The 57,671-nt window shown below is 41.0% G+C and carries 55 protein-coding genes, 4 tRNA genes, 2 pseudogenes and 1 riboswitch (1 of these 62 running past the window's edge); of the genes and pseudogenes, 26 read left to right on the forward strand and 35 right to left on the reverse strand.

The annotated features are described in order from the left end of the window. From FTV03_RS00885 to FTV03_RS00900, 4 genes and pseudogenes are all read left to right on the forward strand, one after another. A pseudogene (locus tag FTV03_RS00885) lies at nucleotides 1-110 on the forward strand (IS701 family transposase); the annotation flags it as partial. 40 nt (nucleotides 111-150) lie between these two features. Continuing rightward, entirely contained in the window at nucleotides 151-603 is a 453-nt protein-coding gene (locus FTV03_RS00890; RefSeq protein ID WP_180039515.1) for a hypothetical protein, read from the forward strand. Between the two features lie 64 nt (nucleotides 604-667). Beyond that, nucleotides 668-1,952 (forward strand): annotated as a pseudogene (locus FTV03_RS00895) (glutaminase). Nucleotides 1,953-2,042: 90 nt separating this feature from the next. Next, entirely contained in the window at nucleotides 2,043-3,101 is a 1,059-nt protein-coding gene (locus tag FTV03_RS00900) for a molecular chaperone DnaJ (protein WP_180039517.1), read from the forward strand. A gap of 62 nt (nucleotides 3,102-3,163) precedes the next feature. Here FTV03_RS00900 and FTV03_RS00905 read toward each other — a convergent pair whose 3' ends face one another. Both FTV03_RS00905 and FTV03_RS00910 read right to left on the reverse strand, forming a co-directional pair. After that, the gene (locus tag FTV03_RS00905) at nucleotides 3,164-4,870 is read right to left on the reverse strand and encodes a hypothetical protein (RefSeq protein ID WP_180039519.1); all 1,707 of its coding nucleotides are present in this window, start codon (nucleotides 4,868-4,870) and stop codon (nucleotides 3,164-3,166) included. Nucleotides 4,871-4,974: 104 nt separating this feature from the next. Continuing rightward, nucleotides 4,975-7,869, reverse strand: coding sequence for a valine--tRNA ligase (locus FTV03_RS00910; RefSeq protein WP_180039521.1), 2,895 nt, complete (start codon nucleotides 7,867-7,869; stop codon nucleotides 4,975-4,977). A gap of 184 nt (nucleotides 7,870-8,053) precedes the next feature. Here FTV03_RS00910 and FTV03_RS00915 point away from each other — a divergent pair, with 184 nt between their 5' ends. From FTV03_RS00915 to FTV03_RS00925, 3 genes are all read left to right on the forward strand, one after another. Beyond that, a complete protein-coding gene (locus tag FTV03_RS00915) occupies nucleotides 8,054-8,725 on the forward strand; it encodes a hypothetical protein (RefSeq protein WP_180039523.1) in 672 nt (223 codons plus the stop codon). Between the two features lie 44 nt (nucleotides 8,726-8,769). Next, on the forward strand, nucleotides 8,770-9,576 hold the full coding sequence (locus tag FTV03_RS00920) for an SDR family oxidoreductase (protein ID WP_180039525.1): 807 nt from the start codon (nucleotides 8,770-8,772) through the stop codon (nucleotides 9,574-9,576). Between the two features lie 74 nt (nucleotides 9,577-9,650). Then, nucleotides 9,651-10,667: a hypothetical protein gene (locus FTV03_RS00925; protein WP_180039527.1), complete on the forward strand. Its 1,017-nt coding sequence runs from the start codon at nucleotides 9,651-9,653 to the stop codon at nucleotides 10,665-10,667. A gap of 33 nt (nucleotides 10,668-10,700) precedes the next feature. Here the strand turns inward: FTV03_RS00925 and FTV03_RS00930 are convergent, their stop codons facing one another. The 8 genes from FTV03_RS00930 to sdsA form a co-directional block, all read right to left on the reverse strand. Continuing rightward, nucleotides 10,701-11,144, reverse strand: a complete 444-nt coding sequence (locus FTV03_RS00930) for a YbjQ family protein (protein ID WP_180039528.1) — start codon at nucleotides 11,142-11,144, stop codon at nucleotides 10,701-10,703. Between the two features lie 3 nt (nucleotides 11,145-11,147). After that, the gene (locus tag FTV03_RS00935; RefSeq protein WP_078192212.1) at nucleotides 11,148-11,504 is read right to left on the reverse strand and encodes a YbjQ family protein; all 357 of its coding nucleotides are present in this window, start codon (nucleotides 11,502-11,504) and stop codon (nucleotides 11,148-11,150) included. A 150-nt stretch (nucleotides 11,505-11,654) separates the two neighbouring features. Further along, nucleotides 11,655-13,109 (reverse strand): multidrug efflux RND transporter AdeIJK outer membrane channel subunit AdeK, encoded by a 1,455-nt coding sequence (gene adeK, locus FTV03_RS00940; RefSeq protein ID WP_180039581.1) that lies wholly within the window; start codon nucleotides 13,107-13,109, stop codon nucleotides 11,655-11,657. Beyond that, a complete protein-coding gene (locus tag FTV03_RS00945) occupies nucleotides 13,109-16,288 on the reverse strand; it encodes an efflux RND transporter permease subunit (RefSeq protein WP_180005072.1) in 3,180 nt (1,059 codons plus the stop codon). Before FTV03_RS00945 ends, adeK begins: the two co-directional genes overlap by 1 nt. 12 nt (nucleotides 16,289-16,300) lie before the next feature. Continuing rightward, nucleotides 16,301-17,566 (reverse strand): efflux RND transporter periplasmic adaptor subunit, encoded by a 1,266-nt coding sequence (locus tag FTV03_RS00950; RefSeq protein ID WP_180039530.1) that lies wholly within the window; start codon nucleotides 17,564-17,566, stop codon nucleotides 16,301-16,303. Between the two features lie 42 nt (nucleotides 17,567-17,608). Then, nucleotides 17,609-18,205 carry a phosphatase PAP2 family protein gene (locus FTV03_RS00955; RefSeq protein WP_180039532.1) on the reverse strand — a complete coding sequence of 199 codons (597 nt, stop codon included), beginning with the start codon at nucleotides 18,203-18,205 and terminating at the stop codon, nucleotides 17,609-17,611. Nucleotides 18,206-18,357: 152 nt separating this feature from the next. Further along, nucleotides 18,358-20,409: a site-specific recombinase gene (locus tag FTV03_RS00960; RefSeq protein WP_180039583.1), complete on the reverse strand. Its 2,052-nt coding sequence runs from the start codon at nucleotides 20,407-20,409 to the stop codon at nucleotides 18,358-18,360. Between the two features lie 31 nt (nucleotides 20,410-20,440). Continuing rightward, nucleotides 20,441-21,418: an All-trans-nonaprenyl-diphosphate synthase gene (gene sdsA, locus FTV03_RS00965; protein WP_078191391.1), complete on the reverse strand. Its 978-nt coding sequence runs from the start codon at nucleotides 21,416-21,418 to the stop codon at nucleotides 20,441-20,443. 459 nt (nucleotides 21,419-21,877) lie between these two features. Here sdsA and rplU point away from each other — a divergent pair, with 459 nt between their 5' ends. The 10 genes from rplU (at nucleotide 21,878) to FTV03_RS01015 (ending at nucleotide 30,366) form a co-directional block, all read left to right on the forward strand. Then, nucleotides 21,878-22,189 carry a 50S ribosomal protein L21 gene (gene rplU / locus FTV03_RS00970; protein WP_078191390.1) on the forward strand — a complete coding sequence of 104 codons (312 nt, stop codon included), beginning with the start codon at nucleotides 21,878-21,880 and terminating at the stop codon, nucleotides 22,187-22,189. Nucleotides 22,190-22,208: 19 nt separating this feature from the next. Further along, nucleotides 22,209-22,463 (forward strand): 50S ribosomal protein L27, encoded by a 255-nt coding sequence (rpmA, locus tag FTV03_RS00975; protein WP_067764378.1) that lies wholly within the window; start codon nucleotides 22,209-22,211, stop codon nucleotides 22,461-22,463. 329 nt (nucleotides 22,464-22,792) lie between these two features. Further along, nucleotides 22,793-24,040 (forward strand): hypothetical protein, encoded by a 1,248-nt coding sequence (locus FTV03_RS18120; RefSeq protein ID WP_373685106.1) that lies wholly within the window; start codon nucleotides 22,793-22,795, stop codon nucleotides 24,038-24,040. A gap of 41 nt (nucleotides 24,041-24,081) precedes the next feature. Next, on the forward strand, nucleotides 24,082-24,150 hold the full coding sequence (locus FTV03_RS17850; RefSeq protein ID WP_373685108.1) for a hypothetical protein: 69 nt from the start codon (nucleotides 24,082-24,084) through the stop codon (nucleotides 24,148-24,150). A 232-nt stretch (nucleotides 24,151-24,382) separates the two neighbouring features. Beyond that, the gene (lolA, locus tag FTV03_RS00990) at nucleotides 24,383-25,078 is read left to right on the forward strand and encodes an outer membrane lipoprotein chaperone LolA (protein WP_180011509.1); all 696 of its coding nucleotides are present in this window, start codon (nucleotides 24,383-24,385) and stop codon (nucleotides 25,076-25,078) included. Nucleotides 25,079-25,239: 161 nt separating this feature from the next. Continuing rightward, nucleotides 25,240-26,031: an RsiV family protein gene (locus FTV03_RS00995; RefSeq protein WP_180039534.1), complete on the forward strand. Its 792-nt coding sequence runs from the start codon at nucleotides 25,240-25,242 to the stop codon at nucleotides 26,029-26,031. Nucleotides 26,032-26,148: 117 nt separating this feature from the next. After that, nucleotides 26,149-27,420 carry a serine--tRNA ligase gene (gene serS, locus FTV03_RS01000; protein WP_168378122.1) on the forward strand — a complete coding sequence of 424 codons (1,272 nt, stop codon included), beginning with the start codon at nucleotides 26,149-26,151 and terminating at the stop codon, nucleotides 27,418-27,420. Between the two features lie 73 nt (nucleotides 27,421-27,493). Then, nucleotides 27,494-28,894, forward strand: a complete 1,401-nt coding sequence (gene cysG / locus FTV03_RS01005; RefSeq protein ID WP_180039536.1) for a siroheme synthase CysG — start codon at nucleotides 27,494-27,496, stop codon at nucleotides 28,892-28,894. Nucleotides 28,895-29,217: 323 nt separating this feature from the next. After that, a complete protein-coding gene (locus tag FTV03_RS01010; RefSeq protein ID WP_078192202.1) occupies nucleotides 29,218-29,697 on the forward strand; it encodes a tRNA (cytidine(34)-2'-O)-methyltransferase in 480 nt (159 codons plus the stop codon). Nucleotides 29,698-29,865: 168 nt separating this feature from the next. Next, nucleotides 29,866-30,366: a hypothetical protein gene (locus FTV03_RS01015; protein ID WP_218950593.1), complete on the forward strand. Its 501-nt coding sequence runs from the start codon at nucleotides 29,866-29,868 to the stop codon at nucleotides 30,364-30,366. 111 nt (nucleotides 30,367-30,477) lie between these two features. Here FTV03_RS01015 and FTV03_RS01020 read toward each other — a convergent pair whose 3' ends face one another. Both FTV03_RS01020 and FTV03_RS01025 read right to left on the reverse strand, forming a co-directional pair. Further along, complete coding sequence (locus FTV03_RS01020) at nucleotides 30,478-32,049, reverse strand: PT dipeptide repeat lipoprotein (protein ID WP_180039538.1); 1,572 nt, start codon at nucleotides 32,047-32,049, stop codon at nucleotides 30,478-30,480. Nucleotides 32,050-32,119: 70 nt separating this feature from the next. Further along, complete coding sequence (locus FTV03_RS01025; protein ID WP_180007577.1) at nucleotides 32,120-32,515, reverse strand: hypothetical protein; 396 nt, start codon at nucleotides 32,513-32,515, stop codon at nucleotides 32,120-32,122. A 152-nt stretch (nucleotides 32,516-32,667) separates the two neighbouring features. Between FTV03_RS01025 and FTV03_RS01030 the strand changes: the two genes are divergently transcribed. The 3 genes from FTV03_RS01030 to FTV03_RS01040 all read left to right on the forward strand — a co-directional run bounded on the left by FTV03_RS01030 (nucleotide 32,668) and on the right by FTV03_RS01040 (nucleotide 35,359). Next, a complete protein-coding gene (locus FTV03_RS01030; protein ID WP_180039540.1) occupies nucleotides 32,668-33,864 on the forward strand; it encodes a cupin-like domain-containing protein in 1,197 nt (398 codons plus the stop codon). 66 nt (nucleotides 33,865-33,930) lie between these two features. Then, nucleotides 33,931-34,743 (forward strand): DUF6502 family protein, encoded by an 813-nt coding sequence (locus FTV03_RS01035; protein ID WP_180005061.1) that lies wholly within the window; start codon nucleotides 33,931-33,933, stop codon nucleotides 34,741-34,743. Continuing rightward, a complete protein-coding gene (locus FTV03_RS01040; RefSeq protein ID WP_180005060.1) occupies nucleotides 34,721-35,359 on the forward strand; it encodes a hypothetical protein in 639 nt (212 codons plus the stop codon). Before FTV03_RS01035 ends, FTV03_RS01040 begins: the two co-directional genes overlap by 23 nt. A 59-nt stretch (nucleotides 35,360-35,418) precedes the next feature. Here the strand turns inward: FTV03_RS01040 and FTV03_RS01045 are convergent, their stop codons facing one another. From FTV03_RS01045 to rpoD, 6 genes are all read right to left on the reverse strand, one after another. Further along, entirely contained in the window at nucleotides 35,419-36,816 is a 1,398-nt protein-coding gene (locus FTV03_RS01045) for an APC family permease (RefSeq protein WP_180039542.1), read from the reverse strand. A gap of 265 nt (nucleotides 36,817-37,081) precedes the next feature. Next, a complete protein-coding gene (locus tag FTV03_RS01050) occupies nucleotides 37,082-38,266 on the reverse strand; it encodes an iron-containing alcohol dehydrogenase (RefSeq protein ID WP_180039544.1) in 1,185 nt (394 codons plus the stop codon). Between the two features lie 3 nt (nucleotides 38,267-38,269). After that, nucleotides 38,270-38,803 carry a hypothetical protein gene (locus tag FTV03_RS01055; protein ID WP_180011534.1) on the reverse strand — a complete coding sequence of 178 codons (534 nt, stop codon included), beginning with the start codon at nucleotides 38,801-38,803 and terminating at the stop codon, nucleotides 38,270-38,272. A gap of 75 nt (nucleotides 38,804-38,878) precedes the next feature. After that, the gene (gene lipB / locus FTV03_RS01060) at nucleotides 38,879-39,538 is read right to left on the reverse strand and encodes a lipoyl(octanoyl) transferase LipB (RefSeq protein WP_180183115.1); all 660 of its coding nucleotides are present in this window, start codon (nucleotides 39,536-39,538) and stop codon (nucleotides 38,879-38,881) included. 155 nt (nucleotides 39,539-39,693) lie between these two features. Further along, entirely contained in the window at nucleotides 39,694-39,981 is a 288-nt protein-coding gene (locus FTV03_RS01065; protein ID WP_078191448.1) for a YbeD family protein, read from the reverse strand. A gap of 127 nt (nucleotides 39,982-40,108) precedes the next feature. Beyond that, nucleotides 40,109-41,998, reverse strand: coding sequence for an RNA polymerase sigma factor RpoD (rpoD, locus tag FTV03_RS01070; protein ID WP_078192191.1), 1,890 nt, complete (start codon nucleotides 41,996-41,998; stop codon nucleotides 40,109-40,111). 399 nt (nucleotides 41,999-42,397) lie between these two features. Here rpoD and FTV03_RS01075 point away from each other — a divergent pair, with 399 nt between their 5' ends. Both FTV03_RS01075 and FTV03_RS01080 read left to right on the forward strand, forming a co-directional pair. Next, nucleotides 42,398-42,607, forward strand: a complete 210-nt coding sequence (locus tag FTV03_RS01075) for a PA3496 family putative envelope integrity protein (RefSeq protein WP_078191373.1) — start codon at nucleotides 42,398-42,400, stop codon at nucleotides 42,605-42,607. A 67-nt stretch (nucleotides 42,608-42,674) separates the two neighbouring features. Continuing rightward, nucleotides 42,675-43,199 carry a YecA family protein gene (locus tag FTV03_RS01080; RefSeq protein WP_078191372.1) on the forward strand — a complete coding sequence of 175 codons (525 nt, stop codon included), beginning with the start codon at nucleotides 42,675-42,677 and terminating at the stop codon, nucleotides 43,197-43,199. Nucleotides 43,200-43,279: 80 nt separating this feature from the next. On the opposite strand, the gene FTV03_RS01085 is transcribed toward FTV03_RS01080, so the two are convergent. The 5 genes from FTV03_RS01085 to FTV03_RS01105 all read right to left on the reverse strand — a co-directional run bounded on the left by FTV03_RS01085 (nucleotide 43,280) and on the right by FTV03_RS01105 (nucleotide 46,652). Then, nucleotides 43,280-43,696 (reverse strand): ABZJ_00895 family protein, encoded by a 417-nt coding sequence (locus FTV03_RS01085; protein ID WP_078192190.1) that lies wholly within the window; start codon nucleotides 43,694-43,696, stop codon nucleotides 43,280-43,282. A gap of 123 nt (nucleotides 43,697-43,819) precedes the next feature. Next, nucleotides 43,820-44,230: an ABZJ_00895 family protein gene (locus FTV03_RS01090; protein ID WP_180021958.1), complete on the reverse strand. Its 411-nt coding sequence runs from the start codon at nucleotides 44,228-44,230 to the stop codon at nucleotides 43,820-43,822. A 20-nt stretch (nucleotides 44,231-44,250) separates the two neighbouring features. After that, nucleotides 44,251-44,862, reverse strand: a complete 612-nt coding sequence (locus FTV03_RS01095) for a DedA family protein (RefSeq protein WP_111885305.1) — start codon at nucleotides 44,860-44,862, stop codon at nucleotides 44,251-44,253. 366 nt (nucleotides 44,863-45,228) lie between these two features. Then, nucleotides 45,229-45,525 carry a hypothetical protein gene (locus FTV03_RS01100; RefSeq protein WP_180011540.1) on the reverse strand — a complete coding sequence of 99 codons (297 nt, stop codon included), beginning with the start codon at nucleotides 45,523-45,525 and terminating at the stop codon, nucleotides 45,229-45,231. A 194-nt stretch (nucleotides 45,526-45,719) separates the two neighbouring features. Then, nucleotides 45,720-46,652 carry a rhodanese-related sulfurtransferase gene (locus FTV03_RS01105; protein ID WP_180011542.1) on the reverse strand — a complete coding sequence of 311 codons (933 nt, stop codon included), beginning with the start codon at nucleotides 46,650-46,652 and terminating at the stop codon, nucleotides 45,720-45,722. A gap of 188 nt (nucleotides 46,653-46,840) precedes the next feature. Here FTV03_RS01105 and FTV03_RS01110 point away from each other — a divergent pair, with 188 nt between their 5' ends. Together FTV03_RS01110 and FTV03_RS01115 are read left to right on the forward strand one after the other, a co-directional pair. Next, nucleotides 46,841-47,329, forward strand: coding sequence for a DUF1289 domain-containing protein (locus FTV03_RS01110; RefSeq protein ID WP_168378110.1), 489 nt, complete (start codon nucleotides 46,841-46,843; stop codon nucleotides 47,327-47,329). 61 nt (nucleotides 47,330-47,390) lie between these two features. Further along, a complete protein-coding gene (locus tag FTV03_RS01115; RefSeq protein ID WP_180039546.1) occupies nucleotides 47,391-48,002 on the forward strand; it encodes a LysE family translocator in 612 nt (203 codons plus the stop codon). Between the two features lie 87 nt (nucleotides 48,003-48,089). On the opposite strand, the gene ribB is transcribed toward FTV03_RS01115, so the two are convergent. Then, nucleotides 48,090-48,749 carry a 3,4-dihydroxy-2-butanone-4-phosphate synthase gene (gene ribB, locus FTV03_RS01120; RefSeq protein WP_180039549.1) on the reverse strand — a complete coding sequence of 220 codons (660 nt, stop codon included), beginning with the start codon at nucleotides 48,747-48,749 and terminating at the stop codon, nucleotides 48,090-48,092. A gap of 103 nt (nucleotides 48,750-48,852) precedes the next feature. Continuing rightward, nucleotides 48,853-49,006: riboswitch (FMN riboswitch) on the reverse strand. 170 nt (nucleotides 49,007-49,176) lie between these two features. Here ribB and FTV03_RS01125 point away from each other — a divergent pair. Further along, complete coding sequence (locus tag FTV03_RS01125) at nucleotides 49,177-51,018, forward strand: DUF2157 domain-containing protein (protein ID WP_180039551.1); 1,842 nt, start codon at nucleotides 49,177-49,179, stop codon at nucleotides 51,016-51,018. Beyond that, complete coding sequence (locus FTV03_RS01130; protein ID WP_257220650.1) at nucleotides 51,015-51,629, forward strand: GDYXXLXY domain-containing protein; 615 nt, start codon at nucleotides 51,015-51,017, stop codon at nucleotides 51,627-51,629. Before FTV03_RS01125 ends, FTV03_RS01130 begins: the two co-directional genes overlap by 4 nt. 73 nt (nucleotides 51,630-51,702) lie before the next feature. Here the strand turns inward: FTV03_RS01130 and panD are convergent, their stop codons facing one another. The 11 genes from panD to FTV03_RS01185 all read right to left on the reverse strand — a co-directional run. Further along, nucleotides 51,703-52,083, reverse strand: a complete 381-nt coding sequence (panD, locus tag FTV03_RS01135) for an aspartate 1-decarboxylase (RefSeq protein WP_078192181.1) — start codon at nucleotides 52,081-52,083, stop codon at nucleotides 51,703-51,705. A gap of 150 nt (nucleotides 52,084-52,233) precedes the next feature. Beyond that, nucleotides 52,234-52,809 (reverse strand): aminoacyl-tRNA hydrolase, encoded by a 576-nt coding sequence (gene pth, locus FTV03_RS01140; protein WP_168378106.1) that lies wholly within the window; start codon nucleotides 52,807-52,809, stop codon nucleotides 52,234-52,236. A gap of 20 nt (nucleotides 52,810-52,829) precedes the next feature. After that, nucleotides 52,830-53,126, reverse strand: coding sequence for a 50S ribosomal protein L25 (rplY, locus tag FTV03_RS01145; RefSeq protein WP_168378105.1), 297 nt, complete (start codon nucleotides 53,124-53,126; stop codon nucleotides 52,830-52,832). Between the two features lie 98 nt (nucleotides 53,127-53,224). Next, nucleotides 53,225-54,178 carry a ribose-phosphate pyrophosphokinase gene (locus tag FTV03_RS01150; protein ID WP_078191360.1) on the reverse strand — a complete coding sequence of 318 codons (954 nt, stop codon included), beginning with the start codon at nucleotides 54,176-54,178 and terminating at the stop codon, nucleotides 53,225-53,227. Nucleotides 54,179-54,215: 37 nt separating this feature from the next. Further along, nucleotides 54,216-54,290: transfer RNA gene (locus FTV03_RS01155), tRNA-Gln, on the reverse strand. A gap of 91 nt (nucleotides 54,291-54,381) precedes the next feature. Then, nucleotides 54,382-54,456, reverse strand: a tRNA-Gln gene (locus tag FTV03_RS01160). Between the two features lie 28 nt (nucleotides 54,457-54,484). Continuing rightward, nucleotides 54,485-54,559: transfer RNA gene (locus tag FTV03_RS01165), tRNA-Gln, on the reverse strand. Between the two features lie 38 nt (nucleotides 54,560-54,597). Further along, nucleotides 54,598-54,672: transfer RNA gene (locus tag FTV03_RS01170), tRNA-Gln, on the reverse strand. Nucleotides 54,673-54,675: 3 nt separating this feature from the next. Then, the gene (gene ispE, locus FTV03_RS01175; RefSeq protein WP_180011570.1) at nucleotides 54,676-55,515 is read right to left on the reverse strand and encodes a 4-(cytidine 5'-diphospho)-2-C-methyl-D-erythritol kinase; all 840 of its coding nucleotides are present in this window, start codon (nucleotides 55,513-55,515) and stop codon (nucleotides 54,676-54,678) included. A gap of 28 nt (nucleotides 55,516-55,543) precedes the next feature. Beyond that, nucleotides 55,544-56,122, reverse strand: coding sequence for a lipoprotein insertase outer membrane protein LolB (gene lolB / locus FTV03_RS01180; RefSeq protein WP_180039553.1), 579 nt, complete (start codon nucleotides 56,120-56,122; stop codon nucleotides 55,544-55,546). Between the two features lie 9 nt (nucleotides 56,123-56,131). Then, a protein-coding gene (locus FTV03_RS01185) for a hypothetical protein (RefSeq protein WP_180039555.1) crosses the window boundary here: on the reverse strand, nucleotides 56,132-57,671 show its 3' portion. 173 nt of this gene lie beyond the right edge of the window; the window shows 1,540 of its 1,713 coding nt (coding positions 174-1,713); its start codon lies beyond the right edge, outside the window; the stop codon is at nucleotides 56,132-56,134.

Below are 57,671 nucleotides of genomic sequence, written 5' to 3' on the forward strand. Positions count from 1 at the left end.
AAAATATATATCGTTGGCAGAAGAAATTATTTAGACCAATTATCAAAAACTTCATTGATGACTTTATTCTCGATAAAAATCATCTGCTACCACAGAGAATCTATAAATGATAGTGCGTAAGTCCTAGATTAAATAATTTAAACGATAGCGATGCAGCAATTACAATTTCAGCTCGGATTAGCGCAGTTCGACTTTCAGACCGAGCAAAAGAATATTCATTTTGATCATGGCTTAGTCGCTTTGGTGCAAAAATGTGTCCGACATCAGCGCTTCGATGCTTTGGCAATTGAATATTTGATCTATGAAATTGAAGAAATTTTAGAACGATTACAGCTCGATTATCAGACGCAGCGCTATGCTCAGTCGAATGATGCGATGCTGCATATATTGGCGCAGAGCTTTTTTGAACATGCGACCCACATTGACCGACAAAGCTTAGAACATGGCTTTAATGAATTGATTGAACATACCGAATATTACCAAAATCTATTTGGTGAACAGGCAATCATTCAACTCAGTTATTTCGTTTTTATTCGAGAAATGATGCACCATTTGAATATACAGCACATACAGGTTTTAGCTCAGAACACGTCTTCACCATAAGGACTTATACAGAGGTAGCTCAATTTGTTATAAATAAAAAAGCACACAACAAAAAATAACCTTTATGAAAACGCCTGTTCCAGATTATTTACAGCATGTCCTTAATGCCTGCGATGCCAATCAACACGGAGCTTTGGCAGATTATATTCCTGAGTTAGCTAACGCCAATCCGAATAGACTGGCTTTGGCACTGTCTACCGTAGATGGCACGATTTATTCCACGGGTGATGACGAAGTCGAGTTCACCATTCAGTCGATGTTCGATGTCTAAACCTTTTGCTTATGCCTTAGCGATTCGTCATCTTGGTTTAGACAGCGTTTTACAAAAAGTCGGTGTCGAGCCATCGGGAGAGGCATTCAATCAAATTGCGCTCGATCCACAGAGCAATACCCCGAAAAACCCGATGATCAATTCGGGTGCAATCACCACACATTCACTTTTACCGCATGACGAACACAGCACTCGAGCTGAAAAACTCCGTGAATTTTTAAGTGAACTGGCGGGGCGTGAGCTGAGTTTTGATGAAGCGGTTTATAAGTCTGAAGTGAAGACGGCTTTTCGAAATTTGTCGATCGGTTACATGCTGCGCACAGTCGGTGTACTTGAAGAAGACCCTGAAGACGTAGTGAACGGCTATATTCGTCAGTGTGCAATATTAGTGACGGTTAAAGATTTGGCAAAAATGGCCAGTGTGCTTGCCAATGGTGGCGTGCAAGCAGCCACAGGAAAACGGTTGCTGTCACGTTCGGTGGTGCGCCAAGTGTTGAGTGTGATGATGACTTGCGGCATGTATGATGCTGCGGGTGATTGGCTGACAACGGTCGGTATTCCTGCAAAAAGTGGTGTGGCCGGTGGCATCATGGGGGCTTTGCCAGGGCAGGTTGGGCTGGCAGTCTTTAGTCCGAAACTCGATACACATGGGAATAGTGTTCGAGGTGTAGAAATATTTGAGCGACTGTCTAAGGACATGGGACTACATGTGATGGAGGGAACACCTTCAGCGCAAACGATCGTCCAAAGTCGCTATACCTGCGGTATTGATCATTCGGTGGTGGTGTATGAACTGCGCGGCGTATTGCAATTTACTGAGTCGGAAATGTTGCTGCGGATCTTAGAGGATGAACCTGTTGCGAATAACCATATCGTTTTAGATCTGACCAATATTTCTTTGATACACGATGTTGGTGTTCGAATGCTCTTTGAAGGCGTAGATCGTTTAATTGCGGATGGTCATCGCGTGGCAGTGATCGACTCAGAGCATCTCTTGGAACAAAGTCGAAGTCATGCAGGACATGAGGTGGTTGTTCGAGAAGAGTTGAGTCAATATTTACAACGGTTTGAGCGTTAATTAATAAAACGTGATTTTTGAGTTAGGCAAAGGGCTCATAAGTTTAGTGCTTAGATCGGCTATAATTTTCTTTTTGCGTTAAATTTGCTTATGTCATTTGAGTTAAAAGTCAGTTTACTCCCGAGTGTTGAAGCTTTATCCCGACAGCATAAAAAGCTGAATAAACTGATTGAGCAAATCGAACAGCAAAAGCTGGATTTAGATCTTTGGCAAAATGCCAAAAGTGAAATTCAGAGTTATATCCAGCTGAAACTTGTGCCGATCTATCGTGATTTGCATGCGGTGTATTTTCGTCAGCTTGCACAGCTTTGGCAGCATCTACAGCAAGAAGACTTTGCCAAAGCAGATTTAGCTCAGCTCGATGCAAAGCTTGCGAAACTGGCAAAGCAGCTGAAAAAATCCAATTACCTAAATACAGCCGAACTTGAAAAAGTCTCGGAGGTCGATGCCTTTTATCAGCAGCACCATGCACATAATCAAAAGCCAAATAGAAAAACCAAGTCAGCCCAAACTGAACAGAGTAAAGTAAAAGGTCATACTGATATAGAACAAGAGGCTACAGAAGAATATGAGTCTTATGAAGCGTGGGACAGTGAACAATATCAACGTGAGAAAGAAGAGCATCAGCGCAGACGCCTAGCGCAAAAACGTGAGCAAGCTGAAAAGTTAGTGAATCAATCACTGAAAACGGTGTATTTAAAAATTGCTTCCATCATTCACCCTGACCGTGAGCCTGATGAATCGAAGAAAGCTGAAAAGACTGAACTATTACAACGTGCTAATGAAGCATACGAGCAAGAAGATTTGTTCTTTTTACTGAAACTTCAACTTGAAGTTGAACAAAGTAAAAATGGTTCAAATAAAGGTTTAAGTGCGGAGCAAGTAAAGTTTTACCAGCAGGCTTTGGAAGCGCAAAGCCAATCCTTAAAACAGCAGATTCAGGAATTGATTGACTCACTTGTATGGTCAAATAAAGCCAAAATTGCAGTGCAAAAGTCCAAAGGGCAACTGAATATTGAACAGTTGTATAAGCAGATTGATGCGGATGTATCTACGGTGAAGCAACAGCTGAAAGCGGAAAAGCAAAGGCTGAGTTTTATGGGGAAAGAGAGTGGGTTAGAGATGTTGTTGGAGCATGGAGGATTATAATTTTTGATCTACTTTTCTATGTGAGGAAAAGTAGATCAATTAGTTAGATCTATTCGTCTAACTTAGTATCGTAATGTACCGTTTAAAGATATTGTCTTAGATCCGCCACCAAGAACTTTTAATTTGGTATTACTGAAAACAATAGTGCGATTTTGCTGATCCAAACTGATATTTGAGCAACTAAAGTGATTTTGCTGAGTTGTATTATTACTTTTAAAACAAGAGTATCCTAGTTTATCGCCATATAAGTTTTGTTCTACAAAATTGACTGAGATGGATGTGTAAAAATCTTTGGTAGAAGTTTCAATATTTAAAATATCTTGTCCGCCAAATTTATTATCAAAAGTATAATAAGCTGAAAAACTTGCGGTACCAAATATTGGATTGGATTGTATCTCTATTTTTGGCATATCAGACAAGCGGCTTTTATGGGTGAATTCACCATAGTCTGAAATTAATAGACATCCCCAGTTATTTTCCTGACAAATTAATGGAAGTGTAGGTTCTGATTCTCTTATTAAGTTTCCTACTTTTGATATAGAGGCACCTAATTTTCCTACTTGAATATCATATGAAATTAATTTTTGCTCATTATTTTTAAAAAATTGAATATTTCCATAATCTATGAAAGCGTGGTAAATATTAGAATCTTTTTTTCGACATATACTTAAAAGTTGTTTGGTATGTCCATCTAATAGAACTCTTTCGGAAGATATATCGAGGTCAAAATCATTATTAGCTGTTATATCTTGATATTTACCATTGTAAATCTGAATATCACTTAACTCAGCACTTACTAATGAATTTTGTTCACAGATTTGACTGTTATTATATTGGTATAAAAATTTTGAATTAAAAGTATTTAACCATTCTAAAGCTGTATTAGGATCCTGAATATTTTTTAATTGGTCATAATATGTAGCTTCCCAATTTTTCCAAGCATTTGCCCAATACTTATGATATGCACCAAATGATTGATCATAGGTCTGATTAGAAATGCTTGGAGATGCATCGAATTTACCGTCAGTGAAGTCTTCACCTAGTGCTAAAGCAAAATCAAAAGCTGGCTGTTTACTTGTTGGATGTAGTCTCTTAATTTCTTTTGCTGCGGTTGATAGATAGGCTATATAGAATATTTCATTAAGTGAAACAGTATTTTTATTTAATAAGGTAGTAGTATTAAAATTAGTTATAGATGTTGCATCAAGAATTTTAAATTGTTTAATATTTAATTGATCTTGAATAAATTGATTAGCTTTTTCAATATTTTCAGGGGTAAGTCGATTTTTTTCCGCATATTTAACTGATGCTTCTGTTAAGGCACTAAGGCTAATATGTGTAAGGTCTTCTCTAAGATTAAATGCAGCTCTTAAAATAGGAGTTTGAGGTAGGTTTGTAATACTGACTAGATCAGTATCAATAGCTGGATCAGAATATTTAAATTTACCATTTTTTGTAGGTAGAAGTTCGACTAAAAGAGGCTCAGAGATTTTCTTTATATCAATTTTGAATTTTATATCATGGACGCCATCAATATTTTTCTCATCTATTATCTCATTATTTAGAGAACTCTTAAGAACTACTCTACCTTCATGCACTTGCCCAAGATGGGGAGTAACTGTTATCTCTTTAAATGAACTAGATGCTTGAGAAGTATCCTCTTTATCCTCAGCAGATCTACTGGAATCTTCGCCACTACTTCCTCCACATGCAGTGAGAGTTAATACTGAACTTGTAAGAAGAACTACAAGTAAATTTTTCTTAGTCATATAAAATGCCTATCGTTATTATAAATAAGTAATTAGATTTTATAAAAAAATCCCCTCAATAATGAGGGGATTTTATCTTATTTTTTAAGTATTTAGCAATTAAATTAAAGCGCCGCAATCTGCTCCATATTCGCTTTAATCTTCGCTAACTGATCAGCAAACTCAGCAAGTTTAACTTTCTCACCTTCAACCACAGCAGTAGGCGCTTTCGCCACAAAACCTTCATTGCCAAGTTTAGTGGCAATTTGGTCATGCTGTTTTTGAACCTTGTCTAAGTCTTTTTGTAGACGACCTAATTCCGCTTTAGGGTCAATTAAGCCCTTCATTGGAACGAATACAGACACATGACCCACTACAGAAGAAGAAGACAATGGTGGTTGTTCGCCATCAGCTAAGAAAGTAATGCTTTCAACTTTTGCCAATGCTTTGAACAATGGTTCAATACGAGCGATTTGAGCTTTTTCCGCATCCGTCGTGTTTTGAAGCAGTACAGGCAACAAGCGAGCATTACCTAAGCCCATTTCACCACGGATGTTACGTACAGCACCAATCAAACCTTGAAGCCATTGCATATCTGCTTCAGCTTGCTCATTCACTAACGCTTGGTCAGCAACAGGGTACTGTGCAAGCATAATCGTTTCGCCCGAAATGTTTAACTTCGGCGCAAGTGTTTGCCAGATTTCTTCGGTTAAGTAAGGCATTAATGGATGCGCTAAACGTAAAGATGCTTCCATCACAGAAAGAAGCACACGACGTACTTCAGCTTTACGCTCAGTTGATACGTTTTCGTCATTTAGAACAGGCTTAGTCAGCTCGACATACCAGTCACAGTATTCATTCCAAATGAACTCGTAAATCGCTTGTGCAGCCAAGTCTAAACGATACGTCGCGAATGCTGTTTGCACGGCTTGTTCCGCTTTTTGCAGACGGCTGACGATCCACTGTTCAGGCAATTCCCAAAGGTCTTGACGAACTTCTTGACCAATGACTTGCTCTTCACAGTTCATCATCACGAAACGGGTAGCGTTCCAGATTTTGTTGGCAAAGTTACGGTAACCTTCAACACGTTTCATGTCGAACTTAATGTCACGGCCAGTGTTCGCAAGCGCACAGAAAGTGAAACGAACCGCATCTGTACCGTAAGACTGAATGCCTTCAGGGAATTCTTTACGGGTAGATTTTTCAATCTTCGCTGCTTGTTTCGGGTTCATCAAACCAGTCGTACGTTTTTGTACTAAAGTTTCAAGATCCACGCCGTCAATCAAATCTAATGGGTCAAGCACGTTGCCCTTAGATTTAGACATTTTCTGACCTTCGCCATCACGTACCAAACCGTGAACGTACACTGTTTTGAACGGAACTTGCGGTGTGCCATCTTCATTTTTCATGAAGTGCATGGTCATCATGATCATGCGGGCAACCCAGAAGAAGATGATGTCAAAGCCAGTCACAAGCACATCAGTCGGGTGGAAAGTATTTAAGAAATAGTTTTCTTTATCTTTCGCCGCGTCGCCAGTCCAACCTAAAGTAGAGAATGTCCAAAGACCAGAAGAGAACCATGTATCAAGCACGTCTTCGTCTTGTTTCAATTCAACTTCAGGCGCAATGCCGTTTTTCGCACGAACTTCAGCTTCGTCACGGCCTACAAATACGTTACCTTCAGCATCGTACCAAGCTGGAATACGGTGACCCCACCACAATTGACGTGAGATACACCAGTCTTGAATGTTATTCATCCAAGCCATGTACATGTTGCTGTATTGCTCAGGGACAAACTTAATTTGACCGTCTTGAACCGCTTTAATTGCAGGCTCGGCAAGCGGTGCAATTTTCACATACCATTGGTCAGTCAATAATGGCTCAACGATTACGCCTGAACGGTCACCGCGAGGTGGCTTAAGTGTGTAAGGTTGAATTTGCGCTAACCAGCCTTCAGCTTCAGCTTGAGCAACCAATTGTTTACGTGCAGCAAAACGCTCTAAACCAATGTAGTCCGCAGGTGCAGGAATGGTTTTAGAAATTTGCTCGCCCGCTTTGGCGATATATTCAAAATCGCTCAACACTTCCGCATTTTTGTTGAAGATGTTGATGATAGGAAGTTCACAGCGTTTGCCCACTTCATAGTCATTGAAGTCGTGCGCAGGGGTGATTTTCACACAGCCTGTACCAAATTCTTTGTCTACATATTCGTCTTTAACGATTGGAACAGCACGGCCTGTGATTGGCAGGATAATGTTCTTGCCAACAAGCGCTGCATAGCGTTCATCATCAAGCGCAACCGCAACAGCGGTATCGCCAAGCAATGTTTCAGGACGTGTTGTCGCCACAACAATGTGATCTTTGCCGTCATGGGTACGAAGTGACTTATCTTCAAAGAAATATTTGAAGTGCCAAAGTGAACCTGCTTCTTCTTTATCAGACTCAACTTCTAAGTCAGAAAGGGCAGTTTGTAGTTTAGGGTCCCAGTTTACAAGGCGTTTACCACGGTAAATTAAGCCTTCTTCATGCAGCTTAACAAACACTTCTTTAACCGCGTTAGAAAGACCTTCGTCCATGGTGAAGCGTTCACGTGACCAGTCTACAGATGAGCCTAGTCGACGAATTTGACGGGTAATGTTGCCGCCAGATTGTTCTTTCCATTCCCACACTTTTTCGATGAACTTTTCACGACCAAGGTCGTGACGGCTAATGCCTTCTGCGCCCAATTGACGTTCAACAACCATTTGCGTTGCGATACCTGCATGGTCGGTACCCGGCTGCCAAAGGGTGTTTTTGCCAGACATACGGTTATAACGAGTCAACGCATCCATAATGGCATTGTTGAAACCATGACCCATGTGCAAGCTACCGGTGACGTTTGGCGGCGGAATCATAATACAGAATGAATCACCTTTTTGAGATGGCTTGAAGTAGCCTCTCTCTTCCCAAGTCTTGTACCATTTTTTTTCGATCTCGGTCGGATCGTAGGTCGTAGCAATATTTTGCGCTGAATCAGTCATAGTCTAAACAGATCAAAAGTGGATAAAAAATTAGATCTATTGTAGCAAAAAAAATGGTGAATTAGGGATGTTGGGCGAATGTTAACTTTTAGGATTTGGCAGTAAATAAAAGAGTCCGTATGATAGGACCTAAGATAAGAAGTATCCATTGATCCCAAAACTAAGATAAAAGGAGCAATATCAAATGACTTATTCTATTTCTTTAAAGATTCAACCTACGACATATCAACGTTTTGAGACGATTCATCAAAAACTCAATGCAGGTGAAACAAAAAGTCAGTCCAAAGCCTTAGGGGATAATTTAGCGGATATTGCATGTGAAATTTTAGATCAAGTTTTTGGCCAAATGGCGCGCATGAATAAGTCTGGAGACAATGAATCCGAAAAAATTATTCAGCAAATACGTGAAACGACCCGTAAATATATGCCGTGGTCGGTGTCTTTTTTCGGCAATGACCGCCTTGTACCGATGGTGAATTATTTATATGGACGTTTTTACAGCGAAGATGGTCAGCATTTTATGCATTACCCGATCGATGCCTCTTTAGCCACCGACTTGCTTGCCTATGTCAGTCAAATGAAAGAAGGGCAGAATCAATATGTCCCACTCGCATTGAAGGCATTTACACAAGTGGTCGATGCCGGGGTGACGCATTTGGTGCGTGAACCGAAAAAAATGCTGAAATTTAATATGGTGGTGGATAAAACTTTAACCGGTGTCATCAATCTCACCACGCAACTCGGATATAAACGCTTCGATAAACTCGGCAAAATTTATGATGCACGGTCGATGAGTCAGTATTTTGACCATTTTATGGTGTTTTTGAACAATGAGCCTGTATTACATAAAGCATAAAATACATATAAATGAATAAATTAGTTATTTAAAAGGATGTCAAAATGGCAAAACGTGATGATTTGAACGGAAAAGTGGTATGGATTACTGGGGCATCTTCAGGTTTGGGTGAAGCTTTAGCAAAAGAATGTGCTTTGCAAGGGGCGCAGGTCATTTTGACCGCACGTCGTTTTGAAGAGTTGGAAAAAGTCCGGGTTTCATTATTACATCCAGATCAGCATCTTTCAGTGTGTGCAGACATTACCAATGAAGAACAAGTTCGCCACGCTTATGAACAAGTCCTTGCGAATAAAGGCCGAATTGATTGGTTAATCAATAATGCGGGATTGAGTCAGCGTGCATTGATTACGGATACGACTATGCAAACTGAACGTGCCATCATGGAAGTAGATTATTTTTCGCAAGTCTATTTAACCAAAACCGTTTTACCGACATTTTTAGCACAAAAGTCTGGTCGAATTGCTTTTGTTTCAAGTGTTGCAGGCTTATTAGGGACACAGTACCGCGCGACCTATTCTGCTGCAAAAGCTGCCATTCATATGTGGGCGAACAGTCTACGTGCGGAAGTTGCGGATCAAGGGGTGGGCGTATCGGTGATATTCCCCGGATTTGTCAAAACCAATGTTTCATTTAATGCACTCAATGGTGCAGGAAAACCACAAGGGCATCAGGATGAAGCTATTGGAAATGGTCTAGAAGCCAATGAGTTTGCCGAAACAGTAGTGCAATCTTTGCAAAGAGGGGAAGAATACATCGTGGTGGGTGGTTCTAAAGAAAAGCTCGGTGTTTGGGTGTCACGTTTATCACCGACAACGTTATATAAAATGATTCGTAAAACCAAAGTGAAGTAAGTTTTATCAAGTTTAAATTGTTTAAAAGTCACTCTTAACAGTGACTTTTTTAATGAGTATCGAGATTATAAGAAATGAAAAAGAATAATTTTAACAAATGGGGAATAGCCATCATTTTGTGCGCAATCATTGGCGCAATCGGTACAGTGGCTTATTTTTATTTTAAACAGAAAACTCAAAAAATTGAGCACAACTCAACACTCGAAAAGCCTGAAAAAGAAATAGGAACTGTATCAGAACCAGTTACTGAATCTGTTGAGATTGAACCTAATGTTGAAGCGGCGAGTGCAGAAGTTGTTATGCGAGAACCAAATGAGGGGTGGTTACCGATCGAAGCACTGTTTGATGAAAAAGGATTATTGAAGTCTGAGTATTACAGTCAAAATCCTCAAGATTCAGATGTTGATAAATTACCTTATAGCTCGAATAAAATTGGTGATTTTAAATGGCGAGCTGAATTTCATCCTGTTGATGATTTTAAAGGCGATCAGGCTAGATTCAAAGATCAATGTTTTGGATATTGTGTTTTAGTGAAAGGTAAGTTGCTGACCAGTGTTGAATCGACTGTATTTACGGGCGCATTTATTGCGAAAGATCATTTGATCGAAGTGATTGCACATAAGGGGAGTGGCGCATATATGCCTGTCAACTATAGCTTTATCAAAATCGATAAAGCTGGTAATGCAGAGTTAATCTCAGATGATCATAATTCTTACAAAGATCAATTGGCTCGTATCAATCATTCGGGACTCGAGATTGACTTAAAACCATTTAGAAAACTTCAATATTTTCTTTTAATGAATGAAAATGGTTTAAATGTGTCGATGCAAAAACCCAATAAGGTGGATGTCGAACCGACTCAGTGTAAAGAGTATTACGAAGGAACATTAGAGGCATGTCCAACTTTATATGGATGTAAAGCTGACATTGTGGTGCAAGATCTGGCACGTGCTTATGCTGGAGATGTTGCATTTAGTTATCATGATCCAAATATTGATGAAAAGAAATTTAATGAAGTTTGCTTTAAAGTTTGTCGCAATGAAAATGTGAGTTATGAAGAGTTTGAAAACACATTGTGTAAAGTAAATTAAATAGTAAAAATGAATTGGGGAGAAGTAGAGAGATCAGATGTCTCTCTTTTGAATTGCTGTTCCATACGCAAAGACTTCGACCATGCCGCCTTGCATACCCAACTCAGTGGTGCTTAAACGCAGGCCCATAATTTGCGTTGCGCCCATCTTTTCAGCTTCTTGCTTTAAACGCACCACGGCTTCACGACGTGCCCGATCGACAATGCTTTCATAACTGGTTAAACGTCCGCCAAAGAAGTTCTGAATATTGGCAATCACATATTTAAAATAATCATGTGAAATCACTACATTACTTGAAATCAGTTGTCCGAAATGTTCAGTAGTTTTAAAACGGTTGTTGTCTATTTGAATATGCGATAAACGTTTTTCTTGAGCTTCGAGTTCTTTGAGATGCTTTTGTTCGATATGGCGACCGAAGCCCCAACCAATACAAAAGAGCACCACAAAGATCAGGACTTTAAAAATAAAGGCATCCATGACTTAGTCCTGAGTTGGAAATGGGTCTGGTAGTTTTGCTGAGTTGGCTTCTACGCGAACTGCCGTGCCATATACAAATAATTCAGAGGCGCCTTGAGCAATATTTGAGGTTGAAAAACGGATGCCGACGACTGCATTCGCGCCTAAGGCACGTGCTTTATCAATCATACGGCTCATAGCTTCTTGACGGGATTCTTCGAGTAGTTCTGTATAACCTTTGAGTTCACCACCCACGATATTTTTTAGGCCAGCCATAAAGTCACGACCAACATGTTTACTGCGGACAGTACTGCCATAAACGACATCAAGTTGTTGTGTAATGGTATGACCCGGAACAGATTCAAGATTACTTAAAAGCATTTTTAGTTATCAATATAAAAAGGTGAATTGAAGATAGGAAACTCTTCAGCAAAAAGCAATATCTTCATTTTTATTTTGTAGCTCCGATCTAAAAATGAAAAAGCCCACCGAAGTGAGCTTTTCAAATATAACTGGCTAGGCTAAATCAAATTATTGTTTTGATGCTGCTTTACGTTCGGCAGTAGAAGGTTGGTATTGCACAGCATCAGAAGTGTTGGCTTTGATACCACCACCAAGTGTTTTATACAATTCAACTTGATTGTTGAGATTTGCTTGTTCAAGCAACAACAAACCTTGCTCAGCTGCATAAGATGCACGCTGCGCATCAAGTACAGTTAAGTAGCTATCAATACCAGCACGGAAGCGGGCATTTGACAGTTTGTAGGTTGTATTGGTTGCATCAACTAAACGGCGCTGTGCTGCAATACGGTCACCAATGTTTTGGCGAACTGCAAGCGCATCATTTACTTCACGGAAAGCTGACTGAACTGATTTTTCATAATCAGACAATGCAATTTTCTGGTCAGTTTCAGAAACTTTAATATTTGCCTGACGTGTACCCCAATCGAAGATTGGAATATCAAGGCTAGGGCCAGCAGACCATACAAAGTTGCCTGATTTAAATAGATCACCTAAGTCCGTTGAAGCATAACCCGCAGAACCTGTCAGACTAATAGTAGGGAACAGACGTGCTTTAGCTGCACCAATGTTCGCACCAGCAGCAGACAGTTTGTATTCAGCTGCACGTACATCTGGACGGTTGTTCAACAAATCACTTGGAATACCTGAACCAATAGTATTGGTCGAAGTAATTCGATTGACACGTTGGTTCGGCAGCAAGTTCGCAGGTACTTGTTGACCCACTAATAGGTTCAATAAATTTTGCGCTTGAGCAATTTGAGTCTTGTAATTCGCAACATCATTACGTGCAGTTTCTACAGAAATTTGAGCCTGACGAACAGGAACTTCACTGTCAATACCGACATCAAAACGCTTTTTGTTGAGGTTGTAAGATTCAAGCTGAGCCTTTAAGGTTTGATCCGCAAGCTTCAAGTTTGAGTTAGCGTATGCATAGTTTAACCATGCTTGAGCCACTTGACCGATCAACGCAATTTGTGTCGCATCACGGGCACTTGCAGTTGCAAGGTAACTATCTAAGGCATTGTCTTTTAAGCTACGTACACGACCCCAAAAATCAAGTTCATAAGCAGTGACACCTAAACCGACATTGTAAGAAGTTACAGGCTTTTGCGTATTCAACGTGTCTTGACGAAGTACGCTACCACTTGCACCAATGGTTGGTAATTGACCATTGGCAGTGATTTGATACTGTTGCTGTGCACGTTCAATATTTAAAGCAGCCGTACGTAGGTCACGGTTATTGGCTAAAGCTAAGTCAAGAACTTGTACCAGACGTTGGTCAGCAAAGAAATCTTTATATCCTTGCTCAGCAACAGAAGTACCAGAAGCACTTACTGTGTAGCTTTCGGGGATATTGGTCTGAACAACCGGCTCTGGACCACGCATGCTTTGGCAGGCAGCCAAAGCAAGCGCAAGTGAAGAAACCGCAATGCTACGACCTGCAATAGACCATACATTTTGCATCACGATAAATGCTCCTGATTATTTTGTTGTTTTGGTTTGTACTTAAAGATACTTCGGATCCATACGTAGAATACAGGAATAAAGAAGATACCAAGTAGGGTAGAACTGATTACGCCACCCAATACACCATAACCTACAGAGTGCTGACTACCTGCACCTGCACCCGAAGAAAGCGCAAGCGGAAGTACACCAAAACCAAAGGCTAAAGTGGTCATGATAATTGGACGTAGACGCATTTTAGCGGCATGCAAAGTTGCGTCAAACAGATCTTCACCTTTTTCTTGAAGTTCTTTGGCAAATTCTACGATCAAGATCGCATTCTTCGCGGACAAACCAATGACGGCAATAATAGCCACCTGGAAGTAAATGTTATTCGCCAAGTTTGGATTTTTGAAGAACACCATTCCAAGGAAAGTCAGTAATAACGCACCCAATACACCTAATGGTACAACCAGTAATACTGAGAACGGAATAGACCAGCTTTCATACAAGGCAGCAAGACATAGAAAGACGATTAACAATGAAAGTGCGTATAGGAATGGTGCTTGTGCGCCAGACTCACGTTCTTCTAGAGATAAACCAGTCCATTCATAGTCAAAGCCTTGAACGCCCATCGAAGGAAGTTTTTGTACAATTTCTTCCATCGCTTTCATCGCGTCGCCCGAACTTACACCCACACCCGGTGAACCTTGAATGTTCACAGATGCGATACCGTTATAACGTTCAAGACGTGGTGAACCATAAGTCCATTCACCAGTAGCGAAGGTCGAGAATGGAACCATTGTGCCTTGGTTGTTACGGACATACCACTGGCTCAGGTCTTCAGGCATCATACGTGCCGCAGCTTCACCTTGTACATAGACTTTCTTCACACGACCACGGTCAACGAAGTCATTGATGTAAGAACCACCCCATGCCATACCCATTGTGGTATTGATTTCAGCAATGCTGACACCCATAGCACCGGCTTGAGCTTGGTCAATCGTGATTTTGTACTGTGGCGTATCTTCTTGACCGTTAGGACGAACACCCATGAGGCGTTTATCTTGAGCAGCCATACCGAGCACCATATTACGGGCATCGATAAGTTGTTGATGGGTTTGACCTGCAGAAGCTTTTAACTGCAAGTTGAAGCCGGCAGTTACACCCAATTCAGGCATTGCTGGTAATTGGATTGGCATGATGTATGAAGCATCCTTCACGATCATGTTCAATGCCATACCACGTTGAATAATCGCACCCACTTGAGATTCAGGTGATGTACGGTCTTCCCAATCTTTTAACTTGATGAATGCAAGACCTGCGTTTTGACCTACACCTGTGAACGAGAAACCGGCAACACTGAATACAGAATCGACATATTTTTCTTCGTTTTTCAGGAAGTAATCGGTCATTGCAGTGACAGTTTTATCCGTACGCTCAAGTGAGGCATTCGGTGGTAACTGTACCAGTGTCATTACAACACCTTGGTCTTCTTCAGGTAAGAATGATGAAGGTAACTTTTGGAATAAAAGCACTAATAACCCGATTACAACTGCATAAATCACACCAGAGAAAATCTTGTGGTGTGTCATGAAGTTCACGCCGCCTTGGTATTTATGCGCAACTTTATCAAAAGAGCTGTTAAACCAACGGAAGAAACGGGCAAAGATATTGTTGCTTTCAGGTTTGTTTGGATCATGTTGTTTCAACATGGTCGCACATAGGGCAGGGGTAAAGGTCAATGCTACAATCAATGACAGAATCATTGCTGTTACCAGCGTGATTGAGAACTGACGATAAATTACACCTGTCGTACCACCGAAGAATGCCATCGGCACGAATACAGCGGTTAACACAGAGGTAATACCGATTAAGGCACCCGAGATCTGTTTCATTGAGATTTCAGTTGCAGTCACTGGGTCAAGATGATCTTCAACCATGACACGTTCAACGTTCTCTACGACAACAATAGCATCATCCACGAGGAGACCAATCGCCAGTACCATCGCGAACATGGTGAGTGTGTTGATCGAGAAACCAAACATGTTAATGACAGCAAAAGTACCCAATACCACTACAGGTACAGCCAATGTCGGAATAATCGTTGCGCGCCAGTTCTGTAAGAATAAGAACATCACAAAGAATACAAGAATCACGGCTTCTACAAGGGTATGTACAACACTTTCAATCGATAACTTAATGAATGGAGTCGTATCAAATGCAAGCGTGTCTTTTAAACCTTCAGGGTAGTTTGGACGTAGTTCTTTTAAACGTGCTTCAACAGCTTCGGCTGTGTCTAATGCGTTTGCACCAGTTGCTAGTTTGATCGCTACACCACCAGCAGGTTTGTTGTTGAACTTAGAGTCGAACTGATAGTTGTCAGCACCTAATTCAACACGTGCAACATCACCTAAACGTACCTGAGCACCATCACTACTGTTACGCAGGAAAATGTTTTTAAACTGCTCTGGTGTTTGCAACAAACTTTGTGCTGTAACTGTCGCGTTCAGTACTTGACCTTCAGTTGCAGGCGCACCACCTAACTGACCAACAGCAACCTGAGCATTCTGTGTACGGATAGCCGCAGCCACATCACTCGGTGTAACTTTCAGGTTTGCCATTTTGGCTGGATCTAGCCAAATACGCATCGCATAAGAACCACCGAATACTTGGACTTCACCTACACCTGCCACACGGCTGAGAGGTTCAGAAATATTCGAGTTTACATAGTCCTTAATGTCGTCCGCAGTCAACTTGCCCGACGGTGAGTGGAATGCTACAACTTGTAGGAAGCTTGCGCCAGATTTGGTGACTTTTACACCTTGACGCTGTACATCTTCAGGTAATAGCGCTGTCGCAGACTGGAGTTTGTTTTGGACTTGAACTTGGGCGATATCTGGATCGATCCCTTGTTCAAAGTTCAATGTAATAGATGCTTGACCGTTACCCGCACTGTTTGACGAAATATAACGTAAGCCATCCAAACCATTCATTTGTTGTTCAATGATTTGGGTTACGGTGTTTTCAACTGTTTCTGCAGACGCACCAGGGTAAGTCGCAGAGATTGAAACCGTTGGCGGCGCAATGGTCGGATACTGTGCAATTGGCATATTAGATAGCGTGAGTACACCCGCCAACATAATCACCAATGCAATCACCCACGCAAAAATGGGGCGATGAATAAAGAATTGAGCCATTCAGTCTACTCCCTATGCGTTTGAAGTAGCTTTTTGTTCAGATTTAGGTGCTGCTTGTTCTGCAACTTTAGCATCTGGCTTTGCTGCAGCAGGTTGTTGAGCACCTTGAGGTGCAGCAGCCTGAGGTTGATACGGTTTGGCTACAACTTGTTGCTCTGGCTTAACTTTCGCAATACCGTCAACAATCACTTTATCGCCAGTATTCAAGCCTTGAGTCACGATCCAATTCGAACCTTGTGTACCAACAGTGGTTACAGGGCGAGATTCAACAGCACCTTTTGCATTCACAATCATTGCCATTGCTTGACCTGTAGGGGTACGTGTAATAGCAGCTTGTGGAATGAGGTAAGCGTTTGGAATCACACCCTGAACGATGCGAGCATTGGCAAACATACCCGGAAGCAATAAATGGTTCGGGTTAGAGAACACAGCACGAAGGGTAACCGTACCTGTATCAGGGTTCACACTTGCATCAGAGAATGCAAGACGACCTTCAATTGGGTATTCGCTACCATCTTCAAGACGTAATTTCACTTTGGTGTTATTACTGCTGTCTAAGTTGCCTTTGCTTAACTGTTGGCGTAGACGAAGAAGTTCAGCACTTGATTGGTTAATGTCAACGTACATTGGATCAAGACGTTGAATTGTGACTAATGGATCAGCCTGAGATGCAGTAACTAAAGCACCCGCTGTCACTGTTGAACGGTTAGTTTGACCTGAAATTGGCGCACGTACAGTTGAGTAACCTAAGTTAATTTCTGCATTTTTAAGTTCTGCCTGAGATGCAGCAACATCTGCTTCAGCCAGTTTAACTTGAGCAACAATATCGTCGTATTCTTGTTTAGAAATCGCATTTGAGCCAACAAGCTGACGGTAACGACCTTCTTTAACACGTAACACGTTTAGGTTTGCTTGTTGACGTGTTAAAGCAGCACGAGCACTGTCAGCTGAAGCACGGTTTGTACGCGAGTCGATCTCGTACAAGGCTTGTCCTTCGCGAACATAACTGCCTTCTGCAAATAGACGTTTCAGTACTACACCACTGGTTTGTGGACGTACTTCTGAAATTTCATAGGCAGATGTACGGCCGGAAAGTTCAACAGATTGTTCAACGCTTTGCGGTTGGGCAACAATGACACCGACTTCAGTTGGTGGCATTTGCTGTGCAGCAGCAGCTTGCTGTGCATCTTTAGGATCTTTGCTACAACCAACAAGTGCAATACTTGTTGCCAATGCGCAAGCAGTCAGGGCGGGAGCCCAAAGCTTTGCAGACATCATTGTTCCACCTCAATTAGATATTTATCTAAATTATTCATTTGTTTACGCTTTACTGATTTTGATGTAACTCAAATAAAGTAGCGCGATCCAAATAAAACTTATGCTCCAACCGGATAAGACATCTGTCGGAAAATGAACCCCAACATATACTCGCGAAACACCCATACACAGCATCCATAACAATGCCAAAATGGTGATCAAGCGATGTTGAGCATGTTGTCGGTAAATCAAGATCATAAGACACGCAAGCGATGCAGCATAACAACTGTGTGCGCTTGGGAATGAACTCCCGTAAGACGCTACAAGATAGTACATTTCTGGGGGACGCGGTCTGGTGAACGTAAATTTAAGCAACCATGCAAGGCCGATACTTCCAAAGATCCCTATACTGATAAAAACAATCTCTGTATATTTTTTATACCACGCAAAGTGTAAACACCATAGCGTGGTGAAAAATAATACAAAAGGCATGCCGCCTAGCGCGGAAAGTCCGATGGCAATTTGATTAAAGACAGCAATACGGTGCTGACTCATCCATTCCACGATATTTAAATCTAATAGATTTAAATAGGTAGGATAAAGCGACAACACACTGATAATTAATGCAAAAAAACCAACAAACAGTAGCGTTCGTGGCATATTTTATTCCTTGTCATTTTAACCGGTTTGAGCTCGGTTAATTAATGGACTAAAGTGTACTCATCAGTACACTTTATTTCAAGTATGTGTAAATCATACTGATTTTATTTTTTGTGTTCATTTACATCTTACTAAAATAAAACACAAATCTGCTAATGATTGTTCTTACTGGCTTGTGTGCCATCTTCTACTTCAAGTGGGGTTTTCGGTGGCCAGAAAAAATCACTTGGTCGCGTTAGAAAATGAGTCATCACCAGTTTAGCCAGTGGTTTCCATTGTTCAAATCTTACGCGACGTGCCCGTAGTGCCACAATAATGGTTAACGTGAAACTGACGAATAAGTTAGTCAGACCGATCAGAATAACCCCTAAGAATGACACAATGATTAAGCCAATGTCTGGTGAACCATTAATATTGATGAGGCCTTGAATGAAGTTGGCCGAGGCGAAGGCAATATGGCGAATATCTAAAGGTAAACCAAAAATAAATCCAATCGTTCCCATACTGCCCAGCATGATCCCGAATAAGAAGTTACCTGCTAAAGCACCTAAGTTTCGCTCAATGTAAGCGGCAAGCTTATCCAGTCTCTCTTGACCCATGATGCGTTTTAACTTTGGATGTGCTTGAATCCGAGGTCCAACTTTGCGATAAATCGCCATGTTGTCAAAGTACCCAGCAAGCAAACCTGATAAAAACAAACATACTCCAGCTATCGCAGCATGTGGCACAGCCAGTGAGGTAAATGGATTGAGGTCGTGTAAGGTTTTAGCTGCTTTTGCATGATTCATTAATGGCTCATGTAAAGCCATGTCCCAACTTAATGCGATCAATGCTGCAACTGGAATCGCAATACTGATGTTGCCTAAGATTGCAATAAACTGGGTTCGAATGATGTTAATAATCAGCGCGGCAAGCTCGGCAATCTGCGCCATTTTCGAGCCTTTACGATGCTGAACCGTCGAGGCAAGGGCGGCAGCTGTCATCGCAGGCTGTTTAGTGGCAACAGTAAAATGTAAGACATGAATCAGCATAAAGCCGAAAGAGTAGTTCAGACTATATGAAATGGCTTGCATGAGCGGTGCCATGGTGACACGGGCCATCAGCACTTTTAAAGTTGCCATACATGCAATGATCACACCGGCACCTGACGCAGATCGGTACATGCTCATAAAGCTTTGTTTGTCCGTACTTACATAGTGTTCGCCAGTTTTACTTGCATTTTCGGTGACTTGTAGGGCAACCAATTCACTATTGGTGGCAAGTAAATCGCGCACGCTACGCTCGCTATAAATCGCTGAAGTCACATCACTGAGTAAACTGCCCATAGACACATAGCGGACGTCATCTTCTTCAACAATCAGGTTGAGTAAGATTTCTAAGCGATCTAAACACTGTTCTAAAAGTGATAATAAGTAAGTCAGACTGACACTTACACCAATACGTTTGGTCGCACGGCGAATCTTCAGGACCACATCACGACATTGTTCCAGCATCACCAACGCTTGAGAAGCATCCGGCGGTAGCACGGCACTCATTTCTTCAGCACTTTGATGGAGCTTTTTATACTGTTGAATAAAATCGTTTATTTCACGGTTTTGCACCAAAAAAGGCGATTCATATTCGGTCAGTTCAGGCTGCGCATTAATAAATTCAGGATATAAGCCAATACCACTCACCCGATAAGACAAAACGGTAATGGCCTTAATTAATTCACGGCGAATTTTCTTTTTTTCTTCCTGATTGCTATGACCTTGGTTAAACAATCGAAAGAGCTGCATCCATTGCTGATCATCAATACTGTCGAGCCAATATTTGTCGTTATGACGATAAAAAACTCGACGGACTAAATCTTGTAGTTGAGTTTCGTCATTGATCAGGGGAAGAAAATGTGCGCCAAGACGTTGGAACAGTTGTCCCCAAAAACCATCGAGAGACAAAATACCCGTGTCCGCATATAAACTGGTTTGTTTATATCGGCTAATGAGTTTTAGAACAAAGCTTTGCAGGGTAGAGGCTGCATCTGGCGTGATGAGTAAAGCTTGGATGAAAGCCTGAAATTTTTTCTTAATTTCGTCGGTATTTTTTGTATCTTCTGGTCGAATTCGGTTGACCAATTCGATCAGCAAGTTTTCATCCAGCACAGCCCGAGGGGTATCGAGCTGTTGCTGCATGGTCAAAAAGATATCATTCAGTTTTATATGCATAGGCAAGGGGAATTACGATGAATATTGTTAATTATTGAATTCGGTGTAATGCCAAGTTTGCGAGGTTGATTAAAGCTTGACGATATTCAGTATCTGGTAGTGCTGCTAAAGCGGCTAGTGCTGCTTCAGTTTCTTCAGTCGCACGTTGGCTACAATAATCAAGAGCCCCAGAGCTTTGTACAATCTGAATTACACGCTCTAAATCTGCCGTACCACCTGTGGCAATACTGCGGCGAATAATGTCATGTTCTTCGCCAGTGGTATTCTTTAAGGCAGAGATTAAAGGTAAAGTTGGTTTACCTTCCATCAAATCATCACCAATATTTTTACCTAATGTTTCAGCATCTGAGGTGTAATCTAAAATATCGTCAATAATTTGAAAGGCATTTCCAAAGTGTCCGGCAAATTTTCTAAGCGGTTCACGGTACTCTGGTGTACCCGTCAAAATCGCGGCACCTTCGGTAGCGAGCTCAAATAAACGCGAAGTTTTACCGTGAATAATATCTAAATAAGTTTGTTCTGTGGTTTCGGGTTGGTGCTGTGATTGAAGTTGTAAAACTTCACCTTCAGCAATTTCACAGGTACCCGTTGAAAAGTCTTTGAGTAATACCTTGCTGTCTAGATCCACCAATAAATCAAAAGCACGAGAAATTAGAAAATCACCCACAAGTACGGCAGTTTGATTATTCCATGTCGCATTTGCGGTTGGGCGACCACGGCGTAAACCCGATTCATCTACTACGTCGTCATGTACCAAGGTTGCGGTATGTAGCATTTCAATAATTGCTGCAAGTTTACGGTGTTTTTCTAAATCTTCTGCACCACAAGCTTTTGCTGCAAGTAAGCACATAATTGGACGCATGCGTTTACCGCCTGCTTCAACCACATGTTTACTGACTGCCATGACCAAGGCAACTTTAGATGTGATCCCTTCATTAATAAATTTGTCCATCGCAGCAAAGTCAGTGGCAACAGGCGCGAGAATATCTTGCTTAAAGTCGATGGTCATATGAAGAGAAACCTCAATAATTTTTGAATTACAGACGTAGTGTAGCAATTTGTTATATGAATAACAGATAAGAACTTACTCAATTGACTTAATCTTAAGTGATTTTTTTCATCAAGCGGAAGTATTGTACTTATTTTTTAACAGACTTTTATCTTTAGCATGTTGTTTGAACAGCATGTTGTTGATGTCAGTCCAGAGTATATTAGCGAATTGTTGCTAAAAATCTATGTCAAACCTTGCCAAAAGCATGATAAGTGAAATAGAGCACTCATTTTAATGGTTTTAATGACGCTGTTTATATAATAAACGCATACTCATCTAATATTTTACGGAAATGACTTGTTGTTTTTCGGGTTATCCCTTAAAATCTTTGCCTTTGCGAAACCCCAGTGACGATCGTTTTAAGATCGGTATATCCCTTTACCGGCACGACAACACGGGCATGTTTGGAGTACTTAAATGTACGCAGTAATCCAAAGCGGTGGTAAACAACACCGTGTAGTTGAGGGTGAAACCCTTAAAGTAGAATTATTGAAAGCTGAAACTGGCTCAACTGTTACTTTTGATGACGTGTTGATGCTTGTTAACGGTGACAGCATTCAAATTGGTGCACCAGTAGTAGCTGGCGCTAAAGTAACTGCTGAAGTAGTTAGCCATGGTCGTCACGACAAAATCCGCATCATCAAAATGCGTCGTCGTAAACACTATCGTAAACAACAAGGTCACCGTCAATGGTTCACTGAGTTGAAAATTACAGCTATTTCAGGCTAATTACGAGGAGTAAGTAGACATGGCAACTAAAAAAGCCGGTGGTTCGACTAAAAACGGTCGTGACTCGAACCCAAAAATGTTGGGTGTTAAAATCTACGGCGGTCAATCTGTGACTGCTGGTAACATCATCGTTCGTCAACGTGGTACTGAATTCCACGCTGGTGTAAATGTAGGTATGGGCCGTGACCATACTTTATTTGCAACCGCTGACGGCGTTGTGAAATTCGAAGTGAAAGGCCAATTCGGTCGTCGCTACGTATCTGTTGAAGCGTAAGCTTTAATAGAAAAAAAACCCGCATTTTTGCGGGTTTTTTTTCGTCTGAATAAAATATGAGGTATTTTTTAGATTGTTACAAATAGTGTATAAATCAATAAATCACCATAAATAGTGATTTAAATCACAAAATATAAAGAGCGTAATAGAGGAGTACAAATACAAAAAAGGATAAGGACATGAATAAAATATTGAATACAGTTTTTATCGGTGCTGACTATCAGAAAAGGAATTGTCCTGATAAAAGCCAACAAATTGCATTTTAAAAGACACTACAACTTGGTGAAATAACTTCAATCGCTATTAAAGCTGTACCAAAATTACTTGCTGTGAGTATTTTACTTTCTCTAGGTTCAATTACATGGGCTGGTGGTTCAGGAGGACATACCTCAGGTGGTTCAACCTGTTCGAGTGGTTGTAATGATTCACATCAACATTCGGGCGGAAAAGGACACACAAGTCATGGGAATGGCAATGGTTATGGGCATGAGGGAGGAGGAAAACCTCATGGTGGGCATCAAGGTTTACCTGGCGCTGATGGCAAAGATGGCGTGGATGGTGTGGACGGCAAAGATGGCGTGGATGGTGTAGACGGCAAAGATGGTGTCGATGGACTCAATGGCCGTGACGGAATTGACGGAAAAGATGGTGTCGATGGACTCAATGGCCGAGATGGAATTGACGGCAAAGATGGTGTCGATGGACTCAATGGCCGAGACGGCATCGATGGTAAGGATGGGTTGAACGGTCTGAATGGCAGCAATGGTCTAGATGGTGCAGGTGCTTATCAAGTTGCGGTGAGCAATGGTTATGAAGGCAATGAAGACCAATGGTCAGAAAGTCTACGTGGTGCAGTTGGCGCACAAGGACTAACTGGTGAAAATGGTTTCAGTGCATATGAACTTACGATAAAAAATGGATTTGTAGGTACTGAAGTGAACTGGTTATTGAGCTTAAAAGGAACAGATCCGTACATTAAAATACAATCAAACGTTGCCAATACAGCACCTAAACCAACTGCGAATGGACAAGATGCGATTGCAGTCGGTGCAGGTAACAAAGCTGATGGTAATCAGTCTATTGCCCTCGGTGTAAACAATACAGTCAGTGGTGATGGATCTGGTGCATTAGGTACCAATAATACAGTCACTGGTAATAATACCTATGTGGTTGGTAACAATATCAACACCTCTGCAAATAATGCTGTTGTACTTGGCAATGGTTCAAGCTCTGACCGCAATAATACGGTTTCCGTTGGCTCGGCTGGTGCAGAGCGGCAAATTATCCATGTGGCAGCTGGTACGGCAGACACCGATGCGGTAAACGTGAAACAAATGCGTCAAGCAGATCTAGAAGTGTTAAATAGTTCAAAAGCATATACAGATCAGCATGGGGCAAATGTACTCAAGCAAGCTAATAGTTATACCAATCAACGTGTGAATGAATTGAACCATAATTTCAATAAATTTAAAGATAATGTTTACGGTGCTGTTGCTTCAAGTATTGCAATCGCCTCCTTACCTCAACCCACAGATGCTGGATATAACATGTTCAGTGTAGGTATGGGTATGCAGTAGGTTTTAGTGGAGTAACTGAGAGCAATAAATATGTCTATAAATTGGCTGCAACAGGGAACTCTGAAAGTGACTTTGGTGCAGGAGCTGCTATTGGGTGGCAATGGAAATAACTGAAAATTGGAATGTTGAAATTGCTAAATCATGGTTTAATTATTTGAAAGGCATTTGAGTCAAATCAAGTGCCTTTTTACTTTATATTTCTCCATCATGATGAATAAAAAACAGCAATTTGCATTAATAACCATACAAAACTTCTTATTTTCTCTAAATTTAGTCAATGAAAGTGGTTTAAGATGGAGCCATCTAACAAATTGCGTTGATGCAAATATAAAAGGTGAATCTATGAAAATGCTTCGTAAAACCATCTGTGCTATGGCATTAGGTGCAGCGACACTGGCACCGGTTATGAGTACGACAGTATTCGCGGCACCAGTTGCAGCGTCGGAGCAGCAGGCAACTGCCAATTTGGTGAAACAATTATCGGGTATTAAAAGTTTTACAGCTAACTTTCAGCAAACTACAAAAGTGACTAACCCCAAAGCAACTCAAAAGAAAGGTTTAAGTGCGCAGCATATGAACCAAACTTTTACTGGGGTCATGAAAGTTCAGCGCCCGGGTAAATTCTATTGGGAAACAACCAGCCCATCTAAGCAAACCATTGCGACCACAGGTAAAACAGTTTGGATATATGATCCAGACCTACAACAAGCGGTACGCCAAAGCTTAGATGACCAAGTTGCGAATACACCTGCATTATTATTGTCAGGTAATACGGCTCAAATCATGAAGTCTTATCGTATTACACAGCCAAATAAGACAAAAACTTATTACACCTTATATCCAAAAAGTGATGATGGCGTATTTCAAAGCTTAACCATTAGTTTTGGTGCGAAAAATGCACCAACCTTAATGATTCTCCAAGACTCATTAGGTCAAACAACAAATGTACGTTTCAATAATGTGAAGGTGAATGCGTCTATTCCAGCGTCAACCTTTAACTTTGTACCTCCAAAAGGTACGGACATTATTGATCAATAATTGTCATGAACGAAAAAAAGCAGACATCGGTCTGCTTTTTTTATGGAGAAATGTAAAGCCAGCAAGCTGAATTTAAGTGAAATTTAGTAGTATGCTGATATTCGCAGGTTGCTTAAATGAAGTGACTTGTGGTTTTGACTGTTGCTATAGGGAATTTTGGGATGAAAAAAAATCATATGAATAATATAGCTTGGGCTGTTTCAGCTGTGGTTTTAATTGGGTCATTAACGGCCTGTCATCCTCGAAATGAACCTGTTGAAGGTGCAACGACGGAACAGAAGCCAGCGGTCGTCGCTGATGCGATTCCACTTATTCAATCGAAATCTGTTGCGATGCAATTGCCGAAAGCACAAGCTTGCGATGCGGAAGGTTGTACCCAATATACGATTCAAACGGTTGAAACCAATGTTGATTGGATTAATCAATATTTTACTGACCGAATTAAAAAGGCAGATCCGATTGCATTTTCAACTGAGCCGAATCAAAAAATTGATTTATCGGACAAGACGGATGCAGGCTTAAGTCAAAGTACCACTTCTGTTCGATACATTAGTCAGTGGGGGCATATTGCAACTTTTGCGATCGAAAGCTATACCTATGCAGCGCATGCTGCTCACGGCATGTCTCATGTCGAATATGTCAATTTTGATTTAAAAGCCAAAAAACGTTTGGCTTTACAAGATGTCTTAGTCAAAGGTGCAGATGCGAAAGTGATTAGCGCATTATTTGATGCCAACTATATGTGGTTAGATAGTCATGATATTGAACGTTCAAAACTACAGTTAAGCGATAATTTTTATTATGGCGCGAACGGGATCGTATTTGCTTATCCGCTGTATGAATTGGCGAGCTACGCAGAGGGCATGCCTGAGCTAAAACTTCCATATTTTATGGCTAAAGGGCTATTTAAACCTGAATATTTACCAAGTTTGCCAAATTACGAAACCAAATAAGACAATTTGCAGCAAGATTATTGGTCTAATAAGGGGCAGCTGTAAGCTCGGTCACTGTATTTTTGAGTGTTAAGAGCTTACACTATAGCCAGTTTTTTTCTTTACTTAAGATTGGCTATGATCGACCCGAAATTACTCAGAAATAATATTGAGGCTGTAAACTTAGCCTTAGCAAAACGTGGTGTTCAACTCAACGTAGCAGAGTGGGCAGACCTTGAAGCTCGCCGTAAGGAAATTCAGTCTAAAACTGAGTCGTTACAAGCTGAACGTAATGCTGGTGCAAAACAAGTTGGTCAAATTAAAAAAGCTGGCGGTGATGCATCTGAAATCATGGCACGTATGTCTGCCATTGGTGATGAAATTAAAGCGGCAGAACTCGCACTTTCTGACCTTCAGGCTGAACTCGAAGCCAAATCTTTATCGATTCCAAATTTACCTCATGAGTCTGTGCCTGAAGGTAAAGACGAAAATGACAATGTTGAAGTTCTAAAATGGGGTACACCACGTCAGTTTGATTTTGAAGTCAAAGACCATACTGATCTTGGTGAAATGATGGGTGGTTTAGAATTTGAAACCGCAACTAAATTGACAGGTACTCGTTTTAGCGTACTCAAAGGCCCATTGGCGCGTTTACAACGTGCAATTACCCAATTTATGTTAAATACACATACCTTGGAAAATGGCTATACCGAAGCGTATGTACCGTATTTGGTCAATGCAGACTCTTTACGTGGTACGGGTCAATTGCCTAAATTTGAAGAAGATTTATTTAAACTTCAAGGCGAAAAAGAATACTACTTGATCCCGACTGCAGAAGTGCCTGTAACCAACTTCGTGCGTGATGAAATCATTGACCCAGAACGTTTGCCATTAAAATATGCAGCGCATACGCCATGTTTCCGTAGTGAAGCGGGTTCGTATGGTCGCGATACGCGTGGCTTAATTCGTCAGCATCAATTTGACAAAGTTGAAATGGTTCAAATTGTAAAACCTGAAACTTCAATGGAAGCATTGGAACAGTTAACAGGCCATGCAGAAGGAATCTTGCAAGCACTTGGTTTACCGTACCGTAAAGTCGTACTTTGTGGCGGCGACATGGGCTTTGGCGCAATCAAAACGTATGATTTAGAAGTTTGGGTACCAAGTCAAAATACCTACCGTGAAATTTCATCTTGCTCATGCATGGGTGACTTCCAAGCACGCCGCATGAAAGCGCGTTACCGTGCTGACCAAAAGAAAACTGAGTTTGTGCACACGCTGAATGGCTCAGGTTTGGCCGTTGGCCGTACTTTACTTGCCGTGATGGAAAACTATCAACGTGCAGACGGTTCAATTGAAATTCCAGCAGTACTTCGTCCATATATGGGCGGTGCTGAATTTATCGATTAATAGTCGATAAAGTGCATACATTTGTGCACAAAAATTGCTTAAGACAATCAGATTTAAACTATTGAGGTCGTGTGTGGATATCTTTCCAATCTCTTTGAAGTTGCAGCAGCAACCTTGTCTGATTGTTGGTGGTGGTCGAATTGCATATCGAAAGGCTGTGCTGCTTGCAAAAGCGGGCGCTCAGCTGACAGTTTGCTCACCTGAAATTGAAGATGATTTATTGAGCTTGGTTAATAAAACCCAAGGTCAATATCTCAACTCGATTTATCACGAATCGGTTTATCAAGAAAATGCCATTGCGCTGCGTCAGTTTCGTTTAGTGATTGCAGCAACCAATGACAAAGCTGTCAATCAGGCGGTATTTGAAGCCTGCGAAGCTGAAAATGTCTTGGTCAATAGTGTTGATGATCCGCCGCATTGCCGTTTTATGGTTCCTGCGATCATTGACCGTTCTCCACTGGTCATCTCCGTTGCATCTAATGGCACATCGCCAGTACTCTCGCGCCAAATACGCACCCAGTTAGAAAGCTCGATTCCGCATGGCATGGGCAAACTGGCTGAGTTCTCAGGCCAATGGCGCGCAGCCGTTAAAGCCAAAATCGTCAATCCAGATGAACGCCGTATTTTTTGGGAAGACTTGTATGCAAGCCCGCTCAAAGAGCAGGTATTCAATGACAATTTCACTGAAGCCAATCGTTTGATTGAACAGGCATTATTGGAATGGAAACAGCCGAAAGGTGAGGTGTATTTGGTGGGTGCAGGGCCGGGTGATCCTGAACTGCTGACCTTAAAAGCCCTGCGTTTAATGCAGCAAGCGGATGTGGTGATCTATGACCGTTTGGTTTCTCAGGCGATTATGGACCTCTGCCGCCGTGACGCTGAAAAAATCTATGTAGGTAAAGCACGATCCAATCATGCTGTTCCGCAAGAAGGCATTAATGCCTTACTGGTAAAATATGCCAGTGAAGGCAAACGCGTCTGTCGCTTAAAAGGCGGAGATCCGTTCATCTTTGGCCGCGGCGGTGAAGAAATTCAGGAACTCTTTGCGGCAGGCGTTGCCTTCCAAGTCGTTCCGGGAATTACTGCTGCCTCTGGATGTTCGGCTTATGCAGGGATTCCTTTAACGCATCGAGATTATGCGCAAAGTGTACGCTTCTTGACAGGGCATCTCAAAGAAGGTTCACCTGAGCTACCTTGGAATGAGTTGGTTTATCAAAATCAAACGCTCGTGCTGTATATGGGCTTGGTCGGTCTAGAAAAAATTTGTGAGAAACTCATCGCGCACGGGCAGCGTCCAGACATGCCTGTCGCATTGGTTTCTAAAGGGACGACACCTGAACAAAAAGTCGTGGTTGGGACATTGGCAGATATTGCATCTAAAGTCAGTGAATACCAAATTCAGGCGCCTACATTGACCATTATTGGTGATGTGGTGAGTCTGCGTGAACAACTTCAATGGCATGAGCGAGGGTAAGCAACGCAACGCGTTGCCCGAGCGCAAGGCGAAGGCTATGCCTGAGCAAAGAGGATAAGCAGGCTGCTGAATTGTCCACATGCAAGACGAAGGCTATGCCTGAGCAAAGAGGATAAGCAGGCTGCTGAATTGTCCACATGCAAGACGAAGGCTATGCCTGAGCAAAGAGGATAAGCAAGTTCTGGTATTGTCCAATTGCAATGCGCAAGCTAAGCAAAGAGGATAAGCGAACGCTTGTCGTAGCATCTAAACTTATGCTTTAGCTTTGTAACTATAGCCTGAGCTTTAAGCCATTATTTAACTAAAGAGTAGAGAAAAAAACTGTGATCCATGTTGTTTTATACGAGCCAGAAATTCCTGCAAATACAGGGAATATCATTCGTTTATGTGCCAATACTGGAGCGCAGTTGCATTTGGTCAAACCATTAGGTTTTGAGCTAGATGATAAAAAACTTCGCCGCGCTGGTTTGGATTATCATGAATGGGCACACATGAAAGTGTGGGAAAACTTTGAAGAATGCCTTGCTGGCTTAAAAGCACAAGGTATTGAGATGGATGCCATTTATCCATTAACCACCAAAGGTTTTGAAACACCGCATACCTCTGATTTAAACCGTCCTGTAGCATTGTTAATGGGGCCAGAAACACGTGGTTTGCCGGAAGATGTCCGTATGATGTTCCCGAAAGAACATTGGATTCGCCTGCCGATGGCACCAAATTCACGCAGTTTAAACTTGTCTAATGCTACTGCTGTGATTTTATATGAAGCTTGGCGTCAGCAAGACTTTAAAGAATTGGTCTAAGTGTGATCTGTTCAAAAAGCCGCTCTATCGAGCGGTTTTTTATTGGGAGTGAACACAGTGAACCATTTACAGCAATGAAGTTTTGTAAAATACGGGCTTAAAAACTTCAGCATCAATATAAAAATGTGTATAAGAACACTGTGAAGAAATAAAACGGGTACTTAAAACTTGAAATCTATAAATTTAAAAGCTTTTGGTGTCGTGATTGCGACCGGATTCATTTCATCAGTGAGTTGGGCTAATCCAACCGTATCGACTACAACGGAACAGACACCAGTGACCGTCACTACAACTACAGAAAATGTTCCAGTTGTACCAAAGGTTGAGGTGGTTAAGCCTTTTACTAAGGCTGAAGTACAACAGGGCATGCTGGAAATGCAGCAAAGACAAAATCAGCGTATTGAGGAATGGGGAAAAACACTAAAAGCCGACGATTTTGAGCGTTCTTGGTATGGTGGTCGCCAATTGAAAAAAGCCAAGCGTCAGGAAGTATGTGGACTATATCAAGGCTTAGTCAATGAAACATACAGCTTGGCTCAAAAAAATAAAGCCCGTCTTAGTGTCGCTGATCAACAGCTAGTAGCAGATCGAAATCAATTTATTCAAAGTTTAGGGTATGAAAAAAATATAGTAGATACCAAGATGGGTTTTAACTGCCGCTTAAAATAATCGGTGTGTATTATTGCTTTGATCCATTTCAATAATTAATGTCCTTGATGTCGAAACAACAAGGACATAGAAAAGCTTAAGTACTTTTAAAAGCTCAAATTACCTCATGAATTAATCAATTAAATTAAAGTCACTCAGTTCTGTTTGTAGATGTTTTGGATTATTTGCAAACAGCAGTTGACCGCTGGTGTATAACCAACCCAATTGACCTTGCTGCTGAAGACGTTTCAGTAAGACGTCGTTAAATGTCGACGTTGCAAAGACAGTTTCACTAAAGACTTTAAACTCACCGACATTAGTGTTTTCGCTGTCTTTCATAAACAGCATGCCGTTTTTGGTGGTTGAACTCATATCTAAAGCACGGCTGACTAAGCGGTAACCGTCTTTAGCTTGCTCATCAATCAACTCCTGTAATTTTAAGCTGCGCTCTACACTATTGCTGCCGGTTGGGTAAGTTTTATAGCGATAGCTGTAGGTGCCATGGTGTGCGCTGCTATTTATACAGGTTGCAACTTTAGGGCTGTTTTGATTGCCGTTTAGAATTTCAGGACGTAAACCAGTGAAATAGCTTTTGAATTGAATAATACGGCAGCCTTGGGCACCCAGTGTATTGAGCATTGTTTCTAGCTGCACTGGGTCAACGAGTGGGGAAACATAGCCGCTGTCATAGGTATATGTCGCGGTATCGTTTTCTTTTTTAATGAAATAATCTTTGAAATTCAGGGCATTGGTCGGTCTGAAACTATGCAAGTATTGATAGCCTGATTTGCCTTTTTCATTTAACTGATTACGCCATGTAAAATATATGTCAGCGGTAGAGGGTGCTGTACGATCTGCCACAATATGATTGAAACGCGTATTTTCACTAGCAAGTTTCATGTAGCTATTAACATTACCATTGTCCAAAGTTTTAGAATCATAGCCAATTAACTTATAACCGCTTTGTCCCATTGTATTAAGCTGAGCCAAGAAGTTCACAGTGTCGGTGGTATTAATAAAGCTCTCAGTCTTGAAGTCTGCAGTTGTGATTTTGGTTTTCGGTTTTAAATTGGTGAAGAATTCATTGGAATTTTTTGTATAGCAGCGGCTGTCCTTGAGTGGGTCGGTAATTAGACCTCGTTGCATGATGATATAGCTTGGATTTGAAATCGTCGCGTTAATCACGCAGAAAGAATGATTATTTAAAAAAGTTAAGACACGGTTGCTCGTCGCGCCACCTCTGACTGGTTGAAACTTAATCGAATGATATTCAAAGTTATTTAGTGTTGCAGCTGGCTGTATTTCACTCATGACCATGTCATGAAGTAATTGATAGCGTTTGGAAATAAATTCACCGCTGCAAGTTTTACTTGAACTATTGTGTACCGCATATTTTAGTTCTTCGTTCAGTGAACTGACTGAATTTTCACTGGTTTTATGAATTGAAATTTGTGGCAAATCACAATTACTGTTACCGAGTGCAGAGTTCCCTTGAATCCATTCTCCTGTGAATTTATCCGCTACAGTTGTTGGCGTTGGCGTTGGCGTTGGCGTTGGCGTTGGCGTTGGCGTTGGCGTTGGCGTAGGTGTAGGTGTAGGTGTAGGTGTAGGTGTCGCGCCACCATCATTGGAGCTTGATCCACCACAGCCCACCAATGTCGTAAATACAGCAGCGATAATGCTGATTTTGTGATTATTATTCATGACTAGTGCTCAATAGAGTAAAGTTGTTATGTACGGCTGATGCGGTTGTATAAACATTTAAAATCAAGATTTATTGAACAAGGTGTGATTCAATCCAGCCATTGCCATGTTCTGTAGTGACTTCTATCAAACCTGTTTTAGTCATGTTTCCCGCAAAAATAATATCTGCATTTTTTGACAGTTTATTAATGACTTGGCTCGATTTATCGGCAGTTTTATAAAGCGGTAGATTATTAATTTTAGGTCTAAGTTGCTGTCCCATACTGAAACCATTTGCAGCATAATTTGAATTAGTCGTGGCCTGACTGCCTGTCCATTCTTTTGCGGTATTCGATACTTCTTTGGATGTTTCATTAAATTGATTCAGCGTATTTCTTAAATCACGCATGGTATCGGCAAAACCTGCATATACCGGTATTGAAGCTAAAGACAGACTGCTAACGATGACTAAATGACGAATTTTCATGAACTTTCTCCTTTACTTTGTTATGTCATTCCGCGTGATATTTGACGGATTCATAACATTCGCGGTGTTTAAATAATTATAAAATGCGAAAATTTAGCATTTTAAAAATAGATCATTTATACTTCACTTGTAAAGAGGGTGGAGTGGTGAAAATGAATGTAGAAAGCCAGAGTGAACATCTAAAGCAAAGTAAAAATTGGTATCAGTCCTTACCGACGGAATGGCAAAATTGGTTGAATGAAAATATTGAAAATGGTTGCGATGTACAGAAAATAAGTCTAATTTTACAATCACATGGATTAAGCCCAAGGGTGGATCAATACTTATTTTCTGAAGATGAACAACTTTCAGAACAGCTGCAAAATGAACTTTTGGACTACAGTCTTGAGGGCTTAGAGACAGTTGAAATTTTAGAAAAAATTAAGCAAAAAAATATTTCAAATCATTTGATCATTCAGTTTTTAAAGCATGTAAACAATAACGTAATTTTTAAAAAACTGAAGCAACTACAGCAACAGCAGAATAAACAGCGCTGGTTATTACAGGTGATGGGTCAATTGAATCAATTGAACGACCACATTTCATCCACAATCGATTGCATAGAAACACCTGATTTTGCAACATTTCTAGAGCAGTATTATAGCCAGATGCGGCCGGTCATTTTAAAAGGTGGGATACAACATTGGCCTGCATTGCATAAATGGAGTCCTAAATATTTTGCACAGCATTTTGAAAATGAGTTGGTTGAAGTCCAGATGCATCGTGAGCAGTATCAAGATTTTGAAAAAAAATCGGTACAGTTGAAACGCATTATTTTGATGCAAGATTTTGTCGCACAAATCAAAGCCACTAAGCGTAGCAATGACATTTATTTAACTGCGAATAACGCCGCTCAAAATAAGCAGTTCATGCAAAAGATAAGTGAGGATCTAGGTGACTTCGCCAAAGGTTATTGTCAAAAAGAGATCAAAGATCGACATTTTTTATGGTTTGGCCCTGCAGGCACATTTACACCACTGCATTATGACTTAACCAATAATATGTTGGCACAAATCTATGGACGTAAAAAAGTGACTTTGATTCCTGCATGGCAAATGCCGTATATGTATAACGATCATTGGGTATTCAGTCAGGTTTCAGACGTCGCAAAGGCTGATCTAGTAGCCTATCCACTGTTAGAAAATGTGACACCGTTCGAGTGCATTTTGCAACCAGGGGAAACCTTATTTATCCCAATTGGTTGGTGGCATAGTGTTGAAAGTTTAGATATGTCGATCAGTGTTTCTTTTACGCATTTTAATGTAAATAATCATTTTTTTACTGAATATCCTCAAGATCTCATCAGATAAAAATTGTGAAGTAGATTAAACAATGCGAAAATTTCACTTATGCAGTCTAATTTTCATGGCAATTCAATGAGCAAACTTCTCACTAATGAGGCAGATCAAAATTTACAGCAAGTATTGGTGCTGATGAATGAGCTGAGCCAATGGCTGATTCGCTCAGGTGTGGGATATACCGAGTTTACTGCTGCATTGAAACCGGTTTTTTTCCAACAAGCTGTACAAGAGTTAGAGCGTATCGATCAAAAACCGACGATTTCCGCGATCAGTTTACTTTCTGGCCTACACCGTAAAGACGTGACTGCTTATAAAGAAGTGATTTCTGAAGGTAAGGATTTGACCGAAGCGACTGTTTCGGAGCCGATTAGTGTGCCATCACGTGTGATGGGTTTGTGGCTTGCAGAAGGTTGGGGGGATTCTTTACCATTTAGCAGTGAGTCAGAAAATAGCTTTGAAATGCTGGTGAAAAGAATTTCAACAGAACGTCATCCGCGTTCAGTACTCAACGAGCTTATAAGGCTTGAAATTGCGACAGAAAAAGATGGGCAGATATATTTACAACAGCGTCGTTTTATTCCTGATCCTTCGCAGTTAGAAGCACGTAAAATTTTAACACGAAATGTTCAAGCGCATTTAGAAGCGGGTTTGCATAATTTATTGAATCCTGATGAAATACCTTACTTAGAACAAGCCATTTGTGCTGACGAATTAACAGAAGAATCGATTAATAAATTACATGAAATGAGCTTAGAGCTTTGGCAGAAATACTCACTACAACTTTTAAAACTTGCCGCGGAGCGTTGCGCAATGGATGACGGGAATCCTGAAGCAAATCGTGCATTTCGCTTTGGAGTTTATCAACATGATGCGAAAATTAAATTTTAAGACTTTAACCCTTTGTGGCTTGATCAGCGTTTTAGCGGGTTGTGACATAGAGTTTTTTCGAAGTGGTGGGGTTACAATTGAAGGTACAGGTGATCCAATCATTGATATCGGTCATGCAGGGGATGGCCGCGGAACAATTATCTTGGGGACACGATATTTAGAGTTTTCAGCTTCCGTGCAGGATTCTTGTTATGGCGTGGAACGTAAATTAGCCTTCCTCAATCCATTTGATCGTCAGTCGATTGACACAAAAACGTATGTAGAAATACCTGCTGCCCAAGCGGATCTTAATTCGCAAAATGTTCAATTGATCTTAAAAAATACCAATAGCGTACCAGTCACCATTCATTTGCAATGTGATATGCCATTAACCATGCAATTATTCGAGCAGGTTAGACCATATTTTCCAAAACAAGTATGTGATACACCTATAGATATCAAACTCTATCCACAACAACAGCATATATTTGAAGCAGCTGTAAATTTAGAGACTGTTGAAGATGGTATATGGTCACACGGTGATGGAGCATCGGTTGAATTAAAAGGCAATACACCAGACAAGTGTGAAGAAATTTCAATTCAATTTCAGCAATCTAGAAAATCCATACAACCTTAATTGGTATATTTAAAACAAAAAAGGCGCTTAAAGCGCCTTTTTTTTATGAGATGGAAAACTTATAGTTTGTCATCAAATTCGTTATGTTGCGGTGCAGGGTGTTTAAAACCTTTAGTTTTATAACCAAGGTATAAAATACCGAACATTGCCCACCATAAACCATATTTCAATGCAGTTTCTTCAATTTCTAACCACATCGCAAAGATACTGATAAAGCCAAGCATTGGAATAACGACAAAGCTAAAAATATCTTTGGCTGTTTTTGTGCGGCCATCACGAAGTGCATAACGTGAAATCACAGATAAGTTCACGAAAGTAAAGGCTGTCAATGCACCAAAACTAATCATCGAAATGACAATATCAAGATTCATAAAGCCCGCAGTTAATGCAACCGCACCTACGATCATGATGTTATAAGACGGGGTGAAATTTTTCGGGCTGATATGACCGAAGATTTTCTTATTAATAACACCATCACGGCCCATAACATACATTAAACGTGATACACCTGCGTGAGCAGAAATACCTGATGCCATTACTGTCACAATCGCAAAAGTTAAAACATAGGATTGGAACAGTGAGCCGCCGACGAGCAAGAGTATCTCTGGCTGTGTTTCAGCAATATTCTTGAAATAGTTACCTGGCTCAGCAGGGAAGAACAGCTGCATGAAGTAGGTACTAATAATGAAGATAATCCCTGCGATTAAAGCAGTTAAGAAAATCGCTTTCGGCAGTGTTTTCTCAGTATCTTTGGTTTCTTCTGCCAATGAACTTAATGAGTCAAAACCAGTGAACGAGAAGCACAGTAATGTTGCACCTGTAATCAGCGCACCCACAGACGTCAGCTCATTCCAGAATGGCTCAAGGCTCCATAATTGGTAGCGTTCTGCAGCAGAAATAGGGCCATCAGCATTGAAGCCCATTTGAAGCTTGCTGTAGACCATCCACGTGAAAATACCAATTACTAATAACTGCACAAGTACAATCAAGCTGTTAAAGTTAGCAACAAAACGCGCACCGCGTAAGTTAATTCCAGTCATGAATGCCGTTAGCACAATGACCCATACCCAGTGGTTTACTGTTGGAAATAGTGCTTCAAGGTAAATCACTGCAAGAATAATATTCACCATTGGAGACAGCAGGTAATCTAGCCATGACGACCAACCGACCATGAAACCTACGTTCGGGTGAATGGATTTTTGAGCATAGGTATACGCCGAACCCGATGATGGATAGCGACGGATCATATGTCCATAACTGATAGAGGTAAACAAAATTGCAATCAGGGCAATAATGTAAGATGTCGGCACGTGTCGATGACTTTCTTCAGAAACTAGACCGAAGGTATCGAACAAGGTCATCGGCTGAATGTAAGCCAAACCAATAATAATAATGTGCCAGAGTCCAAGCGTTTTTTGCAGTTTAGCTGCCGATTGAGTCCCAGAGATATTTGTCAACGGCGTTATCCTCTTATCGTTGATCAAGGATCAGTCATATTCTAAGGATCGTTTGAGACGAACGATCCCCCCTACGTTTTAAAACAAAAGTGCGCCAATCTACTCCAAATTGGTACATTTTGTCAGTAACTTTGAAATTATTTTTAGCAGAAATTATGCCAGTTTGATTAAAAAATAACTGATATTGCGTTCTGCAAGTGAAAAGCCCGATGTTTAAAAAAACATCAGGCTTAATTTTTCGCTATATTCGCTTATTTTTCAGCAATTACCAAGCTTTTTTTAGAATAGTTTTGAGGTCTTCTAAGCTGGCTTCTTTAGGATTATAAATAATAGATCCATCATTCAGTGCTTTCTCTGCCACTTCATCTAATTGAGCTTCAGTCACTTTACCTGTTTCACTCAAAGTACGTGGTAATTTGGTCAAACTAAACAAGCGGTCACGCATGGCTAAAAGCGTTGAAATGGCTTTTTCAGCGCGGAGGTTGGCCGGTGTTTGTGCATAAATATCAGGACCAGCCAGTGGTAATAGCAATTCAGCAATCTTATCGCCATTCACTTCTTTGTTGTATTCCAACACATACGGCAAGAATAAATTCATGCATAAGCCGTGGGGCAGGTGAGCAACAGCACCTAAAGCATGACCCAATGAGTGGACTAATCCAACCATTGAGTTTGAAAATGCAATTCCTGCCATCGTTGAGGCTTGTGCAAGTTCTAAGCGACCATGCGCATCGCTGGCATTATCTAATACACCAAATAAACTATTGCTGATTTTCTTGATTGCGGCAGTTGCATAGGCATCTGAAATCGGGTTCGCCGCCATGCACGTATAGGCTTCAATGGCATGCGTCATCGCATCCATCGCTGTCATCGCCGTAAGATGAGGTGGCAAAGTTTGCGTCATACGTGGGTCAAGAATTGCCGCATGTGGCATCAAATAATTCGATGCAAAGGCCATTTTTACATTCTTTTCAGGGTCAGAAACCACAGCGACCATAGTCACTTCTGAACCTGTCCCTGAGGTTGTTGGAATCACAAAAAATGGTTTTAAAGGTTTTGGTAAGTTGTGCGCACCTGAGTATTTCAGTAAGTCATCGCCACCTTCAGATACCAAGATGTTGGTTGCTTTAGAGGTATCAATCACTGAACCGCCACCGACGGCAATAATGGCATCACATTGGTTGTCGCGGTAAAGTTGAGCCGCTTTACGTACGGTTTCTAGACTTGAGTCTGGCGGAACATCATCAAAAATATAGCCAATCACCGTCTCGGTACTTTCAAATGCCGCTTCAATCGGTGCAAGTAATTGATTACTGCGAACGCCTTTGTCAGTAATGATCATAGGGCGTTTAGCACCCAAAGTAGACAGTTCGAATGGAATGTGTTCTAAAGCAGCATGGCCAGCAATCACTTTTACAGGACAGAAAAATTCGTAATATGGTTTAGCCATGTGTTATGCGCTCCGTTTTAAATAAGACTGGGCTACTTTTAAATAAATATTTGCAGCACCGCTCAGTTTTTCTTTTAGGCTTAAATGTGTTGGATATTCTTTGACAGCCAATTCAGCCACCAATTTAGGTAAAATTAACGCTTCCATTTTGTTGAGACAACGCACCAGTCGGATGGCATAAGACAAATCACCATCGGCGATCATGCGGTCATTGGCAAAGGCTTGTGCGGTACTTTCTTGAAATGAGAAGACCAAAAAGGCATGATTCAAATGCTTAAACGTAATGGTTAAGTCAGGCTTTTGAGTGCCGGGTGTGAGGAGTTTGAGTTGGTGGTCTTCCGTGACTTGCGCGACAAATGCAGCACCATTAGGAAAAACATTCATAGATAAAATAAAATTAACTGGAAATTTAGCAACTTCTTGTTTAATTTCTTCATCGACCTGGCTCGCCATGACCAGACCTCTGCCAATCACATCCATCATGAGTTTGACATAGGCCTGCTGGAGCGCGGGTTTAACGGATTTAGTTGCAATCACGTGTACATCCCTTATCTATAATTATTAATTTAGAGCTTTTACTCTAAATTATTTTATTTGAGAAAGCAAAGTCTTTTATAGTTGTTTGACTGTTACGTCTTTAAAGTAACCACTGTTTTTCAAAGTATCAATGATATCGACGCATAAGTTTTCAAATTTAGGGTAGTCCTGTACTAAATCTTGTATGCGTACCATTTCTAATCCAGCATAGCCACATGGATTAATGGTATGAAAACCAAATAGATCACAATCGATATTCAGTGCCAAACCGTGATAACTGCGGCCTTTACGAATTTTAAAACCGAGAGAACCAATTTTGCGTTCTGCAACATAAACACCGGGTGCATCAGGCTTGGCATAAGCGTCGATGCCGTACTTTTTCAGCAGTTCGATCATCAAGTTTTCTGCATAGGAAACCAGCGTACGCACGTTCCAACCTAAGCGATTTAAGTCAAACATGAAATAAGCGACCAACTGACCCGGTCCATGCCAAGTGACTTGTCCACCACGGTCTGTTTGTACCACAGGGATGTTACTTTGCACCAAAATATGTTCAGGTTTGCCAGCTTGCCCCTGAGTTAATACATCGGGATGTTGCAATATCCACAGCTCATCAGGTGAGTTTTCATCTCGCTGTTCAGTGAGAGTTTTCATCTCTAAAAAGCGGTCTGCATAAGGGGTCAGGTGGTTATATTGACGAATGATTAATTCGGGTTTTTGAACAGTTTCAGTCACGTATTTCGTGTCCTTTTCTATCAAAGTCATGTATGGATTATAATGAATTAGACGTACAAAAGGGGGGGTAAATACTGAATTACTTGAGGGTATTACTATTACTTAGACATAAAAAACACGCTCGAAAGCGTGCTTTTTTATTTAAATCAACAGAATTACAGCGCGGTACGAATGTGTTTACAAGCTGCTAAATCCGCATAGACCGCATGTACTTGTTCTAACTCTTCGAAACGTAATTGAGCAGTAATTGAATGATATTTACCTGTACGAGATGGAGTCACAGTCATTTTACTGCCATCAAAATCAGGAAAATGTTTAACAAAAATTTCATTCACTGCAAGGCGAAGTTCTTCACCTGCATTACCAATCAATTTAATAGGGTAGTCCATAGGGAAGACCCAAAGATGCTCTTGCAATTCACGTGAAGGAGCGCGATTAGTCATATCAGTCATGGGACACCTCATTATTTAAAAATACCTGCAATGAGCAGGTATTTGGAATTATTTGCTACATGCTCATAATATGGGGCGGAAAACCCCATATTCAAGCCTGCATTGTCCTAGTTATAGGTTAATCATTCTCAAGGAATGAACGCAGATGTTCTGAGCGTGAAGGATGACGTAATTTACGCAATGCTTTCGCTTCAATCTGACGAATACGTTCACGTGTTACGTCAAACTGTTTACCCACTTCTTCCAAGGTATGGTCGGTTGGCATATCGATACCGAAACGCATTTTCAAGACTTTCGCTTCACGTTCAGTCAAGTTTTCAAGAACTTCACGTGTTGCTTCTTTTAAGCCTTCTGACGTTGCAGCGTCAATAGGAGAGGTGATATTACCGTCTTCAATGAAGTCACCAAGATGCGAATCTTCATCATCACCAATTGGTGTTTCCATTGAAATTGGTTCTTTCGCGATTTTAAGCACTTTACGAACTTTCACTTCGTCCATTTCTAGACGTTCACCTAATTCTTCTGGTGTAGGTTCACGACCCATTTCTTGAAGAAGTTGGCGAGATACACGGTTGATCTTGTTAATGGTTTCGATCATGTGTACTGGAATACGAATAGTACGTGCTTGGTCGGCAATCGAACGCGTAATCGCCTGACGAATCCACCAAGTTGCATAAGTAGAGAATTTATAACCACGACGATACTCGAATTTATCCACCGCTTTCATCAAGCCAATGTTACCTTCTTGGATCAAGTCGAGGAATTGCAAACCACGGTTGGTGTATTTTTTCGCAATCGAAATTACCAAACGTAAGTTAGCTTCAACCATTTCCTTTTTCGCACGGCGAGCTTTCGCTTCACCAATCGACATACGTTTAGAAATGTCTTTGATGCCTTTAACATCTAAACCAAGTTCTTTCTCGATGTCAGCGATTTTTTGTTGGAATGCCAGAACGTCAGGGCGGACTTTTTCAAGATAGCCTTTCATTTCTGCAGGTGCTTTAGCAATTTGTTCATCTAACCAAGCAAAGTTAGATTCTTGACCTGGGAAAGACGTACGGAATTGAGTACGGTCCATACGACCACGACGTACTGCATAGCGCATAACTTCACGTTCAGAAGTACGGATTTGGTCATGGGTATTACGAATCAAATCAGAGATGATGTCGAATAAACGTGGTGTGAATTTGAACATCATGAACACAGTTGCAAGTGCTTCAAGTGCAGCAGCAGCTTCTTTACTGTTACGCCCATGTTTTTCAATTGCAGCTTTAGTGACTAACCATGCTTGTTCAAGCTCAGTGAAACGTGCTTTAGCAATTTCAGGATCTGGACCAGATTCGCCTTCAGAATCATCATCACCTTCAGACTCTTCTTCTTCATCGTCATCATCAAGTTTGACATCTTTAGTTGGCTTGTTGGTTGACGCTTCATCTTCATCGATCTCAGAATCATCTTCGTCGATCACTTCAGGGATGGCTTCGTCAGATTCTGGATCTAAATAACCAGAAAGAATATCAGCTAAACGGCGTTCACCCGCTTCATAATCTTTATATTCTTGCAATACAACTTCGACTGCATTTGGCCAATAAGCAATAGAATGTAAAACGTCACGAATACCTTCTTCGATGCGTTTTGCAATGCTAATTTCGCCTTCACGTGTCAAAAGCTCAACTGTACCCATTTCGCGCATATACATACGCACAGGGTCAGTGGTACGACCGGGTTCATTTTCAACAGATGCAAGTACAGCAGCGGCTTCTTCTTCAGCAACTTCGTCAGTCGCTTCGCTGCCACCTTCAAACATTGTATCGTCAGTTTCTGGTGCACGATCATGTACCGGAATACCCACGTCATTCAACATCTGAATGATGTCTTCAATCTGTTCACTTTCAGTGATTGAGTCCGGGAGATGATCGTTAACCTCGGCGAAAGTTAGGTAACCTTGCTCTTTGCCTCGGCTAATCAGAGCCGCTACTTGAGAAGTAGGGGAAGTCATATCGCTCATCTTTGCTTACTCTTCGTTGAATCTGTGGCAGTAAAAAACCGTGCATTTTAGCACGATCGTCTCATTAAATCTTGTTAATAGCTGGCTTATCCCATTAGGACGGTACAGCATCAAGCTGTCCAATGAGATATTAAAAATTTAAATTCAGTAATTTAGGTGGGGCTGAAATTGTTGTTTTCAAGTTCATCCCATGCATCGATTATTTTACGAGTCATCTTTGACTGTCATAAAAATGAAGGACGCAGGGTGGATTATATCATGCCACAGGTTTTGGTAAGAAAAAAAGACCTATTTTTAAAGTTTAGTTGTTAAAAAAACAAATAAAACTTGACAATATTTTATATCCCATATAAATAGCGGCTAGACCCCTTCAATTTTTTTCATTATGAGGTAGTTTTGGTGTCTTCTACAGATTTTGAACTAGATGATAACTACGGTGATGATGATGTGAATTTCGATGAGGCCAGTGCAAAAACTAGCGCGAAAGAATCGTTAGAAAAGCGCCGACTTATTGATGACCTTCTGGCTCAGCGCCGTCTTGAACGTGAGCTTAAAGATTTTGATTACGACATCGACGATGACGATGATTTTGATGACGAAGAAGACTAAATAGCGATTTAGCATAGCGCTTGAAAATGCTATGCTTACGCATTAAGTTTCTAACTCTGGATTTGAAATGAGTGCTTTAGATTTAGACCTTTTGAGTGACTATTTAGACGGCGATGACAACGAGCATGGTCTAGATTTTGCAGCGACTCATGGTTTTTTATGTGCAATTGCAGTAGGCCCAGCTTTTGATAAATGGCTAGACGAACTTTTTGATAACAATCAGAAAAAAGTACCTGCTGAAATTATTGCACAAGTAAAAGCATGGCTCGAATCGATTCGTCAGAATCTTGCCAATGAAGATGGTATTGAATTTCCATTTGAAATTGAAGAAGCCGATGTTGAATCAAGTCTTGGTGACTGGAGTGTTGGCTTCGTTGATGCCATGTTCCTAAACGAAGATGCATGGTTCACCGACGAGTTTGAAGAACAATTGGTAGATTTAACTTTGCCAATCATGGTGTTCAGCGGCATTGATGAAGAAGATCCACAAATGGAATCTTTCCGTCGTAATGGTCAGTTGATGGATGAACTTGCAGAAGAAATCCCAACCAATTTGAACGAATTATATTTGATGTATCACACACCAAATTAATTTCGACGAAATTTAAAAAAAGCACCTTGGGGTGCTTTTTTTAGCGCTATACCTTTTCAATTCAAAGTTAGTCTAAAGGCTTAACTACGTTTGGCTTTTAAGAAGCTCTTTGCCATCCATCCAAAAGATAAAGCCAACATGAGATAATGGATGAATAAGGTAAAGCTGATAGCAAGCAGCCAGACCCAAGCGGGTAATTGCGTTAGCGCCATTTGAATAAAGGCTTGGGTTTCAGGGAAGATCAAGAGACAAATGACTGTAGCAACGACACTGATGAGAACCGAAGCTAAAATACAGCTCCAAATCAAAGTTCGCTTTTCTAACTTATTTGGCACTCGCTGATGGTCTTTAACAAAGCTGGATGCCGCAGCAAAACCGCCCACGATGAGACAGGTAATGGATGAACCACCGGGTAAATCAAAGAAAGACTCTATGGCTGCGACAGCGACCATGGCGAGGGCATAAGCAATGCTAAATGTGATGATGTATTTTTTCATTATTTAATGTTCATGTTTTCGTTTTATAAAGAGCGAGTATAGCTTGCCCGAAGTTTCTTCACTCAATTTTAAGTTTCAGTGAAGGGTATTGATTCAAATTCTAACGGAATAAGTTAAAAAAATTTATAATTTTTTAGCGCAGTAGTCTGCATACCAACCGTAGGCAATATGAAATATCGTGCCATGAATGGCGACCATGCAGAGCATAATTACAGCAGTTAGCCCAATGCCTGCATTATCCACAGACTTCATAATGCTTTCGGCATTGGGATTCATCAGCACCAAGAACAGCACAAAAAAGCTACCAATGATGATTGCAACGGCACTGGAGCCCCAAACCAGTTGGATCTTTTCATGGTTGCTAGGCACACGTTGTTCTTTCTTTACAAAATGCCCAACGCTGATTAATGCACATGCCACCAATGTAGGAATTAATGTAATACCACCAAGATTTAATCCAAAAATTAATACGGTAATCAAAAGCACCAAGGCGATGCTATAAACAGCAGCAAAGTGTAGGAGATAGTGTTTCATTTAAGCCCCAAAACAAAAAATTAACGAGGTCGACGTTGATGTCGACGGTACAAAATCCAAGCAATAATGATGACTGTGATCAGAATAATCACATGGCCAACTTTACTAAATATTTGCTGCATTAACTGCTGATTTTCACCTAAATAAAAACCCATACAAGCTAAAAAAGTGGTCCAAATAATCGTACCTAAACCACTATAAAACATAAACTTCCAAAATGGCATGCGGCTCATTCCAGCAGGAATACTAATGAGAGAACGCACAGCTGGAATCATTCGTCCGAAAAATACAATGCGGTGACCGTATTGCTCAAACCATGCTAGAGATTTTTTTACATCTGCCGATTTGATAAATAAATACTTTCCATAGCGATCGACGAAGTGAAAGATGGATTCATGCTTAAATTTATAGCCAATCCAATATAGCAATGCAGCCGCCAGTAAAGAACCGACACAACCTGAAATAATGACACCAATGAGGAGTAGTTGACCTTGGGAGGCAGAATAGCCAGCCGAGGGCATAATGATTTCAGAGGGGATTGGGGGGAAGACATTGTCAAGAAACATGAGCAGGGCAATACCGAGATAACCCAATTGTTCCATGATTGAAATGATCCATTCAGTTAAAGTCATGGTAGCTAAGGCAGAGAAAAGGTGTATTTATCCTATGTTGAAAAGCGCAGTGGGTAAAGTTCCGTTTTAAATATTCCTGAAACCACCTAAGCAAAAACAACAAATGTTGAGTTCATCTTGTATTAAGTAGCACGTAGGCTTAATGAGAAGGAAAATGTATGAATGAGTGATGGTATTGAGCAATGCTGAGTAATAGTAAAACTGAATAATTGATAGGCATAGAGTACGGTTTTTATATTACTGAGTTTACGCTGTGCAGTTTGGATTTTATTTTTGATTTTGGCGCTTTAGCAGCCTTAAAAATCGTTTTATATACTGAACAGCGTAGGACAAAGTTGCAATAAGTAGCTTTGCAAGGTGCGCAAATTAATCATCATGTTCCATATTTAACAGGGTGTGAATATAGACTTGGCGTAAGCTCAGCGATAAAGCAAATGGAATCGCACAAAGTCCAAGAATGTTGAGCAGAGTGGGTTGTAAGTGCAAGGTATAAGCAATAAATAAGGCAAAAATTGCACCAATGCATGTGGCAATACTGACTATCAAAATATGCGACTGTTGGTTAAGGAGGTGTTTTAATTCTGCAACACTTTCTTTTACACGTGGAGCGGGTAAAGCAAGGCGCCTTGAGGTTGCAATAGGAGAGTTGATTAATTTTGGCATAATGCTTTCCTTTTCAATTATCTATAATGATTTTCTCGGATCAATTGATCAGAATAAGCATAAATGCGCGAACTGATTCTCGTAAATAACCAGATATAGTTATTTTGTCAAAAAAATTAAGTCACTGTTGAGAATGCGTAAAAAAAGCCCTAAAAATAGGGCTTTTATTTATATATCGTTACAACAAATTTTGCTTAGAGACGCTTACGTTTTGCTGCCACAATTTGTGATTGACGCATACGGAAGCCTGCTTTTTGCTGTTCAGTGGTTTTGTCGATACAGTATTTGCATGATACGCCGTGTTCGTAGCTCGGAAGTTCAACTTCAGCAGGAGCCAGTGGCCAACCGCATGCGTGACATTTGATATTTTCGCCTTCTTCCATACCGTGAGTGACAGCAGTACGACCGTCAAATACGAAACATTCACCTTCCCACATGCTTTCTTCAACAGGGGTTTCTTCTAAATATTTTAAGATACCGCCTTTAAGGTGATAAACCTCATTAAAGCCTTCTTGAAGTAAAAGTGAGGTTGATTTTTCACAGCGAATACCGCCTGTACAGAACATGGCAATTTTCTTATCTTTATGCTGCTCAAGCTCTTTTTTCACGTATTCAGGGAATTCACGGAAAGTCTCAGTTTTCGGGTCAATCGCACCCTTAAATGTACCTGCTTTGTATTCATAGTCGTTACGTGTATCAATTAGGATTACGTCATCACGTGCAATTAGTTCATTCCATTCTTTAGGATCAAGATAGTGACCGACTAAATCACGTGGTTTCACTTCCACACCTAAAGTCACGATTTCTTTTTTCAGTTTGATCTTCATTTTACGGAATGGTTTATCCGCGCTATGCGATTCTTTGTATTCCATCGCATTGAAGCCTTCATTGAGAAGGAATTGATGGATGATATCTACAGATTTACGGTCACCGGCAACCGTACCGTTAATACCTTCACCTGCCACAATTAGAGTACCGCAAAGGTTGATGGTTTTTACCAAGTCTAAAAGACGTTGTTGAAGATCAGCAGGATCTTGAACTTCTTTGAATTGATAAAGTGCGGCAACAACCCAACCAGAGGTCGCTTGCTGTTCTACAGGTGCAAGCTGTTCTACAGTAGCGTTCATGGAGTACTCCAAGTGAATAAACAGGATAAAAATTAAGGCGCACATTCTACCGTGATTTGGATGAATAAGCGAGTAAAGCGATGGCTTTTAACCACACATTTGATCATAGCTTCATTTCAGTAGTTTTAGCGTGTATAGTCATGCCGAGTTGTTTTTATCCCATAAATATTGATTGAATGGAGCCGGTTTTGAGTACTGATCGTCGAATTGCCTCGTTAACCCCATGTGCAGGGCGTTGTTCTACGGTATTTGGTGATTCAGTCTGTCGTGGTTGCCGCCGCTTTAATCATGAAGTCATAAAATGGAATACTTATACGGCAGAGCAACACACGGCCATTTGGTGTCGTTTAGATGCACAGTTAGATCAAATTTTAATACCGATGTTGCCGCAAGCAGATATCATCCATGTCGAAGGCTTTGTCTTGTCTAAGCGAGTTCGCTTGCGTCCAGATGCAAGCAAAGGCCGTAAACTGTATCACGCACTCAAGCTCTGCGAAAAAAACCGTCATTTCACAGATGAAAGTGGACTCGGGATACATTACAAACAGGTACGACCGTTGTGGGATGAATTTGAGCGTCGCGTTTTGGCACTCGCCACAGCCAGCTATGATTTGGCATTCTTAAGAGCAGATGCCATTCGCTTGCATTTATTGCAAAACATGGATGAAGAGGACTAAGTCCTCTTTTTTTATGTATGAAATTTATCGTGATCTAAAAAATAAGTGAAGGAATCTCAGCGTGAATTATTCGGAGTACTTTTTATATTGTGTGGCAGTCATCGTGATGATTGCAACGCCTGGACCTGTCATGCTGTTGGTCGCAAGTGCAGGCTTACAAGGCGGCTATAAAAAGGCATTTCAAACCATTGTCGGGACGAATTTTGCTTCACTGATTTTGATCGTACTGTCGGTGTGTATTTTAAAAGGCATTTTAAATGTGAATGCGCACTGGCTCGATGGCATTAAAATACTGGGTTGTATATATATTGCTTATATTGGGTTTGATATTTTAAAAGAAGTAGCTATACAGCCCACTGCACAATCTCTGCAGTTAAAAGCAGCACAAGGGGGCTTTAAGCAAGGACTGATCGTGGGGATTTCAAATCCTAAGGATATTATTTTCTTTGCTTCATTTTTTCCGCAGTTTGTAGGAATTACTCCTCATCTTGATCTGAGTTTAATTGTGTTGACCCTGAGTTGGATCGTTTTAGATTTCGCAACTTTGTCTTTGGTGTATTTGTCTTTTCATCGATTGTCGAAATCACGCTGGTATAAAAAATTGTTGGCACTGTGTGGGCTGATTTTAGTGGTAGTTGCCATCTACGGGATCTATAGCATATTCACGGTTTAATTCTTAACTTGAAATGTGCAGTAAAAAATAAAAAAGGCTGATTCAATCAGCCTTTTTATGAATGTGTAGAGCTTTAATTAATTCGCACTAGAGATTGTGCTGTAAACGATATTGCACAATTTCGTCAATGGTGAGTACAGTCAAATGATGGGTTTGTGCATACGCTAAAACTTGTACGCCATTGGCCATTGTGCCGTCTGGGTTGGTTAATTCACACAAAACACCTGCAGGTTTTAAACCGGCCAGACGTGCCAAATCAATAGTCCCTTCAGTATGTCCGCGACGGGTCAATACGCCGCCTTCACGCGCACGTAAAGGAAAAACATGACCCGGACGGTTTAAGTCACTAGCAACAGCACCATCTTTAATTGCGGCTTTGACTGTAGTTGTTCGGTCTTTTGCTGAAACGCCAGTAGTAACACCTTCCGCAGCTTCAATGGTGACAGTAAAGGCAGTTTTAAAATGGCTAGAGTTATCAGACACCATGGGTGGAAGTTCTAAATGATTAGCCTGAGCATCGGTTAAACACAGGCAGACAATCCCTGAACCGTCACGAATCATACGTGCCATGGTTTCTACAGTCAGTGTTTCTGCAGCAACAATCAGGTCGGCTTCATTTTCACGGTCAAAATCGTCCATGACTAAAACAGGCTTGCCATGACGAATGTCTTCTAAGGCTTGCAGCATGCGCTGTTCTGCAGGTGGAAGGGCAGAAAAGAAAATTTCGGGTTGAATTAAACTAGACATTGAAACGCTCGCGTAAATTTTAGATACGGTTGAACATTTCAGGACATGTGAAATAGTGGCGTTACGATATATATTGAAAATGATCAATGATATAGAGATGTGACGTCGTCTTCTTTCATCCGGACTATACCGTCGGCTCAGGCATTGCACCTGATCTGCGAATCGCGTTTAAACGATTGGCTCGTGGGCTTTTTGCAGGGCGTTCAACCCAGCAAATTTACCACCGGTGGGGAGTTTCACCCCGCCCTGAAGCGATGTGTCTTGAGTATAGACCTGTTTGTGTGGTGATGGGGAATTATTGCGTAGAATCATTTGCAAAATTTTAGATAAGTAAAGTTATAAGATTGGATTTGTAAGCATTTTTATAAAGTGTGCCAAAGCATGCTATCGTGCCGATAAATCAACCATGATTGCATAATGATAAAAAATGACGCTTCCTCAGCATTCTCAGCAGCAGAATATAAAGCTGCATCGTTCACAGTTAGATCAAGAGTTTTCAACAGATCTGTTCCAAGATGTACAGGTCATTCGACATCTGCAAGTGATCGGTGTTGTACTGATAGCAGCCAGTTTCGTGTATTTGATCGCGGCAAACTGGTTGATGTTGCCAAAATTCATTCAATTGGCAATTCCAATGTTGCTGTTGGTACTGAGTGCTGTGACGAGTGTATATTTTGCAAGGCATGCTTGGATTCAGCAAAGTTTAGATGCTTTAAGTGCTTTGTTGCTCGGATTGAGTATGGCTGTGATTGGGCAGGTCTATCAAACAGGTGCAGACAGTTATCTGTTATTTTTAGTCTGGGCTTTGCTGCTTTTACCTTGGTTATATCGACCGAATATCGGAGTCTTTGCGTTACTGTGTTTGATCAGTCAATTGGCATTATTTTTATATTTTAAACAAAGCTATTTAATCGTTGATCATTCATGGTGGTATTTACTCTGCATGAATGTATTGACCGCAATATGTGTGACCTTGTGTTTGAAATATTATGCTGCACTGCGCTTTGTATTTGTTGCATTTATTACACTAATGTCGATGTATTGCATGTTTTTATACTGCGGAAATGGGGCAGAGCAGTATCAATGGCAATATTTAATTTTTGCATTGTTGCTTCCAATTTATCTGATTATCTATTTTTATCGACAACATCGTGCATTAGAAACCAGTTTACAAGCTGCAGGTCTCGCCGCGAGTTTCAGTATTTTGATTTTCCAATGGGCAGAACATATTTTATCTGACTCGAGTGCAGGATTGTTGGTTTTTGCCTTGCTGATATTTGCTTGGTTTGCGGTGATCAGTTGGGCACTGATGAAATTTCTGCCACAGACTAAATTTGCAGTTATTCCTTTAGCGATTGGGGCATGGTTGGCAGGCATTATTTTATCGAGCTTATTGCTGACCTATTGGAAGGCGTTTTCAATCGTCATGGGCTTAGTTTTTGTGGCTGTGGCTTGGTGGTTGATTCGACGAGCTAAAAGTATCTTTAGTCGCCAATTTGCTTACTGCTTATGGGTATGTGGCCAATCTGCGGTCTTCATACATACAGAGAGCTTGACCGATAGCATTGGGTTTATTTTAGTATTACAAATTGGCGTTATCTTGCTCTGTTTGTTTAGTCGAATGCATTGGTTTATTGTTTTTATTCAACTCATTGCAGGATATGGCCTTGCAGTGGCCACACTATTTGATGCCGATCTTTTTATGAGCGATGAACATGTCATCTTAGCTGTGATTGGATTGAATTATATTCTACTGATTTTCTTGCTCGGGAGTGCAACAGCTTGGTTGCACACGATGTATCGAAAAAGCATTGTGTTGTGGATGTTATGCATCGTATTGGCGGTTGTGGTGTTGCAGACACTGTCAAATAACGTTCTACTGTTTGAACAGACCCGACATGGCATTCTTGACCTATTTGTCTGTTATCTACTGCCTGTAGTTTGGCTTGGCCTTTACATCGCAAATCAGCAAAAACAGACGGGGCGCGAAAAATGGCTGTTACTGCTATTGGGCCTTGTGCTGATTGCGATGGGCTATTTTGAAATTTTCTTGTTATTGGTTTTATTGGCATGGGCGCAGGTCTATCAGCAATCTTTGGTTAAAGCCCTTTGCATCGTGTTGATCATTTTTAGCTTATGGATGCTGTATTACAATTTAGGGTTGAGCTTTTTACTGAAAAGTTTAACGATTTTGATCTCTGGTCTTTTGCTGCTTGGCATCACCAAAATGTTAACTGCGATACAGCATAAACAAGGGGAAGGAGCATGATGAACATACTCAATAAAAAAATGCTTCCTATTGGTTTGGCTGTACTCAGTATTCTTTTATTTGTACTGATGATTGCACGGCATGAATGGCATCTGGCAAACAGTCAGAGTATTTATGTAAAGCTGCAACCGGTCGATCCTCGCTCTTTGATTCAAGGGGATTATATGGCCTTGAATTATCAGCTCTATTTTGGTGGTCAGCCTTCTGAAGAGCAATCTGCTAATGGGCAGGCTGCCAAAGCGAACAAAGAAGAAAATGTACACCGTGACTATTTTGTAGATCAAAAAAGTATTGTGAGTTATGTGCAGCTTGATGCACAGCGTAGAGTGATTCGAACCAGTTTCAATCCAAAGTTATTAGTGCAGTATCCAAGCTCATCCACAAAACTGGTGCTCAAAAATCCTGATAATAGATTTGAGGGTTTATATCCCGCTGCAAGCAGCTTTTTGTTTGCCGAAGGCTTGGAACCGTGCTATCGCGATGCGCAATTTGCAGAGCTAAAGGTACAAGAAAATGGTCAGCCCTTATTGGTGGGTCTAGTGGGTGAAAACCTGCAGTCACTTCTGTGTGAGCAGAAGAAAGTTTGGTGGAAGGGGCCACGAAGTGAATAAAAGCGGATTATGTGATTGATCGCATAAAAAAGCCCGCAAATTTGCGGGCATTTAGAATCTTTGAATGCTTGAATTAAGCAACTTGAACTGGAATACAGTTCGCTGTGTGGTTCACTGTGTTATTTGGGTTCGCATAGACTAAACGTGGCTTATGTGCATTTGCTTCAGCTTCTGTGAAATCGCCAAAAGTTGCAATAATCATCAAATCACCAATATCTGCTTGGTGAGCAGCACCGCCATTTACAGAGATAATGCCAGAACCTTCTTCACCACGAATGGCATAAGTGGTAAAACGCTTACCATTAGTCACGTTCCACATATGAATTTCTTCATATTCACGGATACCGGCTAAATCTAGAAGAATACCGTCAATTGCACAAGAACCTTCATAATGTAATTCTGCTTGTGTAACGACGCAACGGTGGATTTTAGCTTTTAATAAACGAGATAGCATGGCTAGCGTCTCCTTGGTAGACCTAAGATCGTATCTTATGGTGGAACAATCTCTTGAATGCTGGGTGAGCAGTCAAATGCAAGCGCATTTTGCTCTGAAATCATTCAGATGGCAATAAGTATTGTTCAACAATTTGTGGAATTGTCAGTTCTATTTGTAAGCATTGATCTGGTTCATGGCTTGCTGAATCTCACCACTTACCAACAATTTAGTACGTGATAAGGCATGTGCAATTGCATCATCCATTAAACCTTGTTCACTACTTGGTGCTTTACCTAAAACATGGCCTGAGACACGTTCTTTAGAACCAGGATGACCAATACCAATACGTAAACGATGGAAATTTGGACCAATATGCGGGACGATATCGCGTAAACCATTATGACCACCATGACCACCGCCCGTTTTCAGGCGAATGACACCCGGGTTCATATCGAGTTCATCGTGTGCGATAAGCATTGCTTCAGGAGCAATTTGATAGAATTTGGCGAAGGGAACAACACTTTGACCTGAGAGGTTCATAAAGGTTGTGGGTAACAGCAGACGAACGTCTTGACCTTCGATATTACCACGACCACTGATGCCTTTATATTTAGGATCAGCTTTAAGTTGGATGCCATATTGTTCTGCAAGGCGTTCTACAAACCAGAAGCCTGCATTATGGCGGGTTTGGGCATACTCAGAACCTGGGTTACCCAAACCAACAATCAGTGAAAGTTTGCTCACTCATTTAAACCATTTAACACTTATGCGCGTTTGAAGTCAGCGTGCATAGGAGTGTTTTTAGCTGGGTGACGTTGTAAAGCTTGGATTTTAACGCTTTCAGCTTTACCGTCGATGTTGATTTCAACAACTTCTTCAAAGAACGCGTTGCTTTCTAAAGCTTTAACAAGTTCGCGAAGTTCTAAAGTAACTGCTACAGGTTCAGCTGCACCACCGTAGATGATTGCTGGTACTTTATTTTGAAGACGAAGGCGGCGGCTCGAACCTTTCCCTTGTACTGCTTCTTCACGTGCTACTGCATTTAATACGAAGTTTGCCATGATAGACATTCCTATTTAAGTTTAATTGACTAGACCTTCGACCAGTCTAGTGATAGAAAGCCCCACCAAAAGGCAGGGCTTTTAAATTTAGCGCTATATTATAGATAAGAATCGAACATTGCGCTAATAGATTCTTCGTTATTAATACGACGAATTGTTTCAGCAACCATACTTGCAACTGAAACTTGGCGAATCTTACCAAGAGCTTGAGCTTCTTCTGAAAGCGGAATAGTGTCTGTTACAACCAATTCGTCAATCACAGAGTTTTTCAAGTTTTCTAAAGCTTTACCAGAAAGTACAGGGTGAGTTGCGTAAGCAACAACTTTGCGAGCACCAAAAGTTTTTAATGCGTCAGCAGCTTTACACAATGTACCTGCTGTATCCACCATATCATCAACGATGACACAGTCACGGCCTTTAACGTCACCGATCAAGTGCATTACTTGAGATTCATTCGCTTTTTGACGGCGTTTGTCGATGATCGCAAGATCGATATCACCCATTTGCTTAGCAACAGCACGCGCACGTACTACACCACCAACGTCAGGAGAAACAACCATTAAGTTGTCGTGTGACTGTTGACGAAGATCTGCTAAAAGCGCAGGAGTACCGTAGATGTTGTCTACAGGAATATCGAAGAAACCTTGGATTTGGTCAGCATGAAGGTCGATCATGACAACGCGGTCAATACCAACAGTTGTGAGCATATCTGCAACAACTTTTGCTGTAATTGGCACACGGCTTGAACGTGGACGACGATCTTGACGAGCATAACCAAAGTAAGGAATGACAGCAGTGATACGACCAGCACTTGCACGACGCAAAGCATCAGCCATAACTAAGATTTCCATAAGGTTATCGTTAGTTGGGGCACAAGTTGGTTGTACGATGAATACGTCTTTACCACGAACATTTTCAGTAATTTCGACAGCGATTTCACCGTCAGAAAATTGACCTACAGATGCAGCACCTAGAGGGATGTGAAGGTGGCTAACGACTTTTTGGGCGAATTGTGGATGTGCAGATCCACTAAAAACGACAAGATTGGGCATGAAGCACCCTTGGCGGTTGGCAAATTAGGGAATTAGATGGCAGGGGCGGCTGGATTCGAACCAACGGATGCCGAGATCAAAACCCGGTGCCTTACCACTTGGCGACGCCCCTAATGCGGCAGAACTTTAATATTTTTGCGGTATTTTGTCAAGTTGAAACAACAAAGATACTGCAAATTATGCTCTGTCTTTTTTGAAGTAAATGGCAGGGGCGGCTGGATTCGAACCAACGGATGCCGAGATCAAAACCCGGTGCCTTACCACTTGGCGACGCCCCTAAATTGATGAAATAGCGAATAAAGTAAATGGCAGGGGCGGCTGGATTCGAACCAACGGATGCCGAGATCAAAACCCGGTGCCTTACCACTTGGCGACGCCCCTAATACTTTACAGCAATTACATCTACAGGTGAAAAATGATGGCAGGGGCGGCTGGATTCGAACCAACGGATGCCGAGATCAAAACCCGGTGCCTTACCACTTGGCGACGCCCCTATATCAAACTTCAAAATGACGTAATGGTGATTCTTGTAAACTGCGAACCAAGTAAGATTTACATGGTGCATTTTTCAATATGTCATCAATATTCATATTTTCAGTTACTTCAGTAAATACACAAGCACCTGTACCTGTAAGCTTTGCGGCACCGAACTGATCTAAGTACTGCATTGCTTCATCGACTTCGGGATATAAGCTTCGTGCCACAGGCTCAAAGTTATTTCCAAAATCAGATGGCGTTTCCTGATAGCCGCAAAATTTAGTGGGCTTTGAGTCTCTTGTCAACGTTTTTTGTGAAAAAAGCAGTTGAGTGCTGATAAAACAGTCAGGTTTCAGCACAATGTACTGTTTTTGAGCTAAATCTATGAATGTTAAGTGTTCACCGATGCCTTCAGCCCATGCATTTAGACCATGTACAAACACGGGAACATCTGCCCCAAGTTGTAAGCCGAGTTCTGCAAGTTGTTCGGTATTTAGACCACATTTCCATAGTTGATTGAGCACGATTAGGGTGGTGGCTGCATTGGATGAACCACCGCCGAGCCCTGCACCCATCGGAATATTTTTTTCGATGTGGATTTTTTGTGCAGTCAGTGCTTTAGCAAACGGTTTGAGTATTTGAGCAGCACGATAAATTAAATTTTGCTCTAGATTAACGCTGTTTAAGCCCTCAATTTGAATAAAATTTTCATCAGCAGAATTTGCAAGTGGGTGAAATTCCATCCAATCTGATAAATCGATGAGCTGAAAAATCGTTTGTAATTCGTGATATCCATTAGGACGTCGGCCAGTAATGTGCAAAAACAAATTGAGTTTTGCAGGAGAAGGTACACGAATCATGGAAGTCATAGTTCAGCTTTTAGGCAAATTAACGATTTTGAATCACCATTGTAATACGGTTTTCCTGACCGGATTCAAGTGCTTGTTTTAAAATTAACTTGTTCGGTACGGTTGCAGTCTCGTTATAGCTCAGGTCAACCGTCCAACCATCTTCAATAATCTGTTGAGGGCGCTGAGCTGTATCGCGTTGAATTATTGCTTGTGTGGTTGCAGGGCGCGCCTGTACCCAGTCGACGAGGTGGGTAATGGGAGCTTGCCAACCGGTAGCACGTTCGAGTAATTCCTCTGGTGTTTCTGCTTCAATTAAACCGGTTTTTGCACTGTTTAACTGAACTTGACCAGGTTTACCGCTGATTTGAGTTTTTCCAACACCTAAAATACCACTCAGTTCGATATCATATTCATTACGGTCTTGAACCCAAGTAAAAAAAGCACTTCCTGACTGTTGTGGCGTGCGCACACCAATCTTACCTTGTAAGTTGAATTGATTTGCAGCAACTTCTTCAGGGCTCGGTTGAGCGGGTGTTTTAACGTATTGCTGACAACCAGTAAAAAATAAAGCGCAGCAGGTCAGGGCAGATACCCCAAATTTTGAAGATACTTGCATAAAGTCTTTCTAACTCTTTTTCATGGGTTGGGGTAACAATAACGAATGTAGTTGCTCTAATTGCGGATCATTCGGATGTTTTTGTTGGAGTTGTTGTAACAACGCGTCAAATTTATTCATATCACCTTGCATGAAGACTGATCGTGCGTAGCGAATGCCAATTTTTAAACTATTACTCAGTTCATACGCTTTGGCCAAAACAGATGCAGATGTACTAAAATCATTTTGCAAATAACAAATATAACCGAACGTATCTAAAATTGAGGCCTGCTCAGGAGCATATTCTAAGGCATGTTCGACGTATTTTCGGGCTTCATCTAAGCGTCTATTTTGTACCGCCAAGGTATAGGCATATGCATTTAAATAGGTCGGGCTATTGGGTTCAATTTCAAGTAATTGTTTTAGTAATTGGTCGAGTCTATCTTTATCTTGATGGGCGTCGAGCAGTAGAACTTCGGCATAAATGAGTTCTGGATCTTCAGGTAAGTTTCTTACCGCTTCATCAAGCAAACGGACTGCTGCTTTTTTATTGTTCATGCGTTTTAAAATATCTGCCTGAGCAAGATATAAGAAACTGGCATGTTGAGGATAATTAACCCGCTCTTGAGTTAAAAAGCGCAGTGCATCATGCAGCTTATTTTGCTGGCTAAAAATGCTGATCATATTGCGCCGTGAAACTGTATAAAGACTGCCATCAACAAGGCGATAATAGGCTTTTGCCGTTTCATAATGCTGTTTGCGTTCAGCATTTACTGCGAGATAGTAATACGCTTCATTTTGGTATTTGCTCGAATAACGTAACTCCACCAAATACTTTTCGGCTTTTTCATAAAGCTCTAAGTCAATACTGGTCAAACCTGCCATAAATAGCGGTTCTTCAGCAGATGGCCATTTCTTTAGTATATCTTCGAGTTTTTCTAGACCTAATTCTGACTGATTGATTTTAATTAAATATTTCGCTTCGGCTAAGCGAACTTCCATATTGTTGCGGTGTTTGCGGCTCGATTTTTCGAACCATTTTAAGGTTTCGTCTTCATCACCCAAAGACATGAGTAAATTGGCTTTCATTAAAATATAGCCAGTCACTTTCGGGCGTTTTTTCAGTGCTAAATTAATGGTGTCTAAGGCATCGGCAAAGGCGCCATTTTGAGCTTGTAAACCTGCGACTAAGACCAAAATAGAGGGATTGGTTTTTTCTTTGCTGGCGGTCAGTGCTTGAATCAGATAAGCGCGATCTTCCTCTGATTCAGGGGAAATACCCGCCAAAATTTGTTCTAAATCTGCATTTGGGTCAATGGTTAAAATTTTATCAAGTGTTTCGGCGGCAAGCTCATATTCATGGGCTTTCAAAGCAATATGTGATAAATAAAATAATGCTGGTACATCTTCAGGTTCTTGCACAACCCAATGTGTAGCAATATCTAAGGCTGCTTGTAAATCATTTTGCTCAATAGCAACGTTTAAAGCACGCTGTTTGACCATGGTGGATTTACTTTTGATTGCAAGCACGGTGTAATTATGAAGCGCGGTTGGGATGTCGTTATAAGCT

Source organism: Acinetobacter sp. YH12218 (assembly GCF_013417925.1).
Lineage (GTDB): Bacteria > Pseudomonadota > Gammaproteobacteria > Pseudomonadales > Moraxellaceae > Acinetobacter > Acinetobacter amyesii.

Coding starts and splice junctions, on each gene's coding strand:
- FTV03_RS01100 (WP_180011540.1), bottom strand. CDS start 45,525: ATGCCAAAATTAATCAACTCTCCTATTGCAACCTCAAGGCGCCTTGCT.
- FTV03_RS01065 (WP_078191448.1), bottom strand. CDS start 39,981: ATGACTAATCGCGCTCCTTCACGTGAATTGCAAGAGCATCTTTGGGTC.
- FTV03_RS00890 (WP_180039515.1), top strand. CDS start 151: ATGCAGCAATTACAATTTCAGCTCGGATTAGCGCAGTTCGACTTTCAG.
- rpmA (WP_067764378.1), top strand. CDS start 22,209: ATGGCAACTAAAAAAGCCGGTGGTTCGACTAAAAACGGTCGTGACTCG.
- FTV03_RS00945 (WP_180005072.1), bottom strand. CDS start 16,288: ATGGCTCAATTCTTTATTCATCGCCCCATTTTTGCGTGGGTGATTGCA.
- ispE (WP_180011570.1), bottom strand. CDS start 55,515: ATGATTCGTGTACCTTCTCCTGCAAAACTCAATTTGTTTTTGCACATT.
- panD (WP_078192181.1), bottom strand. CDS start 52,083: ATGCTATCTCGTTTATTAAAAGCTAAAATCCACCGTTGCGTCGTTACA.
- FTV03_RS00955 (WP_180039532.1), bottom strand. CDS start 18,205: ATGCCACGAACGCTACTGTTTGTTGGTTTTTTTGCATTAATTATCAGT.
- FTV03_RS00915 (WP_180039523.1), top strand. CDS start 8,054: ATGACTTATTCTATTTCTTTAAAGATTCAACCTACGACATATCAACGT.
- FTV03_RS00930 (WP_180039528.1), bottom strand. CDS start 11,144: ATGGATGCCTTTATTTTTAAAGTCCTGATCTTTGTGGTGCTCTTTTGT.
- FTV03_RS01130 (WP_257220650.1), top strand. CDS start 51,015: ATGATGAACATACTCAATAAAAAAATGCTTCCTATTGGTTTGGCTGTA.
- rpoD (WP_078192191.1), bottom strand. CDS start 41,998: ATGAGCGATATGACTTCCCCTACTTCTCAAGTAGCGGCTCTGATTAGC.
- FTV03_RS01020 (WP_180039538.1), bottom strand. CDS start 32,049: ATGAATAATAATCACAAAATCAGCATTATCGCTGCTGTATTTACGACA.
- FTV03_RS00905 (WP_180039519.1), bottom strand. CDS start 4,870: ATGACTAAGAAAAATTTACTTGTAGTTCTTCTTACAAGTTCAGTATTA.
- FTV03_RS01035 (WP_180005061.1), top strand. CDS start 33,931: ATGAGCAAACTTCTCACTAATGAGGCAGATCAAAATTTACAGCAAGTA.
- FTV03_RS00995 (WP_180039534.1), top strand. CDS start 25,240: ATGAAAAAAAATCATATGAATAATATAGCTTGGGCTGTTTCAGCTGTG.
- lolA (WP_180011509.1), top strand. CDS start 24,383: ATGAAAATGCTTCGTAAAACCATCTGTGCTATGGCATTAGGTGCAGCG.
- lolB (WP_180039553.1), bottom strand. CDS start 56,122: ATGCAAGTATCTTCAAAATTTGGGGTATCTGCCCTGACCTGCTGCGCT.
- FTV03_RS01080 (WP_078191372.1), top strand. CDS start 42,675: ATGAGTGCTTTAGATTTAGACCTTTTGAGTGACTATTTAGACGGCGAT.
- FTV03_RS00925 (WP_180039527.1), top strand. CDS start 9,651: ATGAAAAAGAATAATTTTAACAAATGGGGAATAGCCATCATTTTGTGC.
- FTV03_RS01095 (WP_111885305.1), bottom strand. CDS start 44,862: ATGACTTTAACTGAATGGATCATTTCAATCATGGAACAATTGGGTTAT.
- FTV03_RS00900 (WP_180039517.1), top strand. CDS start 2,043: ATGTCATTTGAGTTAAAAGTCAGTTTACTCCCGAGTGTTGAAGCTTTA.
- FTV03_RS00920 (WP_180039525.1), top strand. CDS start 8,770: ATGGCAAAACGTGATGATTTGAACGGAAAAGTGGTATGGATTACTGGG.
- FTV03_RS01050 (WP_180039544.1), bottom strand. CDS start 38,266: ATGGCTAAACCATATTACGAATTTTTCTGTCCTGTAAAAGTGATTGCT.
- rplY (WP_168378105.1), bottom strand. CDS start 53,126: ATGGCAAACTTCGTATTAAATGCAGTAGCACGTGAAGAAGCAGTACAA.
- FTV03_RS00910 (WP_180039521.1), bottom strand. CDS start 7,869: ATGACTGATTCAGCGCAAAATATTGCTACGACCTACGATCCGACCGAG.
- FTV03_RS01025 (WP_180007577.1), bottom strand. CDS start 32,515: ATGAAAATTCGTCATTTAGTCATCGTTAGCAGTCTGTCTTTAGCTTCA.
- adeK (WP_180039581.1), bottom strand. CDS start 13,109: ATGCAAAATGTATGGTCTATTGCAGGTCGTAGCATTGCGGTTTCTTCA.
- rplU (WP_078191390.1), top strand. CDS start 21,878: ATGTACGCAGTAATCCAAAGCGGTGGTAAACAACACCGTGTAGTTGAG.
- FTV03_RS01030 (WP_180039540.1), top strand. CDS start 32,668: ATGAATGTAGAAAGCCAGAGTGAACATCTAAAGCAAAGTAAAAATTGG.
- FTV03_RS01150 (WP_078191360.1), bottom strand. CDS start 54,178: ATGCCCAATCTTGTCGTTTTTAGTGGATCTGCACATCCACAATTCGCC.
- FTV03_RS00950 (WP_180039530.1), bottom strand. CDS start 17,566: ATGATGTCTGCAAAGCTTTGGGCTCCCGCCCTGACTGCTTGCGCATTG.
- FTV03_RS01105 (WP_180011542.1), bottom strand. CDS start 46,652: ATGAACGCTACTGTAGAACAGCTTGCACCTGTAGAACAGCAAGCGACC.
- FTV03_RS00960 (WP_180039583.1), bottom strand. CDS start 20,409: ATGCATATAAAACTGAATGATATCTTTTTGACCATGCAGCAACAGCTC.
- serS (WP_168378122.1), top strand. CDS start 26,149: ATGATCGACCCGAAATTACTCAGAAATAATATTGAGGCTGTAAACTTA.
- FTV03_RS00935 (WP_078192212.1), bottom strand. CDS start 11,504: ATGCTTTTAAGTAATCTTGAATCTGTTCCGGGTCATACCATTACACAA.
- FTV03_RS01090 (WP_180021958.1), bottom strand. CDS start 44,230: ATGAAACACTATCTCCTACACTTTGCTGCTGTTTATAGCATCGCCTTG.
- sdsA (WP_078191391.1), bottom strand. CDS start 21,418: ATGACCATCGACTTTAAGCAAGATATTCTCGCGCCTGTTGCCACTGAC.
- FTV03_RS01040 (WP_180005060.1), top strand. CDS start 34,721: ATGATGCGAAAATTAAATTTTAAGACTTTAACCCTTTGTGGCTTGATC.
- FTV03_RS01125 (WP_180039551.1), top strand. CDS start 49,177: ATGACGCTTCCTCAGCATTCTCAGCAGCAGAATATAAAGCTGCATCGT.
- ribB (WP_180039549.1), bottom strand. CDS start 48,749: ATGTCTAGTTTAATTCAACCCGAAATTTTCTTTTCTGCCCTTCCACCT.
- FTV03_RS01085 (WP_078192190.1), bottom strand. CDS start 43,696: ATGAAAAAATACATCATCACATTTAGCATTGCTTATGCCCTCGCCATG.